Genomic DNA, 55,267 nt, shown 5'->3' with positions numbered 1-55,267 from the left:
TGCACAAGGCGCACAATCGTGTTTCGTCGTAAGCTTTTTCATGGTCTCGCCCTCGCTGCCGTTGGCTTCTTAGAACGCCACCGTGGCACTGTGATGCCTCGGCGGGGGCGAGTCCATTTAATTACAGGTGGGGCGCCGGTAGTGGCTCCGCTCCGTTACTTGTAACGGTGGATATTGGACAGCTGCTTGTTCGGCTGTGGGTTCTTGCGATAGATCAGCGCTTTCTTGCCGATGGTCTGCACCAGCTCGGCACGGCCGGCCTTGCACAGCTCGGCAATGGTCGCAGCGCGTTCTTCGCGGTCTTCCGAGCGGATTTCGACCTTGATCAGCTCATGGTCGACCAGTGCCCGCTCCAATTCGGCGATCACGCCTTCGTTCAAACCGTTGCCGGCAACGATCAGGACCGGCTTCAGGTCATGACCAATGGACTTGTATTGCTTCTTCTGCTCGTTATTGAGCGGCATAATCTGACCCTTTCCGTCTGATTCTGTAAAATTGACCGGCATTTTACCCGAGGGCCACCGGCTCCGCCCAGTCAATCACGACGCATATCATCGAGGTGCCCCGTGGTACAACGTTCCAAAAGCAGCGCAAACTGGCTGCGAGAGCATTTCAACGACCCTTTTGTCAAACAAGCGCAGAAGGATGGCTACCGCTCGCGTGCGAGCTACAAACTGCTGGAGATCCAGGAAAAGGACCGCCTGATCCGCCCCGGCATGAGCGTGATCGACCTGGGCGCGGCCCCTGGGGGCTGGTCGCAGGTGACCAGTCGTCTGATCGGCGGCCAGGGCCGGCTGATCGCCTCCGACATCCTGGAAATGGACTCGATCCCCGACGTGACCTTCATCCAGGGTGACTTCACCCAGGACGAAGTGCTGCAGCAAATCCTCCAGGCGGTCGGCGATTCGCACGTAGACCTTGTGATTTCCGACATGGCCCCCAATATGAGTGGTACGCCTGCGGTGGACATGCCGCGAGCCATGTTCCTCTGCGAGCTGGCCCTGGATCTGGCGACCCGCGTGCTCAAGCCGGGCGGGGACTTCCTGATCAAGATTTTCCAGGGCGAAGGTTTCGACATGTACCTCAAGGACGTGCGCAGCAAGTTCGACAAGGTGCAGATGCGCAAGCCGTCGTCGTCCCGGGACCGTTCCCGTGAACAGTACCTGCTGGGCAAGGGTTTCAAAGGGGTATGAGGCGTAAAACGGGGTGGCCGATAGTTATTTCCAATCGGCCGTCCCGTCTGGATCGTCCGAACTTCGTGTAGTCTAGCTTTCACAAAGGGTTACAGACGGTGCCTGCGGATGCGTAGGTAATGTAGTAAGTTAGGGCGATGAATATCATGCGAGGCACGGCTGCGTCGTGCGCCGGCCTCAGAGGGTAGCGAATTGAACGACATGGCAAAGAATCTGATCCTGTGGTTGATCATCGCAGCCGTCCTGGTGACGGTGATGAACAACTTCTCCAGCCCTAACGAGCCGCAGACCCTCAACTACTCCGACTTCATCCAGCAGGTCAAGGATGGCAAGGTCGAGCGGGTGACCGTCGACGGCTACATCATTACCGGCAAGCGCGCCGACGGCGACAACTTCAAGACCGTGCGCCCGGCCATTACCGACAATGGCCTGATCGGCGACCTGGTCGACAACCACGTGGTGGTCGAAGGCAAGCAGCCCGAGCAGCAGAGCATCTGGACCCAGTTGCTGGTCGCCAGTTTCCCGATCCTGGTGATCATCGCCGTGTTCATGTTCTTCATGCGCCAGATGCAGGGCGGTGCCGGTGGCAAGGGCGGGCCGATGAGCTTCGGCAAGAGCAAGGCGCGCCTGCTTTCCGAAGACCAGGTCAAGACTACCCTGGCCGACGTCGCCGGTTGCGACGAAGCCAAGGAAGAAGTGGGCGAGCTGGTCGAGTTCCTGCGTGACCCGGGCAAGTTCCAGCGCCTGGGTGGCCGCATCCCGCGTGGCGTGCTGATGGTTGGCCCGCCCGGTACCGGTAAAACCCTGCTGGCCAAGGCCATCGCTGGCGAAGCCAAGGTGCCGTTCTTCACCATTTCCGGTTCGGACTTCGTCGAAATGTTCGTCGGTGTCGGTGCCAGCCGTGTTCGCGACATGTTCGAACAGGCCAAGAAGCACGCCCCGTGCATCATCTTCATCGACGAGATCGACGCCGTTGGCCGCCACCGTGGCGCCGGCATGGGCGGCGGTCACGACGAGCGTGAGCAAACCCTCAACCAGTTGCTGGTGGAGATGGACGGCTTCGAAATGAACGATGGCATCATCGTCATTGCCGCCACCAACCGCCCGGACGTGCTCGACCCGGCGCTGCTGCGCCCTGGTCGCTTCGACCGCCAGGTGGTTGTCGGCCTGCCGGACATCCGTGGCCGTGAGCAGATCCTCAAGGTGCACATGCGCAAAGTGCCGGTGGGCGACAACGTCAACCCGGCGGTCATTGCCCGTGGTACCCCAGGCTTCTCCGGTGCCGACCTTGCCAACCTGGTCAACGAAGCGTCGCTGTTTGCCGCACGCTCCAACAAGCGCCTGGTCGAGATGAAAGAGTTCGAACTGGCCAAGGACAAGATCATGATGGGCGCCGAGCGCAAGACCATGGTCATGTCCGAGAAAGAAAAGCAGAACACCGCGTACCACGAAGCCGGCCACGCCATCGTTGGTCGCCTGGTGCCCGAGCACGACCCGGTGTACAAGGTGTCGATCATTCCCCGTGGCCGTGCCCTGGGTGTGACCATGTTCCTGCCCGAGGAAGACCGTTACAGCCTGTCCAAGCGTGCGCTGATCAGCCAGATCTGCTCGCTGTACGGCGGCCGTATCGCCGAGGAGATGACCCTGGGCTTCGACGGTGTCACCACCGGTGCCTCCAACGACATCATGCGCGCCAGCCAAATCGCCCGGAACATGGTCACCAAGTGGGGCCTGTCGGAAAAACTCGGCCCGCTGATGTACGCCGAAGAGGAGGGCGAGGTGTTCCTCGGCCGTAGCGCGGCCAGCCAGCACGCCAGCGTCTCCGGCGAAACGGCCAAGCTGATCGACTCGGAAGTGCGCAGTATCATCGACCAGTGCTATGCCACGGCCAAGCAGCTGTTGACCGACAACCGCGACAAGCTCGACGCCATGGCCGAAGCCCTGATGAAGTACGAGACCATCGACGCCGAGCAGATCGACGATATCATGGCCGGCCGTACCCCTCGCGAACCGCGCGACTGGGATGATGATTCGGCATCGGGCAACTCCGCGACCCAGGGCGACCGCCCGGAATCGCCGATTGGCGGCCCGGCTGCACAACACTAAGGGCACGTATGAGCTCACAGCTGTACCCAACCCGGTTGCCTTGCGGCAACCGGGTTCTTGATTTGTCCCGTACCCATGTCATGGGTATTCTCAACATCACCCCCGATTCCTTCTCCGACGGTGGCCGTTTCAGCCAGCGCGACGAGGCGTTGCGCCATGCCGAGGCGATGATCGCCGCGGGCGCCACGCTGATCGATATCGGTGGCGAGTCGACCCGCCCTGGTGCCCGTGCGGTCAGCGTGACCGAGGAGCTGGAGCGGGTGGCGCCGATGGTCGAGGCCATCAACAGCCGTTTCGACGTGGTCATCTCGGTGGATACCTCCACGCCTGCAGTCATTCGCGAGTCGGCCCGCCTTGGTGCGGGGCTGATCAACGATGTTCGCGCGCTGGAGCGCGACGGCGCGCTGGATGCTGCCGCAGACACCGGCTTGCCGGTGTGCCTGATGCACATGCGGGGCGAGCCGGGCAACATGCAGGACGACCCGCATTACGAGGATGTGACGGCCGACGTTACGCGCTATCTTGAGCAGCGGATGGCCGCATGCGCAGCGGCGGGTATTCCGGCCGAGCGCATCGTGCTCGACCCAGGCTTTGGCTTCGCCAAGACACTGGCGCATAACCTGAGCCTGTTCAAACACATGGAAGCGCTCTATCGCCTGGGTCGCCCGCTGTTGGTGGGCGTTTCACGCAAGAGCATGATCGGCCTGACGCTGGAGCGTCCGGTCGGTGAGCGACTGTACGGCAGCCTGGCGCTGGCGGCCCTGGCCATGACCAAGGGGGCCAGTATCCTGCGCGTCCATGACGTGGCCGAGACCGTCGATGTGGTGCGCATGATTGCCGCGGTACAGAACGCCGAATAAGCACATTGGAGTCGCTATGAGCAGAAAATACTTTGGCACCGACGGCATCCGTGGCCGTGTCGGTGAATACCCGATTACCCCCGACTTCATGCTCAAGCTGGGCTGGGCGGCGGGCATGGCGTTCCGCAAGCAGGGCAAATGCCAGGTGCTGGTGGGCAAGGACACGCGCATTTCCGGCTACATGTTCGAGTCTGCCCTTGAGGCCGGCCTGTCGGCCGCAGGCGCCGACGTGCTGTTGCTCGGGCCGATGCCGACCCCGGCCATCGCCTACCTGACGCGCACCTTCCATGCCGAAGCGGGCATCGTCATCAGTGCTTCGCACAACCCGCACGACGACAACGGCATCAAGTTCTTCTCGGGGCAGGGCACCAAGCTGCCCGACGAAGTGGAGCTGATGATCGAGGAATTGCTCGACCAGCCGATGACCGTGGTCGATTCGAGCAAGCTCGGCAAGGTGTCGCGCATCAACGATGCCGCTGGCCGCTACATCGAATTCTGCAAGAGCAGCGTGCCGAGCAGCACCAGCTTCGAAGGCCTCAAGCTGGTGATCGACTGCGCCCACGGTGCCACCTACAAGGTTGCGCCCAGCGTGTTCCGCGAACTGGGCGCCGACGTAACGGTGCTGCACGCTCAGCCCGACGGCCTGAACATCAACGAAAACTGTGGCTCCACCCACATCGAGTCGCTGCAGGCGGCGGTGCTGGTTGGCCACGCCGACCTCGGCATCGCGTTCGACGGTGACGGCGACCGGGTGTTGATGGTCGACCATACCGGTGCGATCGTCGACGGCGACGAACTGCTGTTCATCATTGCCCGTGACCTCAAGGAACGCGGCAAGCTGCAGGGCGGCGTGGTGGGTACGCTGATGAGCAACCTGGGCCTGGAACTGGCGCTGCAGGACCTGGATATCCCGTTCGTGCGGGCCAAGGTCGGCGACCGCTACGTCATGGCCGAACTGCTTGAGCGTGACTGGCAGGTAGGCGGCGAGAACTCCGGCCACGTGGTGTGCTGCAACCACACCACCACCGGTGATGCGATCATTGCCGCGCTGCAGGTGCTGATGGCGCTCAAGCGCCGTGGTGAAACCCTCGCGCAATCGCGCCAGGCGCTGCGCAAGTGCCCGCAGGTGTTGATCAACGTGCGCTTCGGCGCAAGCAAGGTCGACCCGCTGGAGCACGCCGAGGTGAAGGCAGCCAGCGCCAAGGTGACCGAGGCCATGGCGGGCCGTGGGCGTGTGCTGCTGCGCAAGTCCGGCACCGAGCCGCTGGTGCGGGTGATGGTCGAGGGCGACGACGAAAACCAGGTGCGGACCCATGCCGAAGCCCTGGCCAAGCTGGTCGCGCAAGTTTGTGCCTGAAAGAGGCTTGCCAGCGCAGATCGGGTTGGGTAAGATCTGCGCCCACTTTGACCGACGAGGTAAAGCATGCGTCGCCCCATGGTAGCTGGTAACTGGAAGATGCACGGTACCCGCGCCAGCGTCGCTGAGCTGATCCTGGGCCTGGGCAATATGTCCGTGCCGAGCGGTGTCGAAGTCGCGGTGTTTCCACCGGCCCTGTTCATCAACCAAGTGGTTGATGGGTTGCAAGGCAAGGGAATCACTGTCGGAGCACAGAATTCTGCAGTAAAGCCTGAACAAGGCGCGCTGACCGGTGAAGTTGCACCGAGTCAGTTGGTTGAAGCCGGTTGCAAGTGGGTACTGATCGGTCACTCGGAACGTCGCCAGATCATCGGCGAAAGTGAAGAAGTGCTGAAAGAGAAGTTTGCAGCGGCTCAACTTAGTGGTTTAATGCCGGTGCTCTGCGTAGGGGAAACCCTTGAAGAGCGCGAGGCAGGCAAGACCCTCGAAGTTGTCGGGAGTCAACTAAGCAGTATCATCGACGCGTTCGGTGTTAAGGCTTTTGCCAAGGCTGTAATTGCTTATGAGCCGGTTTGGGCCATTGGCACAGGTTTGACGGCTTCGCCTCAACAAGCTCAGGATGTGCATGCAGCCATCCGCGCACAGTTGGCGGCCGAAGACGCCGAAGTTGCCGCAAGCGTGCAGCTTCTCTACGGCGGCAGCGTGAAGGCGGCCAATGCGGCCGAACTGTTCGGCATGCCGGATATCGATGGGGGGCTCATTGGTGGAGCGTCCCTGAACGCAGACGAATTCGGTGCAATTTGTCGCGCCGCAGGAAACTGAACAAATGCTGGAAACAGTTATCGTTGTTTTTCATCTGTTGGCAGCGCTGTCGCTTGTAGTGCTGGTTCTGCTTCAACAGGGTAAAGGTGCGGAAGCAGGTGCATCTTTCGGCGCAGGTGCTTCAAATACTGTGTTCGGAAGCCAAGGCTCTGCTACCTTCCTGAGTAAATTGACTGCAATACTCGCTGCCACTTTCTTTTTGACAGCACTTGGGTTAGGATACTTCGCGAAGCAACAAGCTCACCAGCTTAGCCAAGCAGGTCTTCCAGATCCAGCAGTGCTAGAAGTGAAAGAGCAGCCAAAGCCGGCAGTTAATGATGATGTACCGGTGCTCCAGGAACAGAAGAGCGACACCACCAGCAAAGGTGATGTACCTCCTCCGGCCGAAGAGCAGAAGTAACGGGTTTCAAGTAGTAGTATTGCCGAGGTGGTGGAATTGGTAGACACGCAACCTTGAGGTGGTTGTGCCCATAGGGTGTAGGGGTTCGAGTCCCCTTCTCGGTACCAATTGAAGCTTGAGAGCCCGCTTTAGCGGGCTTTCTTGCAGGTGAAGGTTTGGGTTTGACCCTCAAGCGGGTTAAGACTTATACTTTCGCCCCAGCTTTGTCGCGGGGTGGAGCAGCTTGGTAGCTCGTCGGGCTCATAACCCGAAGGTCGTTGGTTCAAATCCAGCCCCCGCAACCAGCTCCAGCAGAGCCCCTTTTCAGGGGCTTTTTGCTAGCCGAACAGTTTACGGCGTCGTTGTCCAACGGCGCTTTCAGGGATGGGCGCTTCGCCCATTTTTTATTTGCACAGCATGCACGAGGGGGTTCAGGTGTCGAGCAAGCTAGAACAGTTGCAGGCCTTGTTGGCCCCGGTGGTCGAGGGTCTGGGCTATCAGTGCTGGGGGATCGAGTTCGTATCCCAGGGTAAGCATTCGGTACTGCGCATCTATATCGACAAGGAAGACGGGATCCTGGTGGACGACTGCGAAGCGGTCAGCCGTCAGGCCAGCGCGATCCTCGATGTGGAAGATCCGATCAGCAGCGAATACACCCTTGAGGTCTCCTCTCCAGGCATGGATCGCCCACTGTTCACTCTGGAACAGTTTGCCTCGCATGCCGGTGAACAAGTGAAGATCAAGCTGCGTTCACCCTTTGAGGGTCGTCGTAACTTCCAGGGCCTTCTCCGCGGTGTGGAGGATCAGGACGTGGTGGTCCAGGTGGACAACCAGGAGTTCCTGCTGCCGATCGACTCGATCGACAAGGCCAATATTATTCCCAGTTTTGACTGAGACGTGCCGGGCCCGGCGGACTATCCGGGCCCAATGGCTTGCGCAAGGCGAGGCGTACGATGAGCAAAGAAGTACTGCTGGTTGTTGAATCGGTATCCAACGAAAAAGGTGTACCGCCCGGCGTCATTTTCGAAGCGCTGGAAGTGGCCCTGGCTACTGCAACCAAAAAACGTTTTGAGGACGAAGTCGACCTGCGTGTGGAAATCAACCGCCACACCGGTAGCTATGAAACCTTCCGTCGCTGGACCGTGGTCGACGAAAACGACCTGGACGACCCAGCGATCGAAACCTGGCTGGACAAGATCAAGGACACCCATCCCGAAGCCAAGATCGGCGACGTGATCGAGGAGAAGATCGAGTCCATCGAGTTCGGCCGTATCGCCGCCCAGACCGCCAAGCAGGTCATCGTGCAGAAGGTCCGTGAGGCCGAGCGCGCCCAGGTGGTCGACGCCTACCGCGAGCGGGTCAACGAGATCATCTCCGGCACCGTCAAGAAAGTTACCCGCGACAACGTCATCGTTGACCTGGGCAACAACGCCGAGGCCCTGCTGGCCCGCGAAGACATCATTCCACGTGAGACCTTCCGTGTTGGCGTGCGCCTGCGCGCGCTGCTCAAGGAAATCCGCACCGAGAACCGCGGCCCACAGCTGATCCTGTCGCGCACTGCGCCACAGATGCTGATCGAGCTGTTCCGCATCGAAGTGCCGGAAATCGCCGAAGGCCTCATCGAAGTCATGGCCGCCTCCCGTGATCCGGGTTCGCGTGCCAAGATCGCCGTCCGCTCCAAGGACAAGCGCATCGACCCGCAAGGTGCCTGCATCGGCATGCGCGGTTCGCGTGTCCAAGCCGTATCCGGCGAGCTGGGTGGTGAGCGTGTGGATATCGTCCTGTGGGACGAGAACCCGGCGCAGTTCGTCATCAACGCCATGTCGCCGGCTGAAGTCGCGGCGATCATCGTTGACGAAGATGCCCATGCCATGGACATCGCCGTTGCCGAGGACAACCTGGCCCAGGCCATTGGCCGTGGCGGTCAGAACGTTCGTTTGGCCAGTCAACTGACCGGCTGGACCCTGAACGTGATGACCGAGAAGGACATCCAGGCCAAGCAACAGGCTGAAACCGGCGACATCCTGCGCAACTTCATCGAGGAACTGGAAGTCGACGAGGAGCTGGCCCAAGTGCTGGTCGACGAAGGCTTCACCAGCCTCGAAGAAATTGCCTACGTACCGTTGGAAGAAATGCTCAACATCGATGGCTTTGACGAGGATATCGTCAATGAGCTGCGCGCTCGTGCCAAGGACCGTTTGTTGACCAAGGCCATCGCTACCGAAGAAAAACTGGCAGACGCCCATCCGTCCGACGACCTGCTCTCCCTCGAGGGCATGGACAAGGACCTGGCAGCGGAACTGGCGGTGCGCGGCGTGGTTAACCGCGAAGACCTGGCCGAGCAGTCGATTGACGACCTGCTCGACATCGACGGCATCGACGAAGAGCGTGCCGGCAAGTTGATCATGGCCGCCCGAGCCCACTGGTTCGAGTAATTAGGCGCGGCCTGAGGAGAGAAGTGCATGACGCAAGTCACGGTGAAAGAACTGGCCCAAGAGGTCGAGGCACCGGTAGAGCGCCTGCTGCAGCAGATGCGTGAGGCAGGTCTGCCGCACACCGACGCCGGTCAGGTAGTGACCGACAATGAGAAGCAGACCCTGCTGTCTCATTTGAAGAGCAGCCACAAGAGCAAGGCGGAAGAGCCGCGCAAGATTACCTTGCAGCGCAAGACCACCAGCACCCTGCGTGTCGCCGGTAGCAAAAGCATCAGCGTAGAAGTACGCAAGAAGAAGGTTTTCGTTCAGCGCAGCCCGGAAGAAATCCAGGCTGAGCAGAAGCGTGAGCAGGACGAGCGCCGCGCGGCCGAAAATGCCGCCCGCGACAAGGTCGAGGCCGAAGTGCGTCAGCGCAACGAAGAGCAGGCTCGCCGTCAGGCAGCCGAAGCCGTTGCTGCTGCCCCGGCGCCTGCCGCCAAGCCAGAAGCCGCGCCTGCCGCTGCCCCGGCTCCGGTAGTTGCCGACGCCCCGGCGTCCGAAGACGCCGCTGCCCGTGCCGCCGAGCGCAAGAAAGACGAAGCCCGTCGCAACGAAGGCCGCACCCGTGACGACGACCGTCGTCGTGGTGAAGCGCCACGCGTTTCGATCAAGGTCAAGGTCAAGGAGAAGGAAAAAGCGCCTACTCCACGTGCCGCTCCACGCACCACCGACGAAGAGAGCGATGGCGCTCGTCGTGGCCGTGGTGGCAAGAGCAAGCTGAAGAAGCGCAACCAGCACGGCTTCCAGAACCCGACTGGCCCCGTCATCCGTGACGTGACCATCGGCGAGACGATCACCGTCTCCGAACTTGCCCAGCAGATGTCGGTCAAGGCCGCTGAAGTCGTCAAGTTCATGTTCAAGATGGGCACTCCGGTCACCATCAACCAGGTGCTCGACCAGGAAACCGCTCAGCTGATCGCCGAAGAGCTGGGCCACAAGGTCACCCTGGTCAGCGATACCGCCCTGGAAGACTCCCTGGCCGAATCGTTGAAGTTCGAAGGCCAGACCGAGTCGCGTGCACCGGTGGTTACCGTCATGGGTCACGTTGACCATGGTAAGACCTCGCTGCTCGACTACATCCGTCGTGCCAAGGTTGCCGCTGGCGAAGCCGGTGGTATCACCCAGCACATCGGTGCCTACCACGTGGAAACCGACCGCGGCATGGTCACCTTCCTCGATACCCCAGGCCACGCCGCGTTCACCGCGATGCGTGCCCGTGGTGCCAAGGCCACCGACATCGTCATCCTGGTGGTGGCGGCGGACGACGGCGTGATGCCGCAAACCCGCGAAGCTGTTCAGCATGCCAAGGCAGCTGGCGTTCCGCTGGTGGTTGCAGTGAACAAGATCGACAAGCCGGGTGCCGACCTTGATCGCATCCGCAACGAGCTGGCCGTCGAAGGCGTCACCTCCGAGGACTGGGGTGGTGACACGCCGTTCGTCAAGGTGTCGGCGAAGATGGGTACCGGTGTCGACGAGCTGCTTGAAGCCGTTCTGCTGCAAGCCGAGATCCTCGAACTGACCGCCACCCCGACCGCGCCTGGTCGTGGCGTCGTGGTTGAATCGCGCCTGGACAAGGGCCGTGGCCCAGTGGCCACCATCCTGGTTCAGGACGGTACCCTGCGTCAGGGCGACATGGTCCTGTGCGGTTCCAACTATGGCCGCGTTCGCGCCATGCTCGACGAGAACGGCAAGCCTGTGAAGGAAGCCGGCCCGTCGATCCCGGTCGAGATCCTTGGCCTGGACGGTACCCCGGAAGCCGGTGACGAGCTGTCCGTGGTGGCCGACGAGAAGAAAGCCCGCGAAGTTGCCCTGTTCCGTCAAGGCAAGTACCGCGAGGTCAAGCTGGCCCGTGCTCACGCCGGCAAGCTGGAAAACATCTTCGAGACCATGGGTCAGGAAGAGAAGAAGACCCTCAACATCGTCCTCAAGACCGACGTGCGCGGTTCCCTGGAAGCACTGCAGGGTTCCCTGGGCGGCCTGGGCAACGACGAAGTTCAGGTTCGCGTCATCGGTGGCGGCGTCGGTGGTATCACCGAAAGCGACGCCAACCTGGCGCTGGCTTCGAATGCAGTACTGTTCGGCTTCAACGTGCGTGCCGATGCCGGCGCGCGCAAGATCGTCGAGCAGGAAGGTCTGGATATGCGTTACTACAACGTGATCTACGACATCATCGAAGACGTCAAGAAGGCCCTGACCGGCATGCTCGGCAGCGACGTTCGCGAGAACATCCTGGGTGTCGCCGAAGTGCGTGATGTGTTCCGTTCGCCGAAGTTCGGCGCCATCGCTGGCTGTATGGTCATCGAAGGTACCGTGTACCGCAACCGTCCGATCCGCGTACTGCGCGAAGACGTTGTGATCTTCGAAGGCGAGCTGGAATCGCTGCGTCGCTTCAAGGACGACGCCTCGGAAGTGCGTTCGGGCATGGAGTGCGGTATTGGCGTCAAGAGCTACAACGACGTCAAGGTCGGCGACAAGATCGAAGTCTTCGAGAAAGTCCAGGTTGCTCGTACCCTCTAAGGGCGGGCAGGGCGCCAGCCCCCGCCGCAGGGCGGTGGGCAGCGCCTCAGTAGGTAGCGCCCGGTCAGGCATCAGCCTGACCGGGCGTTTGCCGCTTTAAGTTACAGGTAGCAAGAATGGCCAAAGAATACAGCCGTACCCAACGTATCGGCGATCAGATGCAGCGTGAGCTGGCCGAGCTGATCCGCCGTGAAGTCAAAGACCCGCGCGTCGGCCTGGTGACCATCACCGCCGTCGACGTCAGCCGCGACCTTGGCCACGCCAAGGTGTTCATCACCGTGATGGGCGAAGAAACGCCAGACGCCGTGCAACAGTCGCTCAAGGCCCTGAACAGCGCCGCAAGCTTCCTGCGCCTGCACCTGGGCCGCTCGATGCAGCTGCGCAGCGTGCCGCAGTTGCACTTCCACTTCGATGAAAGTGTCAGCCGTGGTGTTCACCTGTCGGCACTGATCGAACGTGCAGTGGCCGAAGACCGCCTGCACAAGGATGCCGACGAGCCGGACGCCAAGGAGTAAGTGGTGGCCCAGGTCAAACGTATCCGCCGCAACGTCAGCGGCATCATCCTGCTCGACAAGCCGCTGGGCTTCACCTCCAACGCTGCGCTGCAGAAGGTTCGCTGGCTGCTCAATGCCGAGAAGGCCGGCCACACCGGCAGCCTCGACCCGCTGGCCACCGGCGTGCTGCCACTGTGCTTCGGTGAAGCGACCAAGTTCTCGCAGTACCTGCTCGATTCCGACAAGGGCTACGAGACGGTCATGCAGATGGGGCAGACTACCACCACGGCGGACGCTGAAGGCGAAGTGCTGCAGACCCGCGAAGTAACCGTTGGTCGCGCCGATATCGAAGCCGTTATCCCACGTTTTCGTGGTGAAATCCTTCAAGTGCCGCCGATGTACTCGGCGCTCAAGCGCGACGGCCAGCCGCTGTACAAACTGGCGCGTGCAGGAGAGGTAGTGGAGCGCGAGGCGCGTTCTGTTACTATTGGCCGCTTGGAGTTGCTTGAGTGCGAAGGCACCCGTGCACGACTGTCGGTGGGTTGCAGCAAAGGCACCTATATCCGCACCCTGGTGGAGGATATGGGCGAGGCCCTGGGCTGCGGCGCCTATGTCGCCGAGCTGCGCAGGACCCAGGCTGGGCCCTTCGCGCTGGCACAGACGGTTACCCTTGAGGAACTTGAGCAGGCCCATGCCGAAGGTGGCAACGAAGCGCTCGATCGCTTCCTGATGCCGTCCGACAGCGGGCTGCAGGACTGGCCACTGGTGTGCCTGTCCGAGCACAGCGCTTTCTACTGGCTGCATGGCCAGGCGGTGCGCGCGCCGGAGGCACCTCAGTTTGGCATGGTCCGCGTACAGGATCACAATGGCCGCTTCATCGGTATCGGTGAAGTGAGCGAAGACGGGCGCATTGCGCCGCGTCGACTGATTCGGTCGGAATGACCGAAACCACCGGCCCAGGCCTTGGCTGAAACCGGTGGCACCGAGGATGGCTGTCAGTAGGCACGGTCACACCTCATTTTATTAATACAGGGATTTGTCCCTGGCCTATTGGAACCCGTTCGCGGGGTCCGTTTAATCAGGAGAAGCCTCATGGCCCTCAGCGTTGAAGAAAAAGCTCAGATCGTTGCCGAATACCAGCAAGCCGCCGGCGATACCGGTAGCCCGGAAGTGCAGGTTGCTCTGCTGACCGCCAACATCAACAAGCTGCAAGGCCACTTCAAGGCCAACGACAAAGACCACCACTCCCGTCGTGGTCTGATTCGTATGGTTAACCAGCGTCGTAAGCTGCTGGACTACCTGAAGGGCAAAGACACCACTCGTTACAGCGCCCTGATCGGTCGCCTGGGCCTGCGTCGCTAATAGCGGCCTGGTCAGTGGTGTGCATGGCGTGTCGCAAGCTTCGGCTATGCTGCTTCGCAGCATTGTCGTCGGGCACGCCACGCGTATCTTCGAGGTTGGCAGCCTGGCAATGCCGAGTGGTTTTTTCCGCTCGGCGCCAGGCTCCCAACCTCGTGTTGTATCTGGACGGTCAATGGGGCCGATTCCCCGTTCTGCCCAAGAATTCGCAAGAAACCAGTTCCCCCAGAGCCACTGAAAAAGGTAGGAAACCGTGAACCCGGTAATCAAGAAATTCCAGTTCGGTCAATCGACCGTTACTCTCGAAACGGGCCGTATTGCCCGTCAGGCAACCGGCGCCGTGCTGGTTACCGTCGACAACGACGTCACCGTGCTGGTGACCGTGGTCGGTGCCAAGCAGGCAGACCCGGGCAAGGGCTTCTTCCCGCTGTCGGTCCACTATCAGGAAAAAACCTACGCCGCGGGCAAGATCCCAGGTGGCTTCTTCAAGCGTGAAGGCCGTCCTTCCGAGAAAGAGACCCTGACCTCGCGTCTGATCGACCGCCCGATCCGTCCGCTGTTCCCTGAAGGCTTCATGAACGAAGTGCAGGTTGTCTGCACCGTGGTTTCCACCAGCAAGAAGACCGACCCGGACATCGCCGCGATGATCGGTACTTCGGCTGCCCTGGCCATCTCCGGCATTCCGTTCGAAGGCCCGATCGGTGCCGCTCGCGTTGCCTTCCACGAAAGCACCGGCTACCTGCTGAACCCAACCTACGAGCAACTGGCTGCTTCGAGCCTGGACATGGTCGTAGCCGGTACTTCCGACGCCGTACTGATGGTTGAATCGGAAGCCCAAGAGCTGACCGAAGACCAGATGCTGGGCGCCGTGCTGTTCGCCCACGACGAATTCCAGGCTGTTATCCAGGCTGTCAAAGAGCTGGCTGCCGAAGCCGGCAAGCCGACCTGGGACTGGAAACCGGCCGTTGCCAACACCGAGCTGTTCAACGCCATCCGCGCTGAATTCGGCGAAGCCGTTTCCCAGGGCTACACCATCACCGTCAAGGCCGACCGCTATGCGCGCCTGGGCGAGCTGCGCGACCAGGCGGTTGCCAAGTTCTCCGGTGAAGAAGGCCAACCTTCGGCTGGCGAAGTCAAAGACATCTTCGGCGAGATCGAATACCGCACCGTTCGCGAAAACATCGTCAACGGCAAGCCACGTATCGACGGCCGCGACACCAAGACCGTACGCCCGCTGAACATCGAAGTTGGCGTGCTGCCGAAGACCCACGGTTCGGCCCTGTTCACCCGTGGCGAAACCCAGGCCCTGGTCGTTGCGACCCTGGGTACTGCCCGTGACGCCCAGCTGCTGGACACCCTGGAAGGCGAGAAGAAAGACCCGTTCATGCTGCACTACAACTTCCCACCGTTCTCGGTAGGTGAGTGTGGCCGCATGGGCGGTGCTGGCCGCCGCGAAATCGGCCACGGCCGTCTGGCCCGTCGTTCGGTGCAGGCCATGCTGCCAGCGGCCGACGTGTTCCCGTACACCATCCGCGTGGTGTCGGAAATCACCGAATCCAACGGTTCCAGCTCCATGGCCTCGGTTTGCGGTGCTTCCCTGGCCCTGATGGACGCCGGTGTACCGATGAAGGCGCCAGTGGCCGGTATCGCCATGGGCCTGGTCAAGGAAGGCGAGAAGTTCGCCATCCTCACCGACATCCTGGGTGACGAAGACCACTTGGGCGACATGGACTTCAAGGTAGCCGGTACCGCCAAGGGTGTTACCGCGCTGCAGATGGACATCAAGATCAACGGCATCACCGAAGAGATCATGGAAATCGCCCTGGGCCAAGCCCTGGAAGCGCGCCTGAACATCCTCGGCCAGATGAACCAGATCATTGGCGAGTCGCGTACCGAGCTGTCGGCCAACGCCCCGACCATGATCGCGATGAAGATCGACACCGACAAGATCCGTGACGTCATCGGTAAAGGTGGCGCCACCATCCGTGCCATCTGCGAAGAAACCAAGGCTTCGATCGACATCGAAGACGACGGCTCGATCAAGATTTTCGGCGAAACCAAGGAAGCGGCAGATGCTGCCAAGCAGCGCATCCTGGGCATCACCGCCGAGGCCGAGATCGGCAAGATCTACGTCGGCAAGGTCGAGCGCATTGTCGACTTCGGCGCCTTCGTCAACATCCTGCCTGGCAAGGACGGCCTGGTGCACATCTCGATGCTGAGCGATGCTCGCGTCGAGAAAGTCACCGACGTGCTCAAGGAAGGCCAGGAAGTTGAAGTGCTGGTACTGGACGTGGACAACCGCGGCCGTATCAAGCTGTCGATCAAAGACGTTGCCGCGGCCAAGGCCTCGGGCGTCTAAGCGACTGCCAAGCAACAGGAAAAGGGCCCTTCGCAGGGCCCTTTTTTCATGGCCCAAGGGAACCTTTTGTACGCTTGCATCTTGCATGCAGGTTTTCTGCGTGGGTTGCAAAATGCACGAACCATGAAACTATGGTGTGTAGCTAAGTCATTGATTTATAAGGAAACAAGCGAAGCGGAAAAGCTGGCACAGCAGATGCAACTACCTTCATACCTGCCGCCAGGACTCACGGCGCAGACCTTTCGAAAAACAGGAGTGACCCACATGAAGAAGTTCGCCATTGCTGCCGCTACTGCTACCGCTCTGACCCTGACCATGGCTAATGCGGCCTTCGCCCAACAGTCCACCCAGGCCCCGATGACGCTGGCGGCCGGTGAGGTGACCAAAGCCAAGGAAGCGACCTCGGACACTTGGATCACTACCAAGGTCAAATCTGACCTGCTGACCGAAAAAGGCATCCCAGGTAGCGACATCAAGGTCGAAACCAATAAAGGTGTCGTATCGCTGTCGTCGACCACTGCCGTGACCGAATCGCAGAAGAAAATGGCCGTTGATATCACCAAGAAAATCAAAGGCGTGAAGGCTGTGTCTGCTGACGGCCTGAAAGCCGAATAAGGAATGTCCCGTCGGCCAAACGGATTTGGCCACCTTTCCCAAAAGCCTCGGCGAACGCCGGGGCTTTTCATTGGTGCGCTCAGTACACCGGGTTGCGGGCGATCACATCGCTTTCGAAGCATTCCTGCTCCAATACCAGCGGCTCGACCAGCGGCCGGCTGTCGCGAAAATGTGCCGTCTGGGTGTGGGCTTCATAGGCGTCGTCATCGCGGTAAATTTCATAGAGATAGATGACGTCCGGGTCGAGGCGGTCCTGGGACACATCGAACACCAGGCAACCCGGTTCGGTGGCCACCGAAGCGGCAGCATTGACCTTGATGGCCGTGAGAAAGGCGTCGGCGCAACCGGGCTTGACGCGGGTCTTGATGAACAGGCTATACACAGGGCGGTCCTTTTGTTTTACATTCTCACATGAATTGTATACAAAAATGGAGCTTCGCCAATGTCCGAATTGCCTGCCCGCCCTGGCCGCCTCAACGGCTTGCGTCACATTGCCCTGCTGGTGCCGAACCTGGAGGAGTGCGAGCGTTTCTACGTGGATGTCATGGGCATGGAGGTGCTGAGCCGCGCCAATGAAGACCTGGTGTACCTGACCTGCGGTAACGACAACCTGTCGCTGGGGCGTGGAGTAGGGGCGGCGAACGGCTTGCAGACCCTGGACCATTACGGGTTCATCGTCGACAGCGTCGAGGAGCTGGAGGCGTGGTACCAGTACTTCAAGGCGCGTGGGGTGACCTTGCTCGACCGGCCGTTCAACCATGGGGATGGGGCGCGCAGCTTCCATTTGCTGGACCCGGCGGGGAACAAGGTGCAGCCGCTGTATCACCCGGCGGTTTCAGGGCAGCGGTTAGTGTAAGCCTGTGGCGGCCTCTTCGCGGGGCAAGCCCGCTCCTACAAAGGTGTGCTGACATCCTTGTAGGAGCGGGCTTGCCCCGCGAAGAGGCCAGACCTGTTCAACTCAATCACTCCGCATCCAGGTGCATCGGGGTAATCACCCGCCCATCACCCTCAGCCTGCCCCAGACTGGTGTCGATAAAGTAAACCCGGTCATCCTCAAGCTTGCCCTTGTCCACCAGGTAATCCTTGATGCTACTGGCCCGCTCTTGCCCCAAGGTGCGCAGCAGCGGTGTGCTCTCGGCCCATGACTTGATCACCGCCTCGCGCAGCTTGGCGGTACGTTCATCGCGGCTCAGTTTCTCCCACTCGGCCGGCGGCTGCTGCTTGAGGCGAGTGCGGTAGATGCCCTCAAGCATCGCCGGCTTGTCACTGTCATCGACCACCAGCATCGAGGCATTGGCCGGCACCTTGTCACCGCGCCGCTGCAGGATCTTGTACCAGGTCGCCTGATACTCGCGCTCCAGGCGCTGCTGGGCAATCAACGGCCCGTCGCTGCTTTGTGCGGCGGTGCCTTCGATTTCCAGGCGCAGCTCCGGGCGTTCCTTGAGCGCTGCGGCAAGCTTGTCCAGGGTCGACTGGGCATCACCGCCAAGCTCGCTGGAGCCTGGGGCGAAAGCGACGGTGCCCAGGTCTTGCGAGCCACCGCCGGCAATCAGCCCGCCGATGAACTTGAACGGCGCCTGGGCTGCGCGCAGCACCAGGTTGCGCAGGGTTTGCCAGACGATTGGCATCACGCTGAACTGCGGGTTATTGAGGTCGCCGGTGACGGGAAGCTCGATGGATATCCTGCCTTCGGTGTCCTTGAGCAGGGCAATGGCCAGGCGAATCGGCAGGTCCACGGCATCCGGGCTGTCGACCTTTTCACCCAGTTGCAATTGCTCGACCACCAGCTTGTTCTCGGCCTTCAATTGGCCATTGGTGATCAGGTAGTGCAGGTCGAGGTTCAGCCGGCCCTTGCGGATGCGGAACCCGGCGAACTTGCCGGAGTAGGGCGTCAGGGTGGTGAGCTCGACGCGCTTGAAACTGGTGGCGATGTCCAGGCTGGCCAGCGGGTTGAAGGGGTTCAGTGCACCCTTGATGGTGACCGGTGCATAGCGGTCGACCTTGCCTTTGACATCGACCTTGGCCGGCACGGGCTTGCGGTTGTCGAGGGTGCCGATCTGGCCGTTGAGCTGCTGCACGGCGGTGGCAAAGTTCGGGGTGAGGGTCAGGTCGGCGAAGTTGGCCGAGCCGTCGTTGATGTCGATCTGGCCGACGTGGATACCCAGGGGCTTGCTGGCGGCGGCACTGGCCGGTTTGGCCTTGCCAGCGCTGGGCGCGCCTGCCGGTTGTGGGATAAGCAGGTCATCGACGTTGGTGGTGCGATCCTCGTTGATGATGAAGCGCGCATAGGGTTGGCGCAGGGTCACCTTGTCGATCGACAGGGCATCGCCATGCACGTACGACAGGCCGTCGACGTTAACCTGTTCCCACTTCACGAAGTCCCGGTCCTTGATGGTATCCAGGGTATGCAACTGGTTGACCTGGGCCTTGCCGGTGACGCTGAACGCCAGTGGGTCGACGCGCTTGAGGTCAACCTTGAGGTCACTGGCCAGCATACCGCTGCGCAGCTCCAGGCGGATGAACGGGCTGATGTAGGCCTGGGCCACGCGCAGGTCGATGTCCCGGGTGCTGACATCGAGCCGGGCGGTGACCGGCGCCAGGTTGACTTCGCCTGCGGCCTGCAGCTTGCCCTGCTTGCCCACGCCGGTGTCGAGCTTGAGGGTGAAGGGCGACTGGTTGAGGCTGTCGAAGCCTTGCAGGTCGAGGTTCAGCGGGCCGAGATCCAGGGCCACCGGTTCTTTCTGGCTGCGGTCGGCCAGGTGCACCTGGTAATTGCGCAGTTGCACATCCTTGAGCAGCACCTGCCAGGGTTTGCCCGGTTGCTTGGCGGCCTGCTCTTCAGGCGTGGGCTCGGCTGCGGCCAGCTCGGCCTTTTCCTTCGCCGTGGCGTTGGCCGGTTGCTCGGCGAACAGCTTCTGCCAGTCGAGCTGGCCGTCCTTTTCCAGGGCGGCCCAGGTTTCCAGCTGTTCGCTGCGCACCTTGCCGACGGTGACGAGCTGCTTGGCCAGGTCGACGGAGGTTTCGCTCACCTGCAGGCTGGCCAGGCGCACCAGGGGGCGGCCATCGGGGGCCTGGAGGTTGAACGGCGCCACCTTGATCGAGGCATTTTCCAGTAGCAGCTCAGTGCCCTTGGACAGGTTGATCGTGTAGTGGGTGTCGAGGCTCAGGGTGCCCTCTTCCAGCACCAGCGGCAGGGCATCGCGCACATAGGGCCAGAACAGCTTCATCTTGCCGTCGGTGACCTTGAGCGTGCCCTGCGAGGCGACTGGCGACAGGCTCAGGGTGCCGGCCCAGTCGATACGCCCGCCGTTGGGGCCCTGGGCGACCAGGGTCATGTCGGCGTTGTCGTCGGGCAGGGTGCTGAGGTTTTTCAGCTCCAGGTTCATGTCGTCGTAAAGAAATTCGATCGGCTCGCTCGGGCGCTTGTCTTCGAAATGCAGGTAGCCGCCGTTGAGCTTGATACTGGCGATGCGCAGGGGGAATGGCTTGCCAGGCGGCTCGTCGGCCTTGGGCTGGCTGGGCGGCAACTTGAACAGCTGGGTCAGGTTGAGCGTGCCGTCCTTGGCGAACAGCACCTCGTTGCGTGGCTTGTCGAGCTCCACGGCCTGCAGGTGCAGGGCGCCGCTCCACAGGCTGTCGAGCGCCAGGTTGGCGTACAGGCGCTCGAAGCCGACCTGCTCCTTGCCCGGCTCGCCCAGCTGCAGGCCCCACAGTGTCAGCTCCAGGCTGAACGGGTTGAGTTCGATGCGTTGCAGGTGCGCCGGCACGGTGGCGTACTGCGCCAGCTGCTGGTTGGCGATACGCAAGGCGACACCGGGCAGAATGAGGAAGCCAAGCAGGCTGTAGAGGGCCAGCAAGGCCAGCACGGCGCCAAGGGCGCGGATCAATCCTTTGTACATGTGTCGCTTCGTCTGTCTAAGCAGGAATGCTTGGAGTATGGCAGGTTAAATCGGTTCCGCCGGGGCGATCCTACGGCCTTATTCAATGCCCATGCGGCGCTTGGCACGGTGTGCCGAGCCGTCGCGCATGGCCCAGCGCAGCAGCGGCGCAGTGCGTTGCAGGCCCAGGCGCACCAGGCGCCGCTGCAGCGGCCCTTGCTGCAAGCCGAGCATGGCCTGGGCCCAGTCTGGCAGCAGGTCGATGCCGGCCTTGAGCATCAGCTTGCCGACCGGCTCGGCCAGGCGGCTGGGCGCCGGGGCGGCAAGCAGGACGCCGACCACCTCCAGGCTGTGGGCGCTGCACTGCAGTTGCGGGCGCATGCGTTGCAGGTAGTCTTCCACCTGCTGGCACGAGCGCGGCACGTCGCGGGCACCCAGGCGCTCGGCAATCAGGGCGATTTCGGCGTAGTAGGCGTCTTGCTCGGTGCGGCTCATGCTGGGGTTGCGGTAGCGCCGGTGGGCGGCGAGAAAGCTGCTGACCTCGGCCACATGCACCCAGGTCAGCAGGTCGGGGTCACTGGCGGCATAGGGGCGGCCGTCGGGCGCGGTGCCGGTTACCTGCAGGTGAATGGTGCGCACCTTGTCGAGCAACCACTCGGCATCACGGGTGGAGCCGAACGTGGTGCCGGAGATGAACTGGCTGGTGCGGCGCAAGCGGCCGAGCAGGTCTTCACGGAAGTTCGAGTGGTCCCAGACCCCGGCCAGGGCCAGTGGGTGCAACAACTGCAGCAGCAAGGCGCCGATGCCGCCCACCAGCATGCTCGGGAAGTCGCCATGCACCTGCCAGCTGACGCTGTGCGGCCCGAACAGGCCCGGGTCGCCCTTGGGCGATTCGAGGTGGAGCTGGCCGAGGGCCAGCCCGGTAAGGCTCATGACCTGGGTTTCGATGCGGCGGCGTAGGGCTTCCATGGCGTCCTGCGAATGCGGGCGGCCATGGCAGTGGCCGCGCTATTGATTAAGGCGTTTGTCGATCAACCCCTGCACCACGCTCGGGTCGGCCAGGGTCGAGGTATCGCCCAGGTTGTCCAGCTCGTTGCAGGCGATCTTGCGCAGTATACGCCGCATGATCTTGCCCGAGCGGGTCTTGGGCAAGGCCGGGGCCCATTGGATCAGTTCAGGCTTGGCGAAGCTGCCGATTTCCTTACTGACCAGCGCCAGCAGCTCGGCCTTGAGCGCATCGTCTGGCGTTACCCCGTTCATCGGGGTGACGAAGGCGTACACGCCCTGGCCCTTGAGGTCGTGGGGGTAGCCGACCACGGCCGCCTCGGCCACGCTGTCATGCAGCACCAGGGCGCTTTCTACTTCGGCAGTGCCGATACGGTGGCCGGAGACGTTGATCACATCGTCGATACGGCCGGTGATCCAGTAGTCGCCGTCGGCATCGCGGCGGGCGCCGTCGCCGGTGAAGTAGTAGCCGGGCATGGGCTTGAAGTAGGTTTCGACCATGCGCGCGTGGTCGCCGTAGACGCTGCGGATCTGCCCGGGCCAGCTGGCCTTGATGACCAGCAGGCCGGCACCGGGGCCGTCGATCGGCTTGCCCTTTTCGTCCAGCAGCACCGGTTGCACGCCGAACATCGGCTGGGTGGCGCAACCGGGTTTGAGCCTGTCGGCGCCGGGCAGGGGGGTGAGCATGATGCCGCCGGTTTCGGTCTGCCACCAGGTGTCGACGATGGGGCAGCGCTTCTGCCCGACTTCCTCGAAATACCATTCCCAGGCTTCCGGGTTGATGGGTTCGCCAACACTGCCGAGCAGGCGCAGGCTCTTGCGTGAGGTGCCCTGCAGGGGCCCGCTGCCCTCGCGCATGAGGGCGCGCAGGGCCGTGGGGGCGGTGTAGAAGATGTTCACCTGGTGCTTGTCGATCACCTGCCAGAAGCGCGAGGTGTCGGGGTAGTTGGGCACGCCTTCGAACATCAGCGAAACCGCGCCGTTGGCCAGGGGGCCATAGACGATATAGCTGTGGCCGGTGACCCAGCCGACGTCGGCGGTGCACCAGAACACCTCGCCGTCACGGTAGTCGAACACCACCTTGAAGGTCATGGCCGCCTGCAACAGGTAGCCGCCGGTGGTGTGCAGCACGCCCTTGGGTTTGCCGGTGCTGCCGGAGGTGTAGAGGATGAACAGCGGGGCTTCGGCGTCCATCGGCTCGGGCGGGCAGTCGTCGCCGGCCTGTTCGGTGGCGGCGTGGTACCACAGGTCGCGGCCCTCGCTCCAGGGCACATCGGCACCGGTGCGGCGCACCACGAACACGCTGCTGACGGCGGGGCAACTGGCCAGGGCCTTGTCGACGTTAAGCTTGAGCGGTACGCGCTTGCCACCACGCACGCCTTCATCGGCGGTGATCAGCGTGCGGCAGTCGGCGTCGAGAATGCGGTCGCGCAGGGCATCGGGGGAGAAACCACCGAACACCACCGAATGCACGGCGCCGATGCGGGTGCAGGCAAGCATGGCGTAGGCGGCTTCGGGAATCATCGGCATGTAGATGCACACCCGGTCGCCTTTTTTCACGCCGCGCGCCTTCAGCGCATTGGCCAGGCGGCAGACTTCGCGGTGCAGTTCGCGGTAGCTGATGGCTTTCGAGTCGTTGGGGTCGTCGCCTTCCCAGAGCAGGGCGGTTTGTTCACCGCGCTGGGCCAAGTGGCGGTCGATGCAGTTGTAGCTGACGTTCAGCTGGGCGCCATCGAACCAGCGCGCGCTGCCGGTGTTCAGGTCGCATTGCTGGACGCTGGACCAGGGTTTGATCCAGTCCAGGCGCTTGGCCTGTTCGGCCCAGAAGGCATCGGGGTCGTCGACCGACTGGCGGTAGAGGCGGCGGTAGTCGTCGGTGGAGAGGGTGGCGGATTGGCTCACGGCCAGGGCCTGGGGATACTGCTTGAGATCGAACATGGCGGGTGGTCCTGCTCTTGTGAGGGGCGAGGGACAGCAGCGGCTATTCGATGGACAGTGTAGCTGGGGGGCGTGTTCCGTCAGTGCCGGCCCTTTCGCGGGGCAAGCCCGCTCCTACAGGGCACGTGTACAACCTGTAGGAGCGGGCTTGCCCCGCGAAGAGGCCGGCACAGGAGTCAGATCACCCGCGATGACGGCCGCGGAAGTAGTTGATCAGGCCCTGGGTAGAGCCGTCTTCGGCGCTGTCTTCCAGGCTGCCGACCAGGCGCTGGTACACACCTTTGCCCAGTTCCTTGCCCAGCTCCACGCCCCACTGGTCGAAGGCGTTGATGCCCCAGATCACGCTCTGCACGAATACCTTGTGCTCGTACATGGCGACCAGCGCGCCGAGGCGGCGTGGGCTGATGCGCTCGACCACCAGGGTGTTGCTCGGGCGGTTGCCGGGAATCACCTTGTGCGGGGCGAGCTTCTCGATGTCCGCCTCGTTCAGGCCTTTCTGGCGCAGCTCTGCCTCGGCTTCCTCGCGGGTCTTGCCCAGCATCAGTGCCTGGCTTTGCGACAGGCAGTTGGCGTACAGCCACTGGTGATGGTCGGCAACCGGGTTGAAGCTCACCACTGGCACGATGAAGTCGGCCGGAATCAGTTGGGTGCCCTGGTGCAGCAGCTGGTGGTAGGCGTGTTGGCCGTTGCAGCCGACGCCGCCCCAGATCACCGGGCCGGTTTCGGTTTTCACCGGGGTGCCGTCCTGCAGCACGCTCTTGCCGTTGGACTCCATGTCCAGCTGTTGCAGGTGCTTGGTGATGTTGCGCAGGTAGTGGTCGTACGGCAGGATCGCGTGGCTGCTGGCGCCCCAGAAATTGCCATACCACACGCCCAGCAGGGCCAGCAGCACCGGCATGTTCTTGTCGAACGGCGCAGTCTGGAAATGCTGGTCCATGGTGTAGGCGCCGGACAGCAGTTCCTTGAAGTTGGCGGTGCCGATGGCCAGGGCAATCGGCAGGCCGATGGCCGACCACAGCGAATAACGCCCACCCACCCAGTCCCACATCGGGAAGATGTTCTCTTCACGGATGCCGAAGGCCACGGCGGCGGCCTTGTTGCTGGACACGGCGATGAAGTGGCGATATAGCTCGGCTTCCGAACCGCCCTGGGCCAGGTACCAGGTACGCGCGGCGATGGCGTTCTTCAGGGTTTCGAGGGTGTTGAACGATTTCGACGAAACGATGAACAGGGTGGTTTCGGCGCGCAGGTTGGCCGACAGCTCATGGAATTCGCTGCCGTCGATATTGGCCAGGTAGTGGCAGCGCACGCCACGCTGGGCGTAGGGCAGCAGGGCTTCGGAGACAAGCTCCGGGCCAAGGAACGAGCCGCCGATGCCGATGTTGACCACGTCGGTGATCGGCTTTTCGCTGTAGCCGCGCCACAGGCCGTCATGGATGCGGCCGACCAGCTCGGTGATCTGGTTCAGCACTTTGTGCACGTCGGGCATCACGTTGACGCCATTGACGCTGAGCTTGTCGCCTACCGGGCGGCGCAGGGCGGTGTGCAACACCGGGCGGCCTTCGGAGGCGTTGATGATCTCGCCGTTGAACATCGACTGGATGGCGTCCTGAAGGCCGACCTGGTCAGCCAGGTTCACCAGCAGGTCACGGGTTTCATCGGTGATCAGGTTTTTCGAGTAGTCCAGGAACAGCCCGCAGCTGCTCAGGGAGAACTGCTCGAAGCGCTTGGCGTCGGCGGCAAAGGCTTCGCGCATGCTGAAGCCTTGCATGGCGTCGCGGTGTTTCTGCAGTGCCTGCCAGGCAGGCAGGGCCGTAACATCGTGGGGAGTGCGGTAATACGCCATTGCGCGGAATTCCTTGCTGTAGCGCAGCGATAACGGCTGCGTGGTGTGCCTTGGACAGGGCAGTCATTGCCGGGTTCAAGCTGGCACCATTATAGGCAAAGGCCGTGCGCAGGGAATGGGATTTTGGGGGCGCGCGCTGCGCCCCACTCACGCCTCGACAATCCTTGTGTAGGAGCGGGCTTGCCCCGCGAATGGGCTGCAAAGCAGCCCCAGGCCATCACGCGGTCTTCTCACCCACATGCAAGTAAAGGTTATCAATCAGCCGCGTGTTACCCAGGTAAGCCGCCACCAGTATCACCAGGTCCCGGTCGCCAAACGCCGCCGGGCGCAGGCTCAGTGCATGGCGCACTTCCAGGTAGTCAGGCCGCAGCCCTGCAGCTTCCAGCTGCGCCTTGCCTTCTTCGACCAGCGCAGCGAAATCCACCTGGCCACGGACAATGGCTTCACCCAGCTGTTTCAGCGTGCGATACACCACAGGCGCCGTGGCACGCTGTTCCGGCGTCAGGTAGCCGTTGCGCGACGACAGCGCCAGGCCGTCTTCGGCCCGTACGGTCGGCTCGCCAATGATCTGGATCGGCATGTTCAGGTCGCGCACCATGGCGCGGATCACCGCCAACTGCTGGTAGTCCTTTTCACCGAACACGGCCAGGTCCGGCTGAACCATGTTGAACAGCTTGCTGACCACCGTCGCCACGCCTTCGAAATGCCCCGGGCGGCTGGCCCCGCACAGGCCTTCGGACAGCGCGGGCACGCTGACGCGGGTTTGCACGGCCATGCCGTCGGGGTACATCTCTTCGACCGTGGGGGCGAACAGCAAATGGCAGCCGGCATCGAGCAGGCGCTGTTGGTCGGCGGCCAGGGTACGCGGGTACTTGTCGAGGTCTTCGTTGGCGCCAAACTGCAGCGGGTTGACGAAGATGCTGGCCACCACGAAATCGGCACGCTGGGCGGCCTTGGTCACCAGTGCGGCGTGGCCGCTGTGCAGGTTGCCCATGGTCGGCACAAAGGCGATACGCTTGCCTTCACCGCGGGCGCGAGCGACGGCGGCGCGCAGTTCGCGGACGGTCTTGACTGTGTTCATGCACTGAATCCGTGTTCACTGGCGGGGAAGGTGACGTCCTTGACGGCCTGCACATAGGCCGCCAGGGCGCTCTGGATGTCGGGCTGGCCGGCCATGAAGTTCTTCACGAACTTCGGTACCCGCCCGCTCAACGACAGCCCCAGCATGTCATGCAGGACCAGCACTTGGCCGTCGGTAGCGCTTCCCGCGCCGATGCCGATGACCGGAATGCCGACGGCCTGGGAAATTTCCGCCGCCAGCTCGCTGGGCACGCATTCGAGCAGCAGCATGGCCGCACCGGCCTGCTCCAGGGCAATGGCGTCGGCGCGCATCTGCCGCGCCTGGGCTTCCTGGCGGCCCTGAACCTTGTAGCCACCAAGTACATTGACGGTCTGCGGGGTCAGGCCCATGTGCGCGCACACCGGCACGCCGCGCTCGGCCAGCAGGCGGATGGTATCGGCCAGCCAGGCGGCGCCTTCGAGTTTGATCATGTGCGCGCCGGCCTGCATCAGCGTGGCGCAGTTGGCGAAGGCCTGCTCGGGCGTGGCATGGGCCATGAAGGGCAGGTCGGCGAGAATCAGCGCACCGTCGTTGCCGCGCTTCACGCAGGCGGTGTGGTAGGCCATTTCGGCGGTGGTAACGGGCAGCGTGCTGTCGTGGCCCTGCAGGACCATTCCCAGGGAATCGCCCACCAACAGCACTTCGACGCCCGCCTGGCTGGCGGCCTTGGCAAAGGTCGCGTCGTAGCAGGTCAGCATGGTGATCTTTTCACCCTTGGCCTTGAGGCCGTGCAGGGTGGTCAGGGTTACTTCAGGCATGTAGGAAATTCCTCGTTCAGGCGCTGTGAAAAACGACTGCAGAACAACGCGTGTAGTCATCTTCCGGAGCGGCACATCATCGCGCGTGATGTTCGGGCACAGGTCCGTCCGGGCCTAAATACGGGTATGAGGCACTTTGGTGCCACACGGGACGCCTATAGTCGTGAGCGAGGTGGGGGAAGTCAATGACCCTGTTACCGCATTGTTACTAACAGGGTGTTACTGGCGTTACCGTTCGCCAGGGGGTGGCGCAAACGCCCGGTTTACAGGCGTTCCAGGCCGACGAATGGGCAGGCTTGGAGCAGGGCGGCGAGGGCGCGGCCATCGGCCAGGCGGAAATCTTCGCTCACCAGCTCGGCCAGCGGGTACAGCACGAAGGGGCGGGCGTGCATGTGGTAGTGCGGCACTTGCAGGCGTGGCACATCGATGACCTGGTCGCCGAACAGCAGGATATCCAGGTCCAGGGTGCGTGGGCCCCAGCGTTCCTTGCGCACGCGGCCCTGGTCGTTCTCGATCGCCTGCAGTGCGTCGAGCAGTTCCAACGGCGCCAGGGCGGTGTCCAGCGCAGCGACGGCGTTGGTGTAGCGCGGCTGGCCGGGCAGCAGCGAGTCGCTGGTATAGAGGGCCGAAGCCCCCGCCAGGCGGCTGCCTGCAATCTGGTTAAGGGCTTGCAGGGCGCTGCGCAGCTGCTCTGCAGGGGCGTCCAGGTTGCTGCCCAGGCCGATGAAGGCGCGGGTGGTCACTCGAACGCCTCGTCACCGCCGCTGCGTTTGCGCTTGCTACCGCTGCGTTTGCGTTTGCGCGGGCCAGCACCGGTGCCTTCGTCGCGGCTGCCGAGTTCGCGAATCATCTCGCGGCGCTCGCTGTCGTTGGCGTCCTGGTAATCGGTCCACCACTGGCCGAGGTCGTCGGTTTCCTCGCCTGCGCTTTCGCGCAGCAGCAGGAAGTCGTAACCGGCGCGGAAGCGTGGGTTGTCCAGCAGCAGGTCGGCGCGCTTGCCGCTGCGCCGTGGCAGGCGCTCCTGCATGTCCCAGATCTCGCGAATTGGCAGGGTGAAGCGCTTGGGAATGGCGATGCGCGCGCACTGCTCGGCGATCAGGTCGTGGGCCGCCCCGTTCATGGCCGGAATCGGCGGCACGCCTTGGTTCTGCAGGTGCAGCACACGGCCTGGCAAGGCTGGCCACAGCAGGGCGGCGAACAGGAAGGCCGGCGTTACCGGCTTGCCCTGCTTGACGCGCAGGTCGGTGTTGTTCAACGCCTGGCTGATCAGGGTGTGGGTGTAGGTCGGGCGCTCTTCCAGGGCACGGGCACTGGCCGGGAACAGCGGCTCGAACAGCTCCAGGTCAACCAGCATTTCGAAGGCGATGGCACCTTGGCCGGAGAGGAATAGCTTGAGGCATTCCTCGAACAGGCGCGCTGGCGGAATCTCGCGCAGCAGCGGGGCCAATTCGCGAATCGGCTGGAAGGTGTGCTTTTCGATGCCGAAGTCCAGCTTGGCGGCGAAACGCACTGCGCGCAGCATGCGCACCGGGTCTTCCTGGTAGCGGTGGGTCGGGTCGCCGATCAGGCGCAGCAGGCGGTTGCGCACGTCGTGCACGCCGTTGGCGTAATCGAGGATGCGCTCGCTGACCGGGTCGTAGTACAGGGCGTTGATGGTGAAGTCGCGGCGTTGCGCGTCTTCTTCCAGGGTGCCGTATACGTTGTCCCGCAGGATGCGGCCACTGGCGTTGTGCGACGAACGGTGGCTGTCGCCCTGGTCCTCTTCCGAGTGATGGGCGCGGAAGGTGGCGACCTCGATGATCTCACGGCCGAAATGCACGTGGACCAGCTTGAAGCGCCGGCCGATGATGCGCGCATTGCGGAACTCGGCGCGAACCTGTTCGGGGGTGGCGCTGGTGGCGACGTCGAAGTCCTTGGGCGAGATGCCCAGCATCAGGTCGCGGACACAGCCACCGACCAGGTATGCCTGGTAGCCCGCACTCTGCAGGCGCTCGACGATGTTCACCGCGTGGCGGCTGAACTGGTGGCGCTGCAGCGAGTGTTGGCTCTTGTTGATCACCTCAGGCGTGGTGCGCCGGTGGTGCTGGCCCGGTACGGGTGGGCGGAAAGACTGGAACAGCTTCTTCAGCATGGGATGCACTGTTTGAAGGAATGATCGGCCAAGAATAGGAGAATGGCCGCATGATGGGCGGGGATTCTAGCATTTACTCAGGGAATGGTGTAGGCGTTGGCAGGAAGGCCTGCTGGAAGGGGAGAAACGACAAGGGGAGCCTAAGCTCCCCAAGAAGTCGTTGCGTGCTCTTATTGTTTTTTTGCTGGGCTTTTTGTTTTTGTTGAGCGCCCTGCCCACAAATCTCGAAGCTTGTGGACGACCCCCTAATCCAGGGGTCAAGAGCAAACGGATTGCTTTGGCCGCTGATGTCACGTTGATCAATCGATCCAACCAGTTCAGGCGCTGCTTTTTAGTGCAGTTTTTGTTGTTCTCTGCCTGGTCGTGGGGCAAGCCCCAAACACGCATCCTCTCCAAAAGAATCAGTTAGCTGCGCCTCCGCCGTCTTGTTTTTATTGTGCGTGAGCCGTTTCGTCTTGTTCTTATTCTGAGTTGCAGTGCTTGTTATTGTTCTTGTACCAAAGATATAGCAGGTGCCGTGCCAACTTTTTAAAATCCAATGAAATCAAGGGTTTGAGGAAAATTGGCGGTGGGCGGGCGGCTGGAAATGTAGAAATTTCGTTACCGTATGCCTCGGGGACTGTTACGCCGGAAAGGTTGGGTAACAGATTTGTGCGGGAGGTGGTGTGTTACCGGGGTGTTTGCCTTGAGGGGGGCTGTGGCTGTGAGATCGAGCGCCGCGCGGGCGGCGCTCGATCTCACAGGCGATAAAAAAACCTAGCCGAACTCAGTTGTCGCTGGTGGCATTGCTCTTGCGCCGCGGAATGCCCAGGCGCTGGCGGCGTTCCCACAGGCATTTGCGGCTGACCCCAAGCTTGCGCGCCAGCTCGGTTTCGGTCATGTGGTCCTGGTGTTCGAGCACGAAATGCTGGAAGTAGTCTTCCAGCGACAGGTCCTCGGTCGGCTCGTGGCTGGCGCTATTGGCACTGGCGGCCAGGGCGTGGTCGAGGATTTCGTCCTCTTCCAGGTCGCTCAGCTCGATGTCGATGCCCAGCAGGTCGGCCGATATTTCCGCGCTCTCGCTGAGAATCACCGCACGCTCCACGGCGTTCTCCAATTCGCGCACGTTACCCGGCCAGCTGTAGTGACGAATGGCCTGCTCGGCCTCGGCCGAGAAATGCAGGTCGTCACGGCCGATGCGCGCACGCTGGCGGGCAAGGAAGGCAGCGGCAATTTCATTGACGTCGCTGCCACGCTCGCGCAGGGCCGGCAACTTCAAGGCAATCACGTGCAAGCGGTAATACAAGTCTTCGCGGAACTGCCCGGCCTTGGCCAGGTTTTTCAGGTCGCGGTGGGTGGCGGCGATCAGGCGTACGTCCACCTTTTGCGACTGCACCGAGCCCACCCGGCGGATCTCGCCTTCCTGCAGCACGCGCAGCAGCCGGGCCTGGGCTTCCAGTGGCAGTTCGCCGATTTCGTCGAGGAACAGCGTGCCGCCGTCGGCGGCTTCCACCAGGCCGGCACGGCCAGCGCTGGCGCCGGTGAAGGCGCCTTTTTCGTGGCCGAACAGTTCCGACTCGATCAGGGTTTCCGGAATGGCCGCGCAGTTCACCGAAATCATCGGCGCCTTGGCCCGGCGCGACAGGTTATGCAGCGCCCGCGCAACCAGCTCTTTACCGGTGCCCGACTCGCCCTGGATCAACACGTTGGAGTCGGTTGGGGCAACCTTGCGGATCTTGCTGTACATGTCCTGCATCGGCGGGCATGAGCCGATGATACCGATTTCGCCGTTGGCGGCAGGGCTGGCCTTGTCGGCGGTTGCGGCCTTGCCGCTGCTGCGCGGTTCGGCGGCAGGGGCGGGCGCTGCGGCCGGCGCGTTCTGCCGGTCACGCAGGATGCGCGCCACGGCCTGGAGCATCTCGTCGTGGTCGAATGGCTTGGCGATGTAGTCCACCGCGCCCATCTTCATCGAGTCCACCGCCGAGCGCAGGCTGGCGTAGCTGGTCATGATCAGCACCGGGGTGCCCTGGCCAAGCTTGATCAGCTCGGTACCCGGGGCGCCCGGCAGGCGCAGGTCACTGACGATCAGGTCGAAGGTGGCAATGCTGAAGCGTTCCTGGGCTTCCTGCACCGAGCCGGCTTCGCTGACCTGGTACTGGTTCCGCTCAAGCAGGCGGCGCAAGGCCGAGCGGATGATGGTTTCGTCTTCGACGATCAGAATGTGAGGCATTGATTCAATTCTCTCGACGGTCTCGAATTTCAGGGGACGTCGCTACGACATGCCGGGGCAGGGTCACGCGGATCCGTGTGCCACGTTGCCGTTCGATGTCGGCCGGGCTGTCGATGGTGATTTGCCCATAATGCTCTTCCACGATGGAATAGACCAGAGCGAGCCCCAGTCCGGTTCCCTCGCCTGGGTCCTTGGTGGTGAAGAACGGTTCGAACAGGCGGTCCATGATGTTTTTCGGGATCCCGCTGCCCTCGTCCTCGACGATCAGGTCCACGGTGTGTTCGAACACCGAGCTGCGCACCCGCACGGCGCTGCCCGCAGGCGATGCATCGCGGGCGTTGGACAGCAGGTTGATGAGCACCTGGGCCAGGCGCTGCGGGTCCCCTTCGACCCAGTGGTCCGGGTCGCAGAGGTTGAAGAACTGCACTTCGAAGTTGCGCCGGTTCAAGGCCAGCAGGCCAATGGCATCCTGCGCCACCTCGGCCAGGCACACCGGCTCCTCGCTGTTCTGGTGGCTGCCGCCGGCATGGGCGAAGCTCATCAGCGACTGCACGATGCGCGACACGCGCTTGGTTTGTTCGAGGATCTGGCTCGACAGCTCGATGATCTCGCCGTCGCCCTCGCGTTCCTCGCGCAGGTTCTGCGCAAGGCAGGCAATGCCGGTGATCGGGTTGCCGATCTCATGGGCCACCCCGGCAGCCAGGCGGCCAATGCTGGCCAGGCGTTCGGAGTGCACCAGCTTGTCTTCCAGGGCCTGGGTTTCGGTAAGGTCTTCGACCAGCAGCACCAGGCCGCTGTTACCGGGGGCCAGGGGCTCGTCGATGGCCGCCTTGTGCAGGTTCAGCCAGCGCGGCTGGCCGTCCAGCGCCAGGCGCTGCTTGTGCAGGTGCTCGTCGGGCACGTTGATGAAGCCTTGCAGCAGGGCGCGCCAGGGCTCGGCGATGGTGACCAGGCGTGAGCCGACCACGTGCTTGGCGGCAATGCCGGTCAGCTCCTCCATGGCCTTGTTCCACATGAGGATCTCCTGGTCCTTGGCCAGCGAGCACACGCCCATCGGCAACTCCTGCAGGGTTTGCCGGTGGTAGCGGCGCAGGGCGTCGAGTTCGGCGGCCAGGCCGGTCAGGCGCGAGTGGTAGTCTTCCAGGCGGCTTTCGATGAAGTGGATGTCTTCGGTCACGTAGTTCTCGTTACCGGACTTGTACGGCAGGAACGTCTCGACCATGTCCTGGGCCACGCTTGGCCCCATCAGGCCGGACAGGTTGGCCTCGATGCGGTCGCGCAGGCGGCGCAGGGCGTAGGGGCGGCGCTCGTCGAACGGCAGGTAGAGGTCGCGCAGGGCCTGCTCGACTTCCTTCTGCGCCGCCTTGGCGCCCAGTGGCTTGGCCAGCTGGGTGGCGAACTCCTGTGGCGAGGCGGCATGCAGTTCGCGCCGTTGCGGGCGGCGCACGTTGTCCACGGCGCAGGCTTCGGCAGCACTGACTTCCTCGGTACTGGCGTTGGTGAACAGCGAGATCAGGGTGAACAGCAGTACGTTGGCAGCCAGCGAGGCGATCGCTGCCATGTGCCAGCTGGTGTCGTCCAGCACGTAGATCATGTCCAGCAGGGGTATGTAGAAGCCCTGCAGGTTGCCCAGCAGCGGCAGCAGCATGGTGACGAACCACACCAGGGTGCCGGCCAGCAGCCCGGCAATGAAGCCGCGGCGGTTGGCGGTGGGCCAGTACAGCACCGACAGCACGCCCGGCAGGAACTGCAAGGTGGCGACGAAGGCGACGATGCCCAGGTTGGCCAGGCTCTGGTGGTTGTTCTGGGTCAGGTAGAAGACGAACCCGGCGGTGATGATGGCGACGATCAGCGCCCGGCGGGTCCATTTCAGCCAGCGGTAGATGTTGCCTTCGGCCGGCGGCTGGTACAGCGGCAGCACCAGGTGGTTCAGGGCCATGCCGGACAATGCCAGGGTGGTGACGATGATCAGCCCGCTGGCCGAGGCCAGCCCGCCGACATAAGCCAGCAAGGTCAGGGCCTGATTGTTGGCGGCGATGCCCAGGCCCAGGGTGAAGTATTCGGGGTTGGTGCTGGCGCCCAGGCGCAGGCCCGCCCACAGCACCAGGGGCACGGCCAGGCTCATCAGCAGCAGGAACAACGGCAGGCCCCAGCTGGCGCTGACCAGCGAGCGCGGGTTGAGGTTTTCGGTGAAGGCCATGTGGTACATGTGCGGCATGACGATGGCCGAGGCGAAGAACACCAGCAGCAGGGTGCGCCATGGGCCTTCCTGCAGCGGCGTGTGCAGCGCGGCCAGGGCGGTTTGGTTCTGCAGCAGCCACACCTCCAGCTCGTGCGGGCCGCCGAACACGCCGTACAGCGCGTACAGGCCGATACCACCCAGGGCCAGCAGCTTGATGACCGACTCGAAGGCAATGGCGAACACCAGGCCTTCGTGTTTCTCACGGGTGGCGATATGGCGCGAGCCGAAGAAGATGGTGAACAGGATGATCAGCGTGCAGAAGGCGAATGCCACCCGGGCCTTGACCGGCTCGCCGGTGAGAATACTGATGGAGTCGGCCACCGCCTGGATCTGCAACGCCAGCAGGGGCAGCACGCCTATCAGCATGATCACCGTGGTCAGCGCGCCGGCCCAGGTGCTGCGAAAGCGGAACGCCAACAGGTCGGCCAGCGATGACAGCTGGTAGGTGCGGGTGATTTTCAGGATCGGGTAGAGCAGCACCGGGGCCAGCAGGAACGCGCCAGACACGCCCAGGTAACAGGCGAGGAAGCCGTAGCCATACTGGTAGGCCAGGCCCACCGAGCCGTAGAAGGCCCAGGCGCTGGCGTACACGCCCAGCGACAGGGTGTAGGTCAGCGGGTGGCGAATCACTGCGCGCGGGATCAGCCCGCGTTCGCTGACCCAGGCCACGCCGAACAGCACCATCAGGTACGCGGCGCTGATCAGGATCATCTGGGTCAGGCTAAAGCTCATCGGCATCTCGTTGGCTCTGCAGGATGAAGGTGACGACGATCAGGATCAGCCAGAGCAGGTAGGGGCGGTACCAGGCTCCGGTCGGCTCGATCCACCAGTCCATGATGGCCGGGGAGAACAGGTAGATCCCCACGACCAGAAGCAGGACCAAACGATAGATGTACATGCTGGCCTCGATGGTTGGGCGCTGCGGGCTTGGACTTATTATTGGCGCAAATGGCGGGGGGGATGCTAGCGGGAATCGGTGGGGTTCGCCAAGGGTTTGAAATTATTGGGCTTTTGGATTGTGGTGGGTGGCATGGCCCTTTCGCGAGCTTTGCTCGCTCCTACAGGTATCGCGTAATCACTGGTAGGAGCGAGCAAAGCTCGCGAAAGGGCCGGCAAGCCGTCAGTACAAGTCCGCCTCCGGCACCGTCCCCCGCCGGGCAATCGCTTCCGGCCGCCATTGCTTGCGGGCCTCGGCCAGCACCTGGGCCGGCGTGGCCAGCAACCACTCAGGTTCGGTCGCCTGCCCCAAGGCCCGCAACGCACGCAGCAACAATGGCGTCGCATGCTCGGCCTGCAGCGGTGGCGAACGGTACGACTTGCCCAGCTTGTGCCCATCAGGCTGCACGATCAGCGGTATGTGCAGGTAGCGCGGCTGCGAGAACCCCAGCAACTCCTGCAGGTACAGCTGGCGCGGGGTGTTGTCGAGCAGGTCGGCCCCACGCACGATGTCGGTGACGCCCTGCCAGGCGTCGTCCAGCACCACCGCCAACTGGTAGGCATACAACCCGTCACGGCGCTGGATCACGAAATCCCCCACCTCACGCCCCAGGTGCTGCTGGAACTCGCCCTGCACCCGGTCATTGAAGCGGTACAACAGCTCCGGCACCCGCAGGCGGATCGCCGCCCCTTCGCGGGCATGCCCGGCGTTGCGGCAAAAGCCCGGGTAGATGCCGTTGTAGCCTTCCAGCTGCTTGCGCGAGCAGGTGCAGGCATAGGCCAGGCCCTGACTGAACAGGCGGTCGACCACCGCGGCATAGGCGTCGTGGCGCTGGCTCTGGAACACCACCTCGCCATCCCAGTGCAGCCCATAGCGCTCCAGGGTTTGCAGGATGGCGTCTCGGGCGCCGGGCATTTCCCGCGGCGGGTCGGTGTCTTCCATGCGCAGCAGCCAGCGGCCATCGACGGCGCGGGCATCGAGCCAGGAGGCGAGGGCGGCGACCAGCGAGCCGAAGTGCAGGAAGCCGCTGGGGGTGGGGGCGAAGCGTCCGATGTAACGGGAGTCTTTCATGGCGTTGCCGGGCGTATAAATGAAACGGGGCGCAAGATGCGCCCCGTTCGGATGGGATAAGGGTCAGCCTTTGCCGACGGTCTTTTCCTTTTTCTCGGCGATTTCCTTGCAGTCGAAGCACAGGTCGGCGGTCGGGCGGGCTTCCAGGCGGCGCAGGCCGATCTCGATGCCGCAGGACTCGCACCAGCCGTACTCGTCGGCCTTGATCTTGTCGAGGGTCTTGTCGATTTTCTTGATCAGCTTGCGCTCGCGGTCGCGGTTACGCAGCTCAAGGGCGAATTCTTCTTCCTGGCTGGCACGGTCAGCCGGGTCGGGGAAGTTGGCTGCCTCGTCCTTCATGTGGTCCACGGTACGATCCACACTGACCATCAGCTCGCCTTTCCAGGCATTGAGGAGCTTGGTGAAGTGCTTCTTCATGGGCTCGCCCATGTACTCCTCACCCTTGGTCTCTACGTAGGGTTCGACACCGTACATGGTCGTCTGGACTTTTTGCTTTTCTACGGTGGACATGAATAGACCGCCTCTCACTCATCTGATCCAATGCGCAGGCTGCTCCATCTCCGGCACCCGCCGGCCCTGCGACTGCGAGCCGCCGAACTTACCAGATAGATCGGGGGTGCGCTACCCCGCCCGATCCTAGCTGTTGACAGCGCCGCGCGGCGCACGTTCGATGCCGTGCGCAGGTAGAATCAACAGTTTAGACCCAATTGAGAGAAGGTCATGGCCCACCCCTACAGTGCGCGCAGCCGCGCCATCGAACCCTTCCATGTCATGGCGCTGCTGGCGCGGGCCAACGAGCTGCAGGCGGCCGGGCACGACGTGATCCACCTGGAAATCGGCGAGCCGGACTTCACCACCGCCGCGCCCATCGTCGCCGCCGGCCAGGCCGCGCTGGCGGCGGGCCACACCCGCTACACCGCCGCCCGTGGCCTGCCGGCGCTGCGCGAAGCCATCGCCGGCTTCTATGGCCAGCGCTACGGGCTGGCCGTCGACCCCGAGCGTATCCTCATCACCCCCGGCGGCTCGGGCGCGCTGCTGCTCGCCAGCAGCCTGCTGGTGGACCCTGGCAAGCACTGGCTGCTGGCCGACCCGGGCTACCCGTGCAACCGGCACTTCCTGCGCTTGGTGGAAGGCGGCGCGCAACTGGTGCCGGTGGGGCCGGAGGTCAACTACCAGCTGACCGCCGAGCTGGTGGGGCGCCATTGGGACAACGACACGGTAGGCGCGCTGGTGGCCTCGCCGGCCAACCCGACCGGCACGGTGCTGGGCCACGATGCCCTGGCCAGCCTGTCCCAGGCCACCCGTGAGCGCCACGGCCACCTGGTGGTGGACGAGATCTACCACGGCCTGACCTACGGCATGGACGCGCCAAGCGTGCTGGAAGTGGACGATGGGGCCTTCGTCCTCAATAGTTTTTCCAAGTATTTCGGCATGACCGGCTGGCGCCTTGGCTGGCTGGTGGCGCCACCGGATGCCGTGGCAGACCTGGAGAAGCTGGCGCAGAACCTTTACATCAGTGCCCCAAGCATGGCCCAGCATGCTGCGCTGGCCTGCTTCGAGCCCGAAACCCTGGCGATCTTCGAGGAGCGCCGCGGCGAATTCGCCCGCCGTCGCGACTACCTGTTGCCAGCGCTGCGCGAACTGGGCTTCAAGATTGCCGTCGAGCCCCAGGGCGCGTTCTACCTGTATGCCGACATCAGCGCCTTTGGCGGCGATGCCTTCGCGTTCTGCCAGCACTTCCTGGAAACCGAGCACCTGGCGTTCACCCCGGGCCTGGATTTTGGCCGCCACCTGGCCGGCCATCATGTGCGCTTTGCCTACACCCAGAGCCTGCCGCGCCTGGAGCAGGCGGTGGAACGCATCGCCCGTGGCCTGCGCAGCTGGCAGGGGTAGGGCATGCACTTTCCATTGCTCGAACAAGGGCGCCTGCTGCGCCGCTACAAGCGTTTTCTGGCCGACATCGAGCTGGCCAGCGGCGAGCAGCTGACCATCCACTGCCCCAACACCGGCTCGATGCTCAACTGCATGCGCGAAGGCGGGCAGGTATGGTTCAGCCGCTCCAACGACCCCAAGCGCAAGTTGCCCGGCACCTGGGAAATCAGCGAAACGCCCCAGGGGCGCCTGGCCTGCATCAATACCGGGCGGGCCAATGCGCTGGTGGAAGAGGCGCTGCGCGCCGGGGTTATCCGCGAGCTGGCCGGCTTCACCGCGCTCAAGCGCGAGGTGGCCTACGGCGAGGAGGGCAGCCGGGTGGACTTTCGCCTGGAGTTCCCGGCAGGGCCGGCCTATGTCGAGGTCAAGAGCGTCACCCTCGGCTACCCAGGCACCGCCGTGGCGGCCTTCCCCGATGCCGTGACCCAGCGCGGCGCCAAGCACCTGCGTGAACTGGCGGCACTGGCCCGCCAGGGCATACGCGCTGTGCAGCTGTACTGCGTGAACCTCACCGGCATCGAGGCCGTGCGCCCTGCCGAAGAAATCGACGCCGCCTACGCCAAGGCGCTGCGCGCGGCAGTGGCAGACGGCGTAGAGGTGCTGGCCTACGGTGCGCAGCTCGATGCCGGGCAAATCGTCATCGACCGCCCGCTGCCGGTGCTGCTCAATCCTTGAGCCAGATGCCCTGGCTGTCTTCCAGGCAGCCCAGGGCCTGCAGCATGTCACCCTCGCAGGGGCCCGCCACGCATTCGCCGCTGTCGATCAGAAACAGCGCCCCATGGTGGGCGCAGTGAATGAGGCTGGCGCTGTCGTCGAGGAAGGCATCCTCGGCCCAGTTCAACGGGATGCCGCGATGGGGGCAGCGGTTGCGGTACAGGTACACCTGGCCGTGGCGGCGAACGCCGAACAGGTCGATGCCGTCTACGCTGAAGGCGCGGCTGTGGCCTTCGGCCAGGGCGGTGGAGGAGCAAACGAAGTGCATGGCAGGGAAGGCTCGTGAAACAAGTGATGGCTTGACGCCTCAATGCGAATAATTATCAAATTGCCCGCATTCGCTGCGCCAGCCGCCCATGGTGCGCAGTTCTGCCGCTCGCCACAAGGCGTGTGGCCCGCCTTTAGAAGGAAACCCCAATGATGCGCCGTCCCGCTGCCTTGCTCGCCTTGTGCGCAGCCCTCGTTGCTTCAGCCCAGGCTCTGGCTGCCGACCTGCCGCAGCGCTGGGTCAGTGCTGGCGGGGCGTTGAGCGAGTGGATCAGTGCCCTGGGCGGCGAGCCGCGGTTGGTTGGTGTCGACACCACCAGCCAGCACCCCGAATCGCTGAAGGCGCTGCCGAGCATCGGTTACCAGCGGCAGCTGTCTGCCGAAGGCATTCTCAGCCTGCGCCCGGATGTGCTGGTGGGCACCGAGGAAATGGGGCCACCGCCGGTGCTGGCGCAGATCCGCAAGGCGGGGGTGCGGGTGGAACTGTTCTCCAGCCAGGCCGAGCTCACGGCCGTGGATGAAAACCTCAAGCACCTGGGCAGCCTGCTGGGCGCCCAGGCGCAGGCCGCGCAGCTGGCGGCGGATTACCACCAGCAATTGCAGGCGCTGCAGGCCCAGGTCAAGCAGGCCCAGGCCAACCATAAGGCCCCCGGCGTGCTGTTGCTGGTAGGCCATGCCGGTGCCAAGCCGTTGATCGCCGGGCAAGGCACGGCGGGTGACTGGGTGTTGCGCCAGGCAGGGGGGCATAACCTGGCTGAGCATCAGGGCTACAAGAACTTCTCCAACGAGGCCTTGGCCGCGCTGGACCCGGATGTGGTGGTGGTGTCCGACCGTGCCCTGACCGGCGAGCAGGCCCTGCAGGCACTGATCAAGGAAAACCCGGCCCTGGCGGCCTCGCGCGCCGTGCGTGAAAAGCGCCTGATTTCGCTGGACCCGACCTTGCTGGTCGGTGGCCTCGGCCCGCGTTTGCCGGCGACCCTGCAGCAACTGGCGACCGCCTTCTACCCGGCTAGCACTGCTCGATGAAGCAACGGATTCAGCCACGCACCCTGTTTACCTGCCTGACCTTCTTGTGCCTGTTGGCAATCTGGCTGTCGCTGGCCCTGGGGCCGGTGAGCCTGCCGTTGGTCGATACCTTGCGTGCCGGGTTGCGGCTGTTGGGGCTGCCAGTTGCCGCCAATGGCCTGGAACAGGCCGAGATGATCCTTGGCCAGATTCGCCTGCCGCGGACCTTGCTGGGCCTGGCGGTGGGTGGCGTGTTGGCGTTGTCTGGCGTGGCCATGCAGGGGCTGTTTCGCAACCCGTTGGCCGACCCTGGGTTGGTGGGGGTAGCGGCTGGCGCTGCGATGGGGGCGGCCGTGGCGATTGTCGGCGGCAGCTGGCTGGGCGGCATCCCGGATGTGCTTGCCCCCTACCTGTTGTCGCTGTGCGCGTTCATTGGCGGGTTGGGCGTGACGGCGTTGGTGTACCGCCTGGGGCGGCGCGACGGGCAGACCAACGTCGCCACGATGCTGCTCGCCGGTGTGGCGATGACCGCCCTGGGCGGCGCGGCAGTAGGTTTGTTCTCCTACCTGGCCGACGATGCCACCCTGCGGACCCTGACCTTCTGGAACCTGGGCAGCCTCAATGGCGCCAGCTATGACCGGCTTTGGCCATTGCTGCTGGTGGCCGGGGGCGTTGCGCTGTGGCTGCCACGCCGGGCAAAGGCGTTGAATGCGTTGCTGCTGGGCGAGTCGGAGGCCCGCCACCTTGGCGTCGACGTGGAACGGCTCAAGCGCGAGCTGGTGTTGTGCACGGCGCTGGGCGTGGGCGCGGCGGTGGCGGCGGCCGGGCTGATCGGCTTTATCGGCCTGGTGGTGCCGCACCTGGTGCGTTTGCTCGCCGGGCCCGATCACCGGGTGGTGCTGCCCGCTTCATTGTTGGCCGGTGGCGTGCTGATGCTGTTTGCCGACCTGGCCGCGCGCTTGCTGCTGGCGCCTGCTGAGCTGCCGATCGGTATCGTCACCGCCTTTATCGGGGCGCCGTTCTTCCTGTTCCTGCTGATTCGAGGGCGCAGCTGATGTTGCGAGTAGAAGGCCTGCACCTGCGCCGTGGCGACAATGACGTGCTGCAGGGCATTGACCTGCAGCTGGAGCCGGGGCAAGTGGTGGGTGTGCTGGGCCCGAACGGGGCTGGCAAGAGCAGCCTGCTGGGCGTGATGTGCGGGGAGCTTGCGCCTGACCGCGGGCGGGTCACCCTACACGACAGGCCACTGGCGGACTGGGCCGGCCAGGCGCGCGCCCGGTCACTGGCGGTACTGCCGCAGGCTTCGAGCCTGGGCTTCTCGTTCAAGGTCGAGGAAGTGGTGGGCATGGGGCGCATGCCCCACGGCACCGGGCAACAGCGCGATGCGCAGATCGTCGAGGCCGCCCTGCGCGCCGCCGACGCCTGGCACCTGGTGCAGCGCAGTTACCTGGCCTTGTCCGGTGGCGAGCGGCAACGGGTGCACCTGGCACGGGTGCTGGCGCAGCTGTGGCCCGGTGACGAGGGCGCCACGTTGCTGCTCGACGAGCCCACCTCGGCGCTCGACCCCTTGCACCAGCACACCACCCTGGACGCCGTGCGCCGGTTTGCCGACCGGGGCGCGGCGGTGCTGGTGATCCTGCATGACCTGAACCTGGCGGCGCGCTACTGTGACCGTATCCTGCTGCTCGATGGCGGGCGCTGCCATGCCCTGGCCACGCCGGCAGAAGTGCTGACCCCGCTGGCGCTGAAGGCTGTGTTCGGCATCGACGTACTGGTGCAGCCCCACCCGGAACGGGGGCACCCACTGATCATCACCCGCTAGGAGGCCTTGCCCATGCGTCATCCTGTACTGACCGGTAGTGTGCTGGGCTTGCTGTTGATGCTGGGGGGCTGCCAGGCCAGCCTGCCGCCCTTGCCTGCCTGGCAGGCCAGCGAGGGGCGCCAGGATGCCGAACTTGGGCAAATTCGCGACCTGGCCAGCGGCCAGCTCATCAGCCCCGCGCAACTGGTTCGGCAACTGGCGGATGCACCCCGTGTGCTGGTGGGCGAGAAGCACGACAACCCCGACCACCATGCCTTGCAGCTGTGGCTGATGCGGGCGCTGCAGGCGCGCCGCGCCCAGGGCAGCCTGTTGCTGGAAATGCTCCAGCCCGAGCAGCAGGCGCGGGCCGATGCGCTCGCCGGGCAGGCGCAACTGCCCCAGGACCTGCCCAAGGCGCTGGCCTGGGAGCAGGGCTGGGACTGGCAACTGTACGGGCCCATCGTGCGTGAAGCCTTGCAGCAGCATGTGCCGCTGTTGGCGGCCAACCTGTCACCGAGTGAAGTCCGTCAAGCCTATGGCCAGCCCACCTCGGTGCCCGGCCAGCACTCGAATGCGCCGCAGGTGAAGGCGGCGCTGCTGGAGCAGGTGCGCCAGGGGCATTGCGGCTTGCTGCCGGAAAGCCAGTTGCCGGCGATGCTGGCGGTTCAGCAGCAGCGTGACCGGCGCATTGCCGAGCGCCTGTTGGCGGCGCCACAGCCGGCCCTGCTGTTGACCGGGGCTTATCACGCGCGCAAGGACCTGGGGGTGCCGTTGCACCTGGCGGATTTGGGCGCCAAAGGGCAAAGCGCGGTGCTGCTGCTGGCGGAGGTGGGCGAGGTGGTGACACCTGGGATGGCCGATTATGTGTGGTATACGGCGGCGCTGCCGGAGCAGGATTATTGCGCGCAACTGCGCAGGTAGAAGAACGCACCGGGGTTACATCACCCGTTAGAGGCGCGCTTATCGGCAGGCAAAAAAAAGACCCGGCAAAATGCCGGGTCAATAACCGTGATTAGCCTGATGAGGAGATAATCTGAGAGTCCGAACCAGGGGCTCTTAGCTTATCCAACCAGTCTCGCGACCAGTTGTGATAATCATAACGATTCTCATTTCGACGTCAATCCCCTGTGAGCATTAATTTCCATTTTTTTTCGCTGCGCAGGTTTTGGCATCGAGTTGCTGGTTGAGCGCTTCCTTGCGTTCGGCCGGCAAGTCGTTCCAGTGCATGTCCAACAGCGCGCCTTCAATCGCGTACAACAGCACTTTCGAGGCCCGGAAACCGCGGGTCTTCACTGCTTGATAAGCACCCACCGCACCTAACCGACGCAGGTCCGACGCACTGTGGATACCGGCCGCATGCAACCACTGCGCGGAGGTCTTGCCAAGGTTTTTCAGGTGCTGCAATTCATCGTTCATCGAGCCTCCTTGCGATGGCTGAACGGGTCGTGGGGATAAATCGCGAGCAGGGCAGAGAGGAGTGTAGCGGGGGATGGTAAATGCGCGGCCTTTTGCCATCGGCGGCGACGAGCTGCCGCCTATCCGGGCCTTTTGCCTACCCGGTAGGAGCGAGCGCAGCTCGCGATGGGCTGCAAGGCAGCCCCGGCGTGATGAACTGCGAAGCTGCAACGCTGGGGCCGCTGCGCGCCCCATCGCGAGCTACGCTCGCTCCTACCAGGGCGGCGTCGCCTGCTGGATCAGCAGGCGATGCAGGCTTACAAACCAGGCAACCGCTGGCGAATCTGCTCGATCACCTGGTCCATGCTGCCGCCGTCCTGGGTATCGACGCCGGTGCTCTGGGCCAGTTCATCGGCGCTCAACGGCTCGCGGCTGGCCTGCTGGGCCTTGACCACTTCCAGGGTGGCGTCCGACGGGTCCGCGTTCTCGGCCTGGCGCTGGGCCAGCCAGCTGGCGATCACCGCCTCCGGGGCGTGGCAGTCGAGGATCAGGAACGGCACGCCGGTCTCGCGGGCAACCGCCGCTGCGTCCTGGCGCTGTTGTGCCTTGAGGTAGGTGGCATCGAGCACCACCGGGAAGCCGGCGCGCAGGATGGTCGCGGCCAGGGCGTGCAGGCGCTGGTAGGTCGCGGTGCTGGCGTCCTGGGCATAAATGCCGCTGGCCAGCTGGTTGGCGTCCTGTGCCTGCTGCTCGCCGAACAGGCGCTTGCGCTCTACATCCGAACGCACCCGCACCGCACCCAGGGCCTCGACCAGGCGCATGGCCACGTGGCTTTTGCCCACCGCCGAAACACCGTGGGTGATGGCCAGCAGGCGCGACGGGATGGCGCTGTAGCTTTCGGCCAGGTTGGCGTAGTTGCGGTAGGTGCGCAGGGTGGTGGCACGCTGCACGCCGTCGGCGTCGGCCGGCAGGCTGAACAGGGCAACCTTGGCCCGGACCAGGGCGCGGTAGGCCTTGTAGAAATTCAGCAGCTCCAGGCCTGCGTAGTCGCCGGTCAATTCCAGGTACTGGCTGACGAAACGCCGGGCCAGGCACTTCAGGCCACGGTCTTCCAGGTCCATGGCCAGGAAGCCGACGTCGGCATACACGTCGGTCAGGCGGAACGGCTCGTTGAACTCGATGCAGTCGAAAATCACCACCTTGCCGTCGATCAGGGTGGCGTTGCCCAGGTGGATGTCACCGTGGCATTCGCGGATGAAACCGTCGGCCTTGCGCGCCTGGAGCAGGCCGTGCAGGCGCTCGAAGCTGCTGCGTGCCCAGGCCTGGAGGTTGTCCAGTTGCTGCAGGTCGGCCTTGTCGCTGAGGAACGGGCGGATCTGCTCGAAGTTCTGCTCAACCGGCGCCATCACGCTGTCCGGAGTGCCCAGCGGGTGCTCGACCGGCACTTTCGGTGCCTGCAGGTGGAATTCGGCAATTTGCCGGGCCATCTGGTCGATATGGCCGGCATTGAGCTCGCCATTGGCCTGCAAGGTGCTGAGCATCTGGCCCTGGGGGAACTGGCGCATCTTCAGCACGAACTCGATCGCTTCACCGTCACCGCCGATCTGCGGGGCCTCGGCGCTGCCGGTAATCGGCAACACGTCCAGGTACAGGCCTTCGGTCAGGCGTTGGTTGAGGCGCAACTCTTCGTGGCAGAAGTGCTGGCGCTGGTCGAGGCCGGTGAAGTCGAGGAAGCCGAAGTTCATCGGCTTCTTGATCTTGTAGGCATACTCGCCAGTGAGCAGGACCCAGGAGATGTGCGTCTCGATCAGTTGGAACCCGTCCACGGGGTGGGGGTACAAGGCAGGGTTCTGCAACGCGGTGATTAGGGCTTGGCTCACAGGAAATCCTTCCGGGCTCAGGGAATTCGAAAGCGCCATTATGGTCAATGGTGCCGTCCCTGCCTACCGCCAGGGGGCGCCTGCCCACCTTTTATAAAGTGCGTATAATCCGCCGCCATGACTCGAACCCGAAATTCCCGCACCCCTCAGAAACGCCCGACCGGCCGCTCGCGCGCCTGGCTGGGCTGGGCCTTGAAGCTCAGCCTGGTCGGCCTGGTGATCGTTGCCGGCTTCGCGGTTTACCTCGATGCCATCGTTCAGGAGAAGTTCTCCGGCAAGCGCTGGACCATCCCGGCCAAGGTGTATGCCCGGCCGCTGGAGCTGTTCAGTGGCCAGAAACTGAGCAAGAACGACTTCCTGACCGAGCTCGATGCCCTCGGCTACCGGCGTGAAAGCGCAGCCAACGGCCCGGGCGCGGCGGCGATCAACGGCAATACCGTCGACCTCAATACCCGTGGCTTCCAGTTCTACGAGGGCATGGAACCTGCGCAGTTCGTGCGCGTGCGATTCTCCGGCGACTACGTGGCGGACCTGGCTGGCGCCAATGGCAAGAAACTCGACGTTGTGCGCCTTGAACCGCTGATGATCGGCGGCATCTACCCGAAAAACCTCGAAGACCGCATTCTGATCAAGATCGACCAGGTGCCGCCTTACCTGCTCGAAACCCTGGTGGCCACCGAAGACCGGGACTTCTATCACCACTTCGGCGTGTCGCCCAAGTCCATCGCCCGGGCCATGTGGGTGAACACCTCGTCCGGCTCGATGCGCCAGGGCGGCAGTACCCTGACCCAGCAGTTGGTGAAGAACTTCTACCTCACCAGCGAACGCAGCCTTAGCCGCAAGCTCACCGAAGCGATGATGGCCATGCTGCTGGAAATGCACTACGACAAGCGGGAAATCCTCGAGGCCTACCTCAACGAGGTGTTCATCGGTCAGGACGGCCAGCGTGCGGTGCACGGCTTTGGCCTGGCCAGCCAGTTCTTCTTCAGCCAGCCGCTGTCGGAGCTCAAGCTGCACCAGATCGCCTTGCTGGTGGGCATGGTCAAGGGCCCGTCCTACTACAACCCGCGCCGTTACCCTGAACGTGCCCTGGCCCGCCGCAACCTGGTGCTGGACCTGGTGGCCGAGCAGGGCGTGGCTACCCAGGCCGAAGTCGATGCGGCGAAGAAGATGCCACTGGGCGTGACCAAGCGCGGCAGCCTGGCCGACAGCTCGTTCCCGGCCTTCCTCGACCTGGTCAAGCGCCAGCTGCGCCAGGACTACCGCGACGAAGACTTGACCGAAGAAGGCCTGCGCATCTTCACCAGCTTCGACCCGATCCTGCAGATGAAGGCCGAAACCTCCATGGCCGAAACCTTCAAGCGCCTGGCCGGGCGCAAGGGCGCCGACGAGGTGGAATCGGCGATGGTCGTGACCAACCCGGAAACCGGCGAGGTGCAGGCCTTGATCGGCAGCCGCCAGTCGGGCTTTGCCGGCTTCAACCGCGCCATCGACGCCGTGCGCCCGATCGGCTCGCTGGTCAAGCCTGCGGTTTACCTGACTGCACTGGAGCAGCCCAGCAAATACACGCTGACCACCTGGGTGCAGGATGAGCCATTCTCGGTCAAAGGGGCCGATGGCCAGGTGTGGCGCCCGCAAAACTACGACCGGCGCCCGCATGGCACCATCTACCTGTACCAGGGGCTGGCCAACTCGTTGAACCTGTCGACGGCCAAGCTGGGCCTGGAAGTGGGCGTGCCGAACGTGATCAAGACCATCGGCCGCCTGGGCGTCAACGTCGACTGGCCGGCCTTCCCGGCGATGTTGCTCGGCGCCGGCGGCATGTCGCCGATGCAAGTTGCGACCATGTACCAGACCATCGCCAACGGTGGCTTCAACACGCCGATGCGCGGTATCCGCAGCGTGCTCACCGCCGAGGGCGAGCCGCTCAAGCGCTACCCGTTCCAGATCCAGCAAACCTTCGACCCGGGGTCCATCTACCTGGTGCAGAACGCCATGCAGCGGGTGATGCGTGAAGGTACTGGCCGCTCGGTGTACAACGTGCTGCCAAGCTCGCTGACCCTGGCGGGCAAGACCGGCACCAGCAACGACTCGCGCGACAGCTGGTTCTCGGGCTTCAGCCAGGACCTGCTGGCGGTGGTGTGGATGGGCCGCGACGACAACGGCAAGACGCCGTTCACCGGTGCCACCGGCGCGCTGCAGGTATGGACCAGCTTCATGAAGAAAGCCGAGCCGCTGCCGTTGGACATGCCGCAGCCAGACAACGTCGTGCAGGCCTGGATCGACCCCTACAGCGGCAAAGGTTCCGACAGTAGCTGTCCGGGTGCCGTGCAGATGCCGTATATTCGCGGCAGCGAGCCGCCTGCCGGGGCAACCTGTGGCGGTGAGCAGAATCCGGCAGAGTCGGTCATGGACTGGGTCAAGGGCTGGATGAACTGAGCCCTGAGCAGCATTGATGAGGTGTGAATTGAATAAGTGGCTGTTTCCTGCCGTGACGGCGCTGGTAGTGCTCCAGGGGTGTTCCAGCGTCCAGCGCGGCAATATCCCGGTGGTGGATTCCAGCACCCGGGTGTCCAACAGTGAACGGATGCAGGCCAACCGTGCCCCTGTGGCGACGGGGCGTGGCACCGCGCAGGCGCAGTCGCTGCCTGAGGACTCCGGCGTCACCGTGATGATCCCGCAGGGCGCCGGTGCCTCCGGCATCCAGACCTTCCCGGCGAACAACGGGGCGGCGCCGATCAGCACCGGGCCGATTACCCCCGGCCCTGAAACATCGGCGCCGATGACCACCAATCCCAACCCGATTGCCGACGAACCGTTCGACATCGCCTCGATGAACAGCGCCCCGGCCGCCACCAGCGCACCCACCGGCATTCCCCGCAGCGGCGCATCCGGTGGCCTGTCGGCCGACGAACAGCTCGACGGCCCGGTGCTGGCGCTGCTGACCACGGCCCAGTCGCAACAGGGCAGCGGTGACTTCAATGGCGCCGCCTCCAGCCTGGAGCGCGCCCAGCGTATCGCCCCGCGCGAGCCGCAGGTGCTGTTCCGCCTGGCCCAGGTGCGCCTGTCCCAGGGCGATGCGCCCCAGGCCGAGCAACTGGCACGCCGCGCCCTGACCTACGCCAACGGCCGCCCTGACCTGCAGGCCGAGCTGTGGAACACCATCGCCCAGGCCCGCGAGAAGCAGGGCGACAGCGCCGGCGCCGCACTGGCCCGGCAGAAAGCACGGGTGAGCTCCTGATGGTCGAGCAGCGGATCCTCGACATCGCCGACCACCTGCTGCTCATCGAGCGTGAGCTGCAGGTGCAGGGCTGGTGGGACGACGAGGCCCCCAGCGACGAAGCGCTGGCCAGCACCGTGCCGTTCGCGGTGGATACCTTGAGCTTCGAGCAGTGGCTGCAGTGGATCTTCCTGCCACGCATGAAGATCATCATCGAGCTGGGCCAGCCGCTGCCCAATGCTTCGAGCATCCTGGTGATGGCCGAAACGGTGTTCACCAATCGGCCGGAGCAAAGTCGCGAGCTGCGCCGACTGTTGGCAGCTTTCGACCAATTGATCGCTCCTTCCGCCTGATTTCTTCAGTTTTTCCTTCAAGGCCCGCAGATTGTGGCCCTTTTTTGTGGAAATCTTCTTTTTTCTGCTGCCGACTAGGTTTTTAGTGGTGGCAGGAATTCATCTTGGGGGAAAATTGGCAATAATTTTTCTTGACTTGTTGCCGCCAAATCACAAGAATCCAGATTCCGCTGTAGAGGGACTGCCAGAAGCAGACCCGCTAAGCAGATCATGAGGCGCACACCCGCGCCGACCTGTTACACCCCGCAACGCGTTACCTCGCGCTGGGTGGGATAACCCCGCAACACTCTGGGGCGCTCCCAATACTTGCTCAGTCAGTGCTGACGTTCGCTCATGCTCTGCTTGGCAGTAAACCTATTAAGACCCGTCCATCGAGGGCGGTATTCTGGCGTTTTAGAGGTGAACAACGTGGAGCTTTTATCTGGCGCTGAGATGGTCGTCCGCTTCTTGCGTGACGAAGGCGTTAAGCACATCTACGGGTACCCTGGTGGTGCTCTCCTTCATGTTTACGACGCACTGTTCAAAGAACCGGAAGTGGAACACATCCTGGTTCGCCACGAGCAGGCGGCAACCCATATGGCGGACGGCTACGCCCGCGCCACCGGCAAGGCCGGTGTGGTGCTGGTAACCTCCGGCCCGGGCGCGACCAATGCCATTACCGGCATCGCCACCGCCTACATGGACTCCATCCCGATGGTCATCCTGTCCGGCCAGGTGCCTAGCACCATGGTGGGCACCGATGCCTTCCAGGAAACCGACATGATCGGTATCTCGCGGCCGATCGTGAAGCACAGCTTCATGATCAAGAACCCGACCGAGATCCCTGAAGTACTCAAGAAAGCCTTCTACCTGGCGCAATCCGGTCGCCCAGGCCCGGTCGTGGTCGACATTCCAAAAGATATGACCAATCCGGCCGAGAAGTTCGAGTACGTCTATCCGAAGAAGGTCAAGCTGCGCTCCTACAGCCCGGCGGTACGTGGCCACTCCGGCCAGATCCGCAAGGCGGCCGAGATGCTGCTGGCTGCCAAGCGCCCGATCGTCTACGCCGGCGGCGGCGTGATTCTCGGCGGTGGCTCCGAAGCCCTGACCGAAATCGCCAAGTCGCTGAACCTGCCGGTCACCAACACCCTCATGGGGCTGGGTGGCTTCCCGGGTACCGATCGCCAGTTCCTCGGCATGCTCGGCATGCACGGCAGCTTCACTGCCAACATGGCCATGCACAATGCCGACGTGATCTTCGCCGTCGGTGCGCGTTTCGACGACCGCGTGGTCAACGGCCCGGCCAAGTTCTGCCCGAACGCCAAGATCATCCACGTCGATATCGACCCGGCGTCGATCTCCAAGATGATCAAGGCCGACGTGCCGATCGTAGGCCCGGTCGACAGCGTGCTCAGCGAAATGCTCGGCATCCTCAAGGAAATCGGCGAGCAGCCTGACAAGGCGGCGCTGGATGCCTGGTGGAAGCAGATCGACGAGTGGCGTGGCGATGGCGAACTGTTCCCTTACGACAAGGGTGACGGCAATGTCATCAAGCCGCAGAAAGTCATCGAGACCCTGTGCGAAGTGACCCATGGCGATGCCTTCGTCACCTCCGACGTGGGCCAGCATCAGATGTTCGCTGCGCAGTACTACCGCTTCAACAAGCCGAACCGCTGGATCAACTCCGGTGGCCTGGGCACCATGGGCTTCGGCTTCCCGGCGGCGATGGGCGTGAAGCTCAACTTCCCCGACCAGGACGTGGCCTGCGTGACCGGCGAAGGCAGTATCCAGATGAACATCCAGGAGCTGTCCACCTGCATGCAGTACGGCTTGCCGGTGAAAATCGTCAACCTGAACAACGGTGTACTGGGCATGGTTCGCCAGTGGCAGGACATGGCCTACAACGGCCGTCACTCGCACTCCTACGTCGAGTCGCTGCCTGACTTCATCAAGCTGGCCGAGGCCTATGGCCATGTGGGCATCCGCATCACCAGCCTGAAGGACCTCAAGCCGAAGCTGGAAGAAGCGTTTGCGATGAAGGACCGCCTGGTGTTCATCGACATCGCGGTCGACCGCAGCGAGCACGTCTATCCGATGCAGATCAAGGATGGCTCGATGCGTGACATGTGGCTGAGCAAGACGGAGCGTACCTGATATGCGGCACATCATTTCCCTGCTGCTGGAAAACGAACCCGGTGCTCTGTCCCGTGTGGTCGGCCTGTTCTCCCAGCGCAACTACAACATTGAAAGCCTGACCGTGGCGCCGACCGAAGACCCGACCCTGTCGCGTCTGACGCTGACTACCGTTGGCCATGACGAAGTGATCGAGCAGATCACCAAGAACCTGAACAAGCTGGTCGAGGTGGTGAAACTCGTCGACCTGTCGGAAAGCGCTCACATCGAGCGTGAACTGATGCTGGTCAAGGTCAAGGCCACCGGTGCCCAGCGCGCCGAGATCAAGCGCACCACGGATATCTTCCGTGGCCAGATCGTCGACGTGACCGCCAGCGTGTACACCGTGCAGCTGAGCGGCACCAGCGACAAACTGGACAGCTTCATCCAGGCAATTGGCACCGCATCGATTCTCGAAACCGTGCGCAGCGGCGTTACCGGCATTGCCCGTGGCGACAAAGTGCTCAGCATCTAAATTCAAAAATTAGCGATGGCTCCGCAGGGGCCGAGATATAACCAGGGGTATTTTCATGAAAGTTTTCTACGATAAAGACTGCGACCTTTCCATCATCCAGGGTAAGAAAGTCGCCATCATCGGTTACGGTTCCCAAGGCCACGCCCAGGCGTGCAACCTGAAGGACTCCGGTGTAGACGTTACCGTCGGTCTGCGTAAAGGTTCGGCTACCGTTGCCAAGGCTGAAGCCCACGGCCTGAAAGTTGCCGACGTGGCCACCGCTGTCGCTGCGGCTGACCTGGTGATGATCCTGACCCCGGACGAGTTCCAGGGCGCTCTGTACAAGAACGAAATCGAGCCGAACATCAAGAAGGGCGCTACCCTGGCCTTCTCCCACGGCTTCTCGATCCACTACAACCAGGTTGTTCCGCGTGCCGACCTCGACGTGATCATGATCGCGCCGAAGGCCCCGGGCCACACCGTTCGCTCCGAGTTCGTCAAAGGCGGCGGTATCCCTGACCTGATCGCTATCTACCAGGACGCTTCGGGCAACGCCAAGAACGTCGCCCTGTCCTACGCCGCTGGCGTCGGTGGCGGCCGTACCGGCATCATCGAAACCACCTTCAAGGACGAGACTGAAACCGACCTGTTCGGTGAGCAAGCCGTTCTGTGCGGCGGTACCGTCGAGCTGGTCAAAGCCGGTTTCGAAACCCTGGTTGAAGCTGGTTACGCGCCAGAAATGGCCTACTTCGAGTGCCTGCACGAGCTGAAGCTGATCGTTGACCTCATGTACGAAGGCGGCATCGCCAACATGAACTACTCGATCTCCAACAACGCCGAGTACGGTGAGTACGTCACCGGCCCAGAAGTCATCAACGAAGAATCCCGCAAGGCCATGCGCAATGCTCTGAAGCGCATCCAGGACGGCGAGTACGCGAAGATGTTCATCTCCGAAGGCGCTACCAACTACCCATCGATGACCGCCAAGCGTCGTAACAACGCTTCGCACGGCATCGAGATCATCGGCGAGCAACTGCGCTCGATGATGCCTTGGATCTCGGCGAACAAGATCGTCGACAAATCCAAGAACTAAGTAACATCGCTTCATGAAAAACGCGGCTTCGGCCGCGTTTTTTCGTTCTGGCTGCCTGCTTCTGGTATAAAGCAGACCAGTGGCCCGCCGTTAGAACCTGTTTCGCGGGCCCGTGTCGAACATTTTCCACCCTGTTGCAAGGTACCCTCCATGAGCGAACGTCCCGAAGAGCCGAACAAGGCCTCCGACGCCGAAAGCCTGCTACCTGTCGATGAGCACGTTGAAGAAGGGCATGACGCCGAAGGCCGCAAGGTGCGCCACCGCGGCATCTACCTGCTGCCCAACCTGTTCACCACCGCCAACCTGTTTGCCGGCTTCTATTCCATCATCAGCTCGATGAGCGCACAGAGCGCCCTGAGTGCCGGTGACCCACGCGAGGCGAGCAAGTATTTCGCCTTTGCCGCCATCGCCATCTTCGTTGCCATGGTGCTCGATGGCCTGGATGGCCGTGTTGCACGCATGACCAATACCCAGAGTGCCTTCGGCGCCGAGTACGACTCGCTGTCGGACATGGTTGCCTTCGGTGTCGCCCCGGCCTTGCTGGCCTTTGGCTGGGCGCTGGGCGACATGGGCAAGGTCGGCTGGATGGTCGCCTTCATCTATGTAGCCGGTGCGGCGCTGCGCCTGGCCCGCTTCAACACCCAGGTCGGCACCGCCGACAAACGCTATTTCATCGGCCTGGCCAGCCCGGCCGCGGCCGGTGTGGTGGCGGGAACCGTGTGGGCATTCAGCGACTATGGCATCCAGGGCTCGAAGCTGTCGTTCCTGGTGGCCCTGCTGGTGGCGGCTGCCGGCATGCTGATGGTCAGCAACATCAAGTACAACAGCTTCAAGGAGCTGGACCTCAAGGGGCGCGTGCCGTTCGTGGCGATCCTGGCGGTGGTGCTGGTGTTTGCCGTGGTGTTCAGCGACCCGCCGCGCATCCTGCTGCTGATCTTCCTTGCCTATGCAGCGTCTGGCCCTATCCAGTTCCTGCTGAAGGCGCGCCGGCGCAAAGCGTGAAAATCGCTTAATGCTGGAATAACCTTCCGGCTCCACAGTCTTACGGGTACATCCGTTATCCCGTGCTGTGGAGCCGCCCATGCTCATCAAGCTTCCCCGCTCCTCCGACTGCAAGCCGGCAGAGATCACCCCCGAAGGCATCTACCTTTCCCGTCGCACCCTGCTGGGTGGTTCGCTGGCAGGCCTGGCCCTGGGCGCGTTGCCTGGTGTGGGCCATGCAGCCGATGCCAGCCGCTACGCCGATGCCGAGGCCGGCGCCGCTCCGGCCTGGTTCAAGGACAAGCTGGCGGCTACGCAGTGGCAGGCAGTCACGGTCAGGGACGAGGCAATTACCCCGTTCAAGGACGCTACCCACTACAACAACTTCTATGAGTTCGGGCCCGACAAGGGCGACCCGGCAGCCAATGGAGGCAGCCTGAAGACCGAACCCTGGAGCGTGGTGGTCGATGGCGAGGTGGGTAAGCCGGGGCGCTACGCGCTGGAAGACTTCGTCAAACCCTACCAGCTTGAGGAGCGCATCTACCGGTTGCGTTGTGTCGAGGCATGGTCGATGGTCATTCCCTGGCTGGGCTTTCCCTTGGCGCAGGTGCTCAAGCAGGTGGAGCCGACTTCCAAGGCGCGCTACGTGCGCTTCGAAACGTTGAAGGACCCTGAGCACATGCCCGGGCAGCGCTCGGGGTTCGCCTTGATCGACTGGCCGTATAGGGAAGGCTTGCGCCTGGATGAGGCCATGCATCCCTTGGCCATTCTGGCGGTTGGCATGTATGGCCGGGAGCTGGCCAACCAGAATGGCGCGCCGCTGCGGTTGGTGGTGCCGTGGAAGTATGGGTTCAAGAGCATCAAGTCGATCGTGCGCATCAGCCTGGTGGCCGAGCAACCGGGCACGACCTGGGAAGGGTTGGCGCCTACCGAGTACGGCTTCTATGCCAACGTCAACCCAACCGTCGACCACCCGCGCTGGAGCCAGGCACGTGAGCGGCGCTTGCCCAGCGGGCTGTTCAGTCCCAACGTGCGGGAGACGCAGATGTTCAATGGCTACGCCGATGAGGTGGCGTCGCTGTACACCGGGCTCGACCTGCGGAAGAACTATTGATGCGCTATCCCTGGTTTCGGCTGGCCATTTTCATGGTGGGCTGCCTGTTCCCCGCGTGGTGGTTGTATGAGGCGGCGATGAACCTGCTGGGGCCGGACCCTGGGAAGATCATCATGGACCGCCTTGGGCTTGGGGCGCTGACGTTCCTGCTGGTGACCTTGTGTATGACGCCGCTGCAGAAGCTGACGGGGTGGTCGGGTTGGATCGTAGTACGCCGGCAGCTGGGGTTGTGGGTATTTGCCTATATTGTGTTGCACATCATGGCGTACCTGTTCTTCATCCTTGGGCTGGACTGGGGGCAGTTGGCGGTGGAGCTGCGCAAGCGGCCCTACATTATTGTGGGGGCGTTGGGGTTTCTGGGGTTGCTGGTGTTGGCGGTGACGTCGAACCGGTATAGCCAGCGACGGTTGGGGGCGCGGTGGAGGAAGTTGCACAGGTTGGTGTATGGGGTGTTGGGGTTGGGGTTGTTGCATTTTTTGTGGATCGTTCGCTCGGATTTGAGGGAGTGGGCTATTTATGCGGGTATTGGGGTTGTATTGATGGTGCTGCGGGTGCCTGTGGTTTCGCGGGTGTTGTCCAGGGTTGGCAGGAGGCCGGGGAGGGTGGTTTGAGGAGGTTGTTGTAGACCGGGTTGGGTTTGAGAGGTGCCTGCCGTTATAGGTGTGGCGCCTGTGAGATCGAGCGCCGCCCGCGCGGCGCTTCGCGAGCTTTGCTCGCTCCTACGTTTGTTTCGGGCCAGTGTTCATGTGGCCACCGCGCGCGGCCCCTTGTTTGTACGTCGCGATATCCAGGCATGCGCCAAGGCGTTCGCGCGCCAATCCCCCAGGCCTCACTGGCCCGAAACAAACGTAGGAGCGAGCGCAGCTCGCGAAGCGCCGCGCGGGCGGCGCTCGATCTCCCAGGCGCTGAACGTGTCGCGGCGGACACCTGCCAGCCGTAACACGGTCTTCCCCCTCTATATTTCAAATTCTTGAAATTAAAGGTTGACGCCCCTCCGAATCCCCTTATAATGCGCCCCACTTCCAGCGACATCGGAACAACAAACTCCTTGAAATTCAACGAGTTAGCTTGTTAAGAAGTCACTGAAAGGGCTTCGATCGAAAGATCGCCAGCGGTTGAGGTGAGTGTTGACAGCGTGTCAAAACGCTGTATGATTCGCCTCCCGCTACGAGAGATCGCAGCGAGTCAAGTGTTTGAAGCTAAACGAGTTTCTCGCAAAAAACTTCAAAATAAACGC

At 63.2% G+C, this 55,267-nt stretch carries 48 protein-coding genes and 2 tRNA genes; 32 read left to right on the top strand and 18 right to left on the bottom strand.

Features of this window, described 5'->3' with window-relative positions; translation table 11 throughout:
• Positions 1–155: 155 nt before the first annotated feature.
• On the bottom strand, positions 156–464 hold the full coding sequence (gene yhbY, locus F3J45_RS26745; RefSeq protein WP_167070162.1) for a ribosome assembly RNA-binding protein YhbY: 309 nt from the start codon (positions 462–464) through the stop codon (positions 156–158).
• A gap of 102 nt (positions 465–566) precedes the next feature.
• Here yhbY and rlmE point away from each other — a divergent pair, with 102 nt between their 5' ends.
• From rlmE to F3J45_RS26665, 16 genes are all read left to right on the top strand, one after another.
• Positions 567–1,193 carry a 23S rRNA (uridine(2552)-2'-O)-methyltransferase RlmE gene (gene rlmE, locus F3J45_RS26740; RefSeq protein ID WP_167070160.1) on the top strand — a complete coding sequence of 209 codons (627 nt, stop codon included), beginning with the start codon at positions 567–569 and terminating at the stop codon, positions 1,191–1,193.
• A gap of 192 nt (positions 1,194–1,385) precedes the next feature.
• On the top strand, positions 1,386–3,299 hold the full coding sequence (gene ftsH / locus F3J45_RS26735) for an ATP-dependent zinc metalloprotease FtsH (protein ID WP_240158543.1): 1,914 nt from the start codon (positions 1,386–1,388) through the stop codon (positions 3,297–3,299).
• An 8-nt stretch (positions 3,300–3,307) separates the two neighbouring features.
• Positions 3,308–4,159, top strand: a complete 852-nt coding sequence (gene folP / locus F3J45_RS26730; protein WP_167070156.1) for a dihydropteroate synthase — start codon at positions 3,308–3,310, stop codon at positions 4,157–4,159.
• Between the two features lie 16 nt (positions 4,160–4,175).
• Entirely contained in the window at positions 4,176–5,516 is a 1,341-nt protein-coding gene (glmM, locus tag F3J45_RS26725) for a phosphoglucosamine mutase (RefSeq protein ID WP_167070154.1), read from the top strand.
• 66 nt (positions 5,517–5,582) lie between these two features.
• The gene (gene tpiA / locus F3J45_RS26720) at positions 5,583–6,338 is read left to right on the top strand and encodes a triose-phosphate isomerase (RefSeq protein WP_167070152.1); all 756 of its coding nucleotides are present in this window, start codon (positions 5,583–5,585) and stop codon (positions 6,336–6,338) included.
• A gap of 4 nt (positions 6,339–6,342) precedes the next feature.
• Positions 6,343–6,738 carry a preprotein translocase subunit SecG gene (secG, locus tag F3J45_RS26715; RefSeq protein WP_167070150.1) on the top strand — a complete coding sequence of 132 codons (396 nt, stop codon included), beginning with the start codon at positions 6,343–6,345 and terminating at the stop codon, positions 6,736–6,738.
• A 21-nt stretch (positions 6,739–6,759) separates the two neighbouring features.
• Positions 6,760–6,845, top strand: a tRNA-Leu gene (locus F3J45_RS26710).
• Positions 6,846–6,945: 100 nt separating this feature from the next.
• Positions 6,946–7,022: transfer RNA gene (locus F3J45_RS26705), tRNA-Met, on the top strand.
• A gap of 130 nt (positions 7,023–7,152) precedes the next feature.
• Positions 7,153–7,611, top strand: a complete 459-nt coding sequence (rimP, locus tag F3J45_RS26700) for a ribosome maturation factor RimP (RefSeq protein ID WP_054885662.1) — start codon at positions 7,153–7,155, stop codon at positions 7,609–7,611.
• Positions 7,612–7,670: 59 nt separating this feature from the next.
• The gene (gene nusA / locus F3J45_RS26695; protein ID WP_167070148.1) at positions 7,671–9,152 is read left to right on the top strand and encodes a transcription termination factor NusA; all 1,482 of its coding nucleotides are present in this window, start codon (positions 7,671–7,673) and stop codon (positions 9,150–9,152) included.
• 27 nt (positions 9,153–9,179) lie between these two features.
• Entirely contained in the window at positions 9,180–11,708 is a 2,529-nt protein-coding gene (gene infB / locus F3J45_RS26690) for a translation initiation factor IF-2 (protein WP_167070146.1), read from the top strand.
• A 116-nt stretch (positions 11,709–11,824) separates the two neighbouring features.
• On the top strand, positions 11,825–12,223 hold the full coding sequence (gene rbfA, locus F3J45_RS26685; RefSeq protein ID WP_085677211.1) for a 30S ribosome-binding factor RbfA: 399 nt from the start codon (positions 11,825–11,827) through the stop codon (positions 12,221–12,223).
• Between the two features lie 3 nt (positions 12,224–12,226).
• Positions 12,227–13,144, top strand: a complete 918-nt coding sequence (gene truB / locus F3J45_RS26680) for a tRNA pseudouridine(55) synthase TruB (RefSeq protein WP_167070144.1) — start codon at positions 12,227–12,229, stop codon at positions 13,142–13,144.
• 150 nt (positions 13,145–13,294) lie between these two features.
• Positions 13,295–13,564, top strand: coding sequence for a 30S ribosomal protein S15 (gene rpsO, locus F3J45_RS26675; RefSeq protein WP_003249971.1), 270 nt, complete (start codon positions 13,295–13,297; stop codon positions 13,562–13,564).
• Between the two features lie 250 nt (positions 13,565–13,814).
• Positions 13,815–15,920 (top strand): polyribonucleotide nucleotidyltransferase, encoded by a 2,106-nt coding sequence (gene pnp, locus F3J45_RS26670; RefSeq protein ID WP_167070142.1) that lies wholly within the window; start codon positions 13,815–13,817, stop codon positions 15,918–15,920.
• A gap of 264 nt (positions 15,921–16,184) precedes the next feature.
• Positions 16,185–16,535, top strand: a complete 351-nt coding sequence (locus F3J45_RS26665; RefSeq protein ID WP_167070140.1) for a BON domain-containing protein — start codon at positions 16,185–16,187, stop codon at positions 16,533–16,535.
• A gap of 79 nt (positions 16,536–16,614) precedes the next feature.
• On the opposite strand, the gene F3J45_RS26660 is transcribed toward F3J45_RS26665, so the two are convergent.
• Complete coding sequence (locus tag F3J45_RS26660) at positions 16,615–16,917, bottom strand: putative quinol monooxygenase (RefSeq protein WP_167070138.1); 303 nt, start codon at positions 16,915–16,917, stop codon at positions 16,615–16,617.
• A gap of 60 nt (positions 16,918–16,977) precedes the next feature.
• On the opposite strand from F3J45_RS26660, the gene F3J45_RS26655 reads away from it, so the two are divergent.
• Positions 16,978–17,391, top strand: coding sequence for a VOC family protein (locus tag F3J45_RS26655; protein ID WP_167070136.1), 414 nt, complete (start codon positions 16,978–16,980; stop codon positions 17,389–17,391).
• A 106-nt stretch (positions 17,392–17,497) separates the two neighbouring features.
• On the opposite strand, the gene F3J45_RS26650 is transcribed toward F3J45_RS26655, so the two are convergent.
• The 13 genes from F3J45_RS26650 to dksA form a co-directional block, all read right to left on the bottom strand.
• A complete protein-coding gene (locus F3J45_RS26650; RefSeq protein WP_167070134.1) occupies positions 17,498–20,434 on the bottom strand; it encodes a DUF748 domain-containing protein in 2,937 nt (978 codons plus the stop codon).
• Between the two features lie 78 nt (positions 20,435–20,512).
• Positions 20,513–21,382 (bottom strand): oxygenase MpaB family protein, encoded by an 870-nt coding sequence (locus F3J45_RS26645; protein WP_167070132.1) that lies wholly within the window; start codon positions 21,380–21,382, stop codon positions 20,513–20,515.
• A 39-nt stretch (positions 21,383–21,421) separates the two neighbouring features.
• Positions 21,422–23,356: an acetate--CoA ligase gene (acs, locus tag F3J45_RS26640; protein ID WP_167070130.1), complete on the bottom strand. Its 1,935-nt coding sequence runs from the start codon at positions 23,354–23,356 to the stop codon at positions 21,422–21,424.
• Between the two features lie 181 nt (positions 23,357–23,537).
• Positions 23,538–25,202, bottom strand: a complete 1,665-nt coding sequence (gene pgi / locus F3J45_RS26635; protein ID WP_167070128.1) for a glucose-6-phosphate isomerase — start codon at positions 25,200–25,202, stop codon at positions 23,538–23,540.
• A 217-nt stretch (positions 25,203–25,419) separates the two neighbouring features.
• Complete coding sequence (gene panC / locus F3J45_RS26630) at positions 25,420–26,283, bottom strand: pantoate--beta-alanine ligase (RefSeq protein WP_167070126.1); 864 nt, start codon at positions 26,281–26,283, stop codon at positions 25,420–25,422.
• A complete protein-coding gene (gene panB / locus F3J45_RS26625) occupies positions 26,280–27,080 on the bottom strand; it encodes a 3-methyl-2-oxobutanoate hydroxymethyltransferase (RefSeq protein WP_167070124.1) in 801 nt (266 codons plus the stop codon). The genes panC and panB overlap by 4 nt, the downstream gene beginning before the upstream one ends.
• A gap of 263 nt (positions 27,081–27,343) precedes the next feature.
• On the bottom strand, positions 27,344–27,823 hold the full coding sequence (gene folK / locus F3J45_RS26620) for a 2-amino-4-hydroxy-6-hydroxymethyldihydropteridine diphosphokinase (protein ID WP_167070122.1): 480 nt from the start codon (positions 27,821–27,823) through the stop codon (positions 27,344–27,346).
• Positions 27,820–29,211: a polynucleotide adenylyltransferase PcnB gene (locus F3J45_RS26615; RefSeq protein WP_167070120.1), complete on the bottom strand. Its 1,392-nt coding sequence runs from the start codon at positions 29,209–29,211 to the stop codon at positions 27,820–27,822. The genes folK and F3J45_RS26615 overlap by 4 nt, the downstream gene beginning before the upstream one ends.
• Positions 29,212–29,977: 766 nt before the next feature.
• Positions 29,978–31,420, bottom strand: a complete 1,443-nt coding sequence (locus F3J45_RS26610) for a sigma-54 dependent transcriptional regulator (RefSeq protein WP_167070118.1) — start codon at positions 31,418–31,420, stop codon at positions 29,978–29,980.
• Between the two features lie 4 nt (positions 31,421–31,424).
• Positions 31,425–34,394 carry a sensor histidine kinase gene (locus F3J45_RS26605; RefSeq protein WP_167070116.1) on the bottom strand — a complete coding sequence of 990 codons (2,970 nt, stop codon included), beginning with the start codon at positions 34,392–34,394 and terminating at the stop codon, positions 31,425–31,427.
• Positions 34,384–34,560 carry a hypothetical protein gene (locus F3J45_RS26600; protein WP_003250005.1) on the bottom strand — a complete coding sequence of 59 codons (177 nt, stop codon included), beginning with the start codon at positions 34,558–34,560 and terminating at the stop codon, positions 34,384–34,386. The genes F3J45_RS26605 and F3J45_RS26600 overlap by 11 nt, the downstream gene beginning before the upstream one ends.
• Before the next feature lie 222 nt (positions 34,561–34,782).
• On the bottom strand, positions 34,783–35,670 hold the full coding sequence (gene gluQRS / locus F3J45_RS26595; RefSeq protein WP_167070114.1) for a tRNA glutamyl-Q(34) synthetase GluQRS: 888 nt from the start codon (positions 35,668–35,670) through the stop codon (positions 34,783–34,785).
• A 63-nt stretch (positions 35,671–35,733) separates the two neighbouring features.
• The gene (dksA, locus tag F3J45_RS26590; protein ID WP_167070112.1) at positions 35,734–36,180 is read right to left on the bottom strand and encodes an RNA polymerase-binding protein DksA; all 447 of its coding nucleotides are present in this window, start codon (positions 36,178–36,180) and stop codon (positions 35,734–35,736) included.
• Between the two features lie 210 nt (positions 36,181–36,390).
• Here dksA and F3J45_RS26585 point away from each other — a divergent pair, with 210 nt between their 5' ends.
• Together F3J45_RS26585 and sfsA are read left to right on the top strand one after the other, a co-directional pair.
• Positions 36,391–37,563 carry a pyridoxal phosphate-dependent aminotransferase gene (locus tag F3J45_RS26585; protein WP_167070110.1) on the top strand — a complete coding sequence of 391 codons (1,173 nt, stop codon included), beginning with the start codon at positions 36,391–36,393 and terminating at the stop codon, positions 37,561–37,563.
• 3 nt (positions 37,564–37,566) lie between these two features.
• Positions 37,567–38,277, top strand: coding sequence for a DNA/RNA nuclease SfsA (gene sfsA / locus F3J45_RS26580; protein ID WP_167070108.1), 711 nt, complete (start codon positions 37,567–37,569; stop codon positions 38,275–38,277).
• Here sfsA and F3J45_RS26575 read toward each other — a convergent pair.
• Positions 38,267–38,584 carry a Rieske (2Fe-2S) protein gene (locus F3J45_RS26575; protein WP_167070106.1) on the bottom strand — a complete coding sequence of 106 codons (318 nt, stop codon included), beginning with the start codon at positions 38,582–38,584 and terminating at the stop codon, positions 38,267–38,269. The two genes, sfsA and F3J45_RS26575, sit on opposite strands and share 11 nt — an antisense overlap.
• A gap of 149 nt (positions 38,585–38,733) precedes the next feature.
• On the opposite strand from F3J45_RS26575, the gene F3J45_RS26570 reads away from it, so the two are divergent.
• The 4 genes from F3J45_RS26570 to F3J45_RS26555 are packed head-to-tail and all read left to right on the top strand — an operon-like array spanning position 38,734 to position 42,310.
• Positions 38,734–39,609, top strand: coding sequence for a hemin ABC transporter substrate-binding protein (locus F3J45_RS26570; protein ID WP_167070104.1), 876 nt, complete (start codon positions 38,734–38,736; stop codon positions 39,607–39,609).
• Positions 39,606–40,643, top strand: a complete 1,038-nt coding sequence (locus F3J45_RS26565; RefSeq protein ID WP_167070102.1) for an iron ABC transporter permease — start codon at positions 39,606–39,608, stop codon at positions 40,641–40,643. Before F3J45_RS26570 ends, F3J45_RS26565 begins: the two co-directional genes overlap by 4 nt.
• On the top strand, positions 40,643–41,410 hold the full coding sequence (locus F3J45_RS26560; RefSeq protein ID WP_167070100.1) for a heme ABC transporter ATP-binding protein: 768 nt from the start codon (positions 40,643–40,645) through the stop codon (positions 41,408–41,410). Before F3J45_RS26565 ends, F3J45_RS26560 begins: the two co-directional genes overlap by 1 nt.
• A gap of 12 nt (positions 41,411–41,422) precedes the next feature.
• Positions 41,423–42,310, top strand: coding sequence for a ChaN family lipoprotein (locus F3J45_RS26555; protein ID WP_167070098.1), 888 nt, complete (start codon positions 41,423–41,425; stop codon positions 42,308–42,310).
• 213 nt (positions 42,311–42,523) lie between these two features.
• Here F3J45_RS26555 and F3J45_RS26550 read toward each other — a convergent pair whose 3' ends face one another.
• Together F3J45_RS26550 and F3J45_RS26545 are read right to left on the bottom strand one after the other, a co-directional pair.
• Positions 42,524–42,805: a TfoX/Sxy family protein gene (locus tag F3J45_RS26550; protein WP_167070096.1), complete on the bottom strand. Its 282-nt coding sequence runs from the start codon at positions 42,803–42,805 to the stop codon at positions 42,524–42,526.
• Positions 42,806–43,101: 296 nt separating this feature from the next.
• Positions 43,102–44,664 (bottom strand): bifunctional aminoglycoside phosphotransferase/ATP-binding protein, encoded by a 1,563-nt coding sequence (locus F3J45_RS26545; protein ID WP_167070094.1) that lies wholly within the window; start codon positions 44,662–44,664, stop codon positions 43,102–43,104.
• A gap of 117 nt (positions 44,665–44,781) precedes the next feature.
• On the opposite strand from F3J45_RS26545, the gene mrcB reads away from it, so the two are divergent.
• The 9 genes from mrcB (at position 44,782) to msrQ (ending at position 54,641) form a co-directional block, all read left to right on the top strand.
• The gene (gene mrcB / locus F3J45_RS26540) at positions 44,782–47,103 is read left to right on the top strand and encodes a penicillin-binding protein 1B (protein WP_167070092.1); all 2,322 of its coding nucleotides are present in this window, start codon (positions 44,782–44,784) and stop codon (positions 47,101–47,103) included.
• 28 nt (positions 47,104–47,131) lie between these two features.
• Positions 47,132–47,905, top strand: a complete 774-nt coding sequence (locus F3J45_RS26535) for a tetratricopeptide repeat protein (protein WP_205300696.1) — start codon at positions 47,132–47,134, stop codon at positions 47,903–47,905.
• Positions 47,905–48,237 carry a YqcC family protein gene (locus tag F3J45_RS26530; RefSeq protein ID WP_167070088.1) on the top strand — a complete coding sequence of 111 codons (333 nt, stop codon included), beginning with the start codon at positions 47,905–47,907 and terminating at the stop codon, positions 48,235–48,237. Before F3J45_RS26535 ends, F3J45_RS26530 begins: the two co-directional genes overlap by 1 nt.
• A 408-nt stretch (positions 48,238–48,645) precedes the next feature.
• On the top strand, positions 48,646–50,370 hold the full coding sequence (locus tag F3J45_RS26525) for an acetolactate synthase 3 large subunit (protein ID WP_159408831.1): 1,725 nt from the start codon (positions 48,646–48,648) through the stop codon (positions 50,368–50,370).
• Between the two features lies 1 nt (position 50,371).
• A complete protein-coding gene (gene ilvN / locus F3J45_RS26520) occupies positions 50,372–50,863 on the top strand; it encodes an acetolactate synthase small subunit (protein WP_003250040.1) in 492 nt (163 codons plus the stop codon).
• Between the two features lie 55 nt (positions 50,864–50,918).
• On the top strand, positions 50,919–51,935 hold the full coding sequence (ilvC, locus tag F3J45_RS26515; RefSeq protein WP_167070086.1) for a ketol-acid reductoisomerase: 1,017 nt from the start codon (positions 50,919–50,921) through the stop codon (positions 51,933–51,935).
• A 150-nt stretch (positions 51,936–52,085) separates the two neighbouring features.
• Positions 52,086–52,937: a CDP-diacylglycerol--serine O-phosphatidyltransferase gene (gene pssA, locus F3J45_RS26510; protein ID WP_167070084.1), complete on the top strand. Its 852-nt coding sequence runs from the start codon at positions 52,086–52,088 to the stop codon at positions 52,935–52,937.
• A 79-nt stretch (positions 52,938–53,016) separates the two neighbouring features.
• On the top strand, positions 53,017–54,030 hold the full coding sequence (gene msrP, locus F3J45_RS26505; protein ID WP_167070082.1) for a protein-methionine-sulfoxide reductase catalytic subunit MsrP: 1,014 nt from the start codon (positions 53,017–53,019) through the stop codon (positions 54,028–54,030).
• A complete protein-coding gene (msrQ, locus tag F3J45_RS26500) occupies positions 54,030–54,641 on the top strand; it encodes a protein-methionine-sulfoxide reductase heme-binding subunit MsrQ (protein ID WP_167070080.1) in 612 nt (203 codons plus the stop codon). Before msrP ends, msrQ begins: the two co-directional genes overlap by 1 nt.
• Positions 54,642–55,267 lie beyond the last annotated feature (626 nt).

Origin of the sequence: Pantoea sp. Ap-967, from assembly GCF_011752565.1 — a bacterium.
Lineage (GTDB): Bacteria > Pseudomonadota > Gammaproteobacteria > Pseudomonadales > Pseudomonadaceae > Aquipseudomonas.
The sequence above is the reverse complement of the archived record's forward strand: the minus strand, read 5'-3'. Positions and strand labels throughout refer to the sequence as shown.

Coding starts and splice junctions, on each gene's coding strand:
- acs (WP_167070130.1), bottom strand. CDS start 23,356: ATGTTCGATCTCAAGCAGTATCCCCAGGCCCTGGCCGTGAGCCAATCC.
- panC (WP_167070126.1), bottom strand. CDS start 26,283: ATGAACACAGTCAAGACCGTCCGCGAACTGCGCGCCGCCGTCGCTCGC.
- pssA (WP_167070084.1), top strand. CDS start 52,086: ATGAGCGAACGTCCCGAAGAGCCGAACAAGGCCTCCGACGCCGAAAGC.
- F3J45_RS26665 (WP_167070140.1), top strand. CDS start 16,185: ATGAAGAAGTTCGCCATTGCTGCCGCTACTGCTACCGCTCTGACCCTG.
- mrcB (WP_167070092.1), top strand. CDS start 44,782: ATGACTCGAACCCGAAATTCCCGCACCCCTCAGAAACGCCCGACCGGC.
- rpsO (WP_003249971.1), top strand. CDS start 13,295: ATGGCCCTCAGCGTTGAAGAAAAAGCTCAGATCGTTGCCGAATACCAG.
- secG (WP_167070150.1), top strand. CDS start 6,343: ATGCTGGAAACAGTTATCGTTGTTTTTCATCTGTTGGCAGCGCTGTCG.
- panB (WP_167070124.1), bottom strand. CDS start 27,080: ATGCCTGAAGTAACCCTGACCACCCTGCACGGCCTCAAGGCCAAGGGT.
- F3J45_RS26555 (WP_167070098.1), top strand. CDS start 41,423: ATGCGTCATCCTGTACTGACCGGTAGTGTGCTGGGCTTGCTGTTGATG.
- F3J45_RS26550 (WP_167070096.1), bottom strand. CDS start 42,805: ATGAACGATGAATTGCAGCACCTGAAAAACCTTGGCAAGACCTCCGCG.
- F3J45_RS26575 (WP_167070106.1), bottom strand. CDS start 38,584: ATGCACTTCGTTTGCTCCTCCACCGCCCTGGCCGAAGGCCACAGCCGC.
- pgi (WP_167070128.1), bottom strand. CDS start 25,202: ATGGCGTATTACCGCACTCCCCACGATGTTACGGCCCTGCCTGCCTGG.
- ilvN (WP_003250040.1), top strand. CDS start 50,372: ATGCGGCACATCATTTCCCTGCTGCTGGAAAACGAACCCGGTGCTCTG.
- F3J45_RS26565 (WP_167070102.1), top strand. CDS start 39,606: ATGAAGCAACGGATTCAGCCACGCACCCTGTTTACCTGCCTGACCTTC.
- msrP (WP_167070082.1), top strand. CDS start 53,017: ATGCTCATCAAGCTTCCCCGCTCCTCCGACTGCAAGCCGGCAGAGATC.
- sfsA (WP_167070108.1), top strand. CDS start 37,567: ATGCACTTTCCATTGCTCGAACAAGGGCGCCTGCTGCGCCGCTACAAG.
- F3J45_RS26600 (WP_003250005.1), bottom strand. CDS start 34,560: ATGTACATCTATCGTTTGGTCCTGCTTCTGGTCGTGGGGATCTACCTG.
- F3J45_RS26655 (WP_167070136.1), top strand. CDS start 16,978: ATGTCCGAATTGCCTGCCCGCCCTGGCCGCCTCAACGGCTTGCGTCAC.
- gluQRS (WP_167070114.1), bottom strand. CDS start 35,670: ATGAAAGACTCCCGTTACATCGGACGCTTCGCCCCCACCCCCAGCGGC.
- F3J45_RS26585 (WP_167070110.1), top strand. CDS start 36,391: ATGGCCCACCCCTACAGTGCGCGCAGCCGCGCCATCGAACCCTTCCAT.
- rbfA (WP_085677211.1), top strand. CDS start 11,825: ATGGCCAAAGAATACAGCCGTACCCAACGTATCGGCGATCAGATGCAG.
- F3J45_RS26560 (WP_167070100.1), top strand. CDS start 40,643: ATGTTGCGAGTAGAAGGCCTGCACCTGCGCCGTGGCGACAATGACGTG.
- F3J45_RS26650 (WP_167070134.1), bottom strand. CDS start 20,434: ATGTACAAAGGATTGATCCGCGCCCTTGGCGCCGTGCTGGCCTTGCTG.
- msrQ (WP_167070080.1), top strand. CDS start 54,030: ATGCGCTATCCCTGGTTTCGGCTGGCCATTTTCATGGTGGGCTGCCTG.
- glmM (WP_167070154.1), top strand. CDS start 4,176: ATGAGCAGAAAATACTTTGGCACCGACGGCATCCGTGGCCGTGTCGGT.
- F3J45_RS26570 (WP_167070104.1), top strand. CDS start 38,734: ATGATGCGCCGTCCCGCTGCCTTGCTCGCCTTGTGCGCAGCCCTCGTT.
- F3J45_RS26645 (WP_167070132.1), bottom strand. CDS start 21,382: ATGGAAGCCCTACGCCGCCGCATCGAAACCCAGGTCATGAGCCTTACC.
- infB (WP_167070146.1), top strand. CDS start 9,180: ATGACGCAAGTCACGGTGAAAGAACTGGCCCAAGAGGTCGAGGCACCG.
- tpiA (WP_167070152.1), top strand. CDS start 5,583: ATGCGTCGCCCCATGGTAGCTGGTAACTGGAAGATGCACGGTACCCGC.
- F3J45_RS26615 (WP_167070120.1), bottom strand. CDS start 29,211: ATGCTGAAGAAGCTGTTCCAGTCTTTCCGCCCACCCGTACCGGGCCAG.
- dksA (WP_167070112.1), bottom strand. CDS start 36,180: ATGTCCACCGTAGAAAAGCAAAAAGTCCAGACGACCATGTACGGTGTC.
- nusA (WP_167070148.1), top strand. CDS start 7,671: ATGAGCAAAGAAGTACTGCTGGTTGTTGAATCGGTATCCAACGAAAAA.
- folP (WP_167070156.1), top strand. CDS start 3,308: ATGAGCTCACAGCTGTACCCAACCCGGTTGCCTTGCGGCAACCGGGTT.
- F3J45_RS26605 (WP_167070116.1), bottom strand. CDS start 34,394: ATGAGCTTTAGCCTGACCCAGATGATCCTGATCAGCGCCGCGTACCTG.
- ilvC (WP_167070086.1), top strand. CDS start 50,919: ATGAAAGTTTTCTACGATAAAGACTGCGACCTTTCCATCATCCAGGGT.
- F3J45_RS26610 (WP_167070118.1), bottom strand. CDS start 31,420: ATGCCTCACATTCTGATCGTCGAAGACGAAACCATCATCCGCTCGGCC.
- F3J45_RS26530 (WP_167070088.1), top strand. CDS start 47,905: ATGGTCGAGCAGCGGATCCTCGACATCGCCGACCACCTGCTGCTCATC.
- yhbY (WP_167070162.1), bottom strand. CDS start 464: ATGCCGCTCAATAACGAGCAGAAGAAGCAATACAAGTCCATTGGTCAT.